Annotated in this window: 48 protein-coding genes, 1 tRNA gene and 1 riboswitch; of the genes, 30 read left to right on the forward strand and 19 right to left on the reverse strand. The window is 72.2% G+C overall.

Annotated features, from left to right (window positions below):
* From ACWGQ1_RS14750 to ACWGQ1_RS14780, 7 genes are all read left to right on the forward strand, one after another.
* Window positions 1–973 (forward strand): thiamine pyrophosphate-dependent enzyme (locus tag ACWGQ1_RS14750; RefSeq protein WP_452313204.1); only part of this gene is annotated, 973 nt, incomplete at its 5' end.
* Window position 974: 1 nt separating this feature from the next.
* Window positions 975–2414: an aldehyde dehydrogenase family protein gene (locus ACWGQ1_RS14755; RefSeq protein ID WP_247638523.1), complete on the forward strand. Its 1440-nt coding sequence runs from the start codon at window positions 975–977 to the stop codon at window positions 2412–2414.
* A 104-nt stretch (window positions 2415–2518) separates the two neighbouring features.
* A complete protein-coding gene (locus ACWGQ1_RS14760; RefSeq protein WP_452313205.1) occupies window positions 2519–4087 on the forward strand; it encodes an ABC transporter substrate-binding protein in 1569 nt (522 codons plus the stop codon).
* 7 nt (window positions 4088–4094) lie between these two features.
* Complete coding sequence (locus tag ACWGQ1_RS14765; protein WP_452313206.1) at window positions 4095–5108, forward strand: ABC transporter permease subunit; 1014 nt, start codon at window positions 4095–4097, stop codon at window positions 5106–5108.
* Window positions 5108–7054, forward strand: coding sequence for a dipeptide/oligopeptide/nickel ABC transporter permease/ATP-binding protein (locus ACWGQ1_RS14770; protein ID WP_247638524.1), 1947 nt, complete (start codon window positions 5108–5110; stop codon window positions 7052–7054). Before ACWGQ1_RS14765 ends, ACWGQ1_RS14770 begins: the two co-directional genes overlap by 1 nt.
* Window positions 7054–7857, forward strand: a complete 804-nt coding sequence (locus tag ACWGQ1_RS14775) for an ABC transporter ATP-binding protein (RefSeq protein WP_136029073.1) — start codon at window positions 7054–7056, stop codon at window positions 7855–7857. The genes ACWGQ1_RS14770 and ACWGQ1_RS14775 overlap by 1 nt, the downstream gene beginning before the upstream one ends.
* Window positions 7857–9062, forward strand: a complete 1206-nt coding sequence (locus ACWGQ1_RS14780) for an amidohydrolase (protein ID WP_452313207.1) — start codon at window positions 7857–7859, stop codon at window positions 9060–9062. Before ACWGQ1_RS14775 ends, ACWGQ1_RS14780 begins: the two co-directional genes overlap by 1 nt.
* 8 nt (window positions 9063–9070) lie before the next feature.
* Here ACWGQ1_RS14780 and ACWGQ1_RS14785 read toward each other — a convergent pair whose 3' ends face one another.
* The 3 genes from ACWGQ1_RS14785 to ACWGQ1_RS14795 are packed head-to-tail and all read right to left on the reverse strand — an operon-like array spanning window position 9071 to window position 13417.
* A complete protein-coding gene (locus tag ACWGQ1_RS14785) occupies window positions 9071–10462 on the reverse strand; it encodes a S10 family serine carboxypeptidase-like protein (protein ID WP_452313208.1) in 1392 nt (463 codons plus the stop codon).
* A complete protein-coding gene (locus ACWGQ1_RS14790) occupies window positions 10462–11928 on the reverse strand; it encodes a S10 family serine carboxypeptidase-like protein (protein ID WP_452313209.1) in 1467 nt (488 codons plus the stop codon). The genes ACWGQ1_RS14785 and ACWGQ1_RS14790 overlap by 1 nt, the downstream gene beginning before the upstream one ends.
* 46 nt (window positions 11929–11974) lie before the next feature.
* Window positions 11975–13417: an XRE family transcriptional regulator gene (locus ACWGQ1_RS14795; RefSeq protein ID WP_136029081.1), complete on the reverse strand. Its 1443-nt coding sequence runs from the start codon at window positions 13415–13417 to the stop codon at window positions 11975–11977.
* A gap of 110 nt (window positions 13418–13527) precedes the next feature.
* Between ACWGQ1_RS14795 and ACWGQ1_RS14800 the strand changes: the two genes are divergently transcribed.
* On the forward strand, window positions 13528–15393 hold the full coding sequence (locus ACWGQ1_RS14800; protein ID WP_205812660.1) for a phosphoenolpyruvate carboxykinase (GTP): 1866 nt from the start codon (window positions 13528–13530) through the stop codon (window positions 15391–15393).
* A gap of 142 nt (window positions 15394–15535) precedes the next feature.
* Here the strand turns inward: ACWGQ1_RS14800 and ACWGQ1_RS14805 are convergent, their stop codons facing one another.
* Both ACWGQ1_RS14805 and ACWGQ1_RS14810 read right to left on the reverse strand, forming a co-directional pair.
* Complete coding sequence (locus ACWGQ1_RS14805) at window positions 15536–17428, reverse strand: ABC transporter ATP-binding protein (RefSeq protein ID WP_247638529.1); 1893 nt, start codon at window positions 17426–17428, stop codon at window positions 15536–15538.
* A gap of 78 nt (window positions 17429–17506) precedes the next feature.
* Window positions 17507–17710 carry an AsnC family protein gene (locus ACWGQ1_RS14810; protein WP_452313210.1) on the reverse strand — a complete coding sequence of 68 codons (204 nt, stop codon included), beginning with the start codon at window positions 17708–17710 and terminating at the stop codon, window positions 17507–17509.
* Window positions 17711–17811: 101 nt separating this feature from the next.
* Between ACWGQ1_RS14810 and ACWGQ1_RS14815 the strand changes: the two genes are divergently transcribed.
* Window positions 17812–18009, forward strand: a complete 198-nt coding sequence (locus ACWGQ1_RS14815; protein ID WP_452313211.1) for a type II toxin-antitoxin system VapC family toxin — start codon at window positions 17812–17814, stop codon at window positions 18007–18009.
* Window positions 18010–18099: 90 nt separating this feature from the next.
* On the opposite strand, the gene ACWGQ1_RS14820 is transcribed toward ACWGQ1_RS14815, so the two are convergent.
* Window positions 18100–19560, reverse strand: a complete 1461-nt coding sequence (locus ACWGQ1_RS14820) for an MFS transporter (protein WP_452313212.1) — start codon at window positions 19558–19560, stop codon at window positions 18100–18102.
* A 177-nt stretch (window positions 19561–19737) separates the two neighbouring features.
* Between ACWGQ1_RS14820 and ACWGQ1_RS14825 the strand changes: the two genes are divergently transcribed.
* Together ACWGQ1_RS14825 and ACWGQ1_RS14830 are read left to right on the forward strand one after the other, a co-directional pair.
* Window positions 19738–20235: a metallophosphoesterase family protein gene (locus ACWGQ1_RS14825; protein WP_136036010.1), complete on the forward strand. Its 498-nt coding sequence runs from the start codon at window positions 19738–19740 to the stop codon at window positions 20233–20235.
* A complete protein-coding gene (locus ACWGQ1_RS14830) occupies window positions 20232–20759 on the forward strand; it encodes a hypothetical protein (protein WP_206251564.1) in 528 nt (175 codons plus the stop codon). The genes ACWGQ1_RS14825 and ACWGQ1_RS14830 overlap by 4 nt, the downstream gene beginning before the upstream one ends.
* Window positions 20760–20844: 85 nt before the next feature.
* Here ACWGQ1_RS14830 and ACWGQ1_RS14835 read toward each other — a convergent pair whose 3' ends face one another.
* The 7 genes from ACWGQ1_RS14835 to ACWGQ1_RS14865 all read right to left on the reverse strand — a co-directional run bounded on the left by ACWGQ1_RS14835 (window position 20845) and on the right by ACWGQ1_RS14865 (window position 26423).
* Entirely contained in the window at window positions 20845–21198 is a 354-nt protein-coding gene (locus ACWGQ1_RS14835) for a Fe-S protein (RefSeq protein ID WP_136029091.1), read from the reverse strand.
* 54 nt (window positions 21199–21252) lie between these two features.
* Window positions 21253–21726 (reverse strand): 6,7-dimethyl-8-ribityllumazine synthase, encoded by a 474-nt coding sequence (ribH, locus tag ACWGQ1_RS14840; protein WP_136036011.1) that lies wholly within the window; start codon window positions 21724–21726, stop codon window positions 21253–21255.
* Window positions 21723–22991 (reverse strand): GTP cyclohydrolase II, encoded by a 1269-nt coding sequence (gene ribA, locus ACWGQ1_RS14845; protein ID WP_136029095.1) that lies wholly within the window; start codon window positions 22989–22991, stop codon window positions 21723–21725. The genes ribH and ribA overlap by 4 nt, the downstream gene beginning before the upstream one ends.
* Window positions 22988–23617, reverse strand: coding sequence for a riboflavin synthase (locus tag ACWGQ1_RS14850; RefSeq protein ID WP_452313213.1), 630 nt, complete (start codon window positions 23615–23617; stop codon window positions 22988–22990). The genes ribA and ACWGQ1_RS14850 overlap by 4 nt, the downstream gene beginning before the upstream one ends.
* Window positions 23617–24660 (reverse strand): bifunctional diaminohydroxyphosphoribosylaminopyrimidine deaminase/5-amino-6-(5-phosphoribosylamino)uracil reductase RibD, encoded by a 1044-nt coding sequence (gene ribD, locus ACWGQ1_RS14855; protein ID WP_136036012.1) that lies wholly within the window; start codon window positions 24658–24660, stop codon window positions 23617–23619. The genes ACWGQ1_RS14850 and ribD overlap by 1 nt, the downstream gene beginning before the upstream one ends.
* Window positions 24661–24725: 65 nt before the next feature.
* Window positions 24726–24870: riboswitch (FMN riboswitch) on the reverse strand.
* Window positions 24871–24944: 74 nt separating this feature from the next.
* Window positions 24945–25808, reverse strand: coding sequence for a DNA-formamidopyrimidine glycosylase family protein (locus ACWGQ1_RS14860; protein WP_452313214.1), 864 nt, complete (start codon window positions 25806–25808; stop codon window positions 24945–24947).
* Window positions 25809–25859: 51 nt separating this feature from the next.
* Window positions 25860–26423 carry a GNAT family N-acetyltransferase gene (locus ACWGQ1_RS14865; RefSeq protein ID WP_247638533.1) on the reverse strand — a complete coding sequence of 188 codons (564 nt, stop codon included), beginning with the start codon at window positions 26421–26423 and terminating at the stop codon, window positions 25860–25862.
* Window positions 26424–26511: 88 nt separating this feature from the next.
* Between ACWGQ1_RS14865 and mfd the strand changes: the two genes are divergently transcribed.
* Entirely contained in the window at window positions 26512–30078 is a 3567-nt protein-coding gene (mfd, locus tag ACWGQ1_RS14870) for a transcription-repair coupling factor (RefSeq protein WP_136029105.1), read from the forward strand.
* Between the two features lie 34 nt (window positions 30079–30112).
* Window positions 30113–30715 carry a gamma carbonic anhydrase family protein gene (locus ACWGQ1_RS14875; RefSeq protein ID WP_136036014.1) on the forward strand — a complete coding sequence of 201 codons (603 nt, stop codon included), beginning with the start codon at window positions 30113–30115 and terminating at the stop codon, window positions 30713–30715.
* Between the two features lie 63 nt (window positions 30716–30778).
* Here ACWGQ1_RS14875 and gdhA read toward each other — a convergent pair whose 3' ends face one another.
* Complete coding sequence (gene gdhA / locus ACWGQ1_RS14880; RefSeq protein ID WP_136036015.1) at window positions 30779–32149, reverse strand: NADP-specific glutamate dehydrogenase; 1371 nt, start codon at window positions 32147–32149, stop codon at window positions 30779–30781.
* A 131-nt stretch (window positions 32150–32280) separates the two neighbouring features.
* Complete coding sequence (locus ACWGQ1_RS14885) at window positions 32281–34881, reverse strand: phosphoenolpyruvate carboxylase (protein WP_452313223.1); 2601 nt, start codon at window positions 34879–34881, stop codon at window positions 32281–32283.
* A gap of 174 nt (window positions 34882–35055) precedes the next feature.
* Between ACWGQ1_RS14885 and nhaA the strand changes: the two genes are divergently transcribed.
* The 4 genes from nhaA to ACWGQ1_RS14905 all read left to right on the forward strand — a co-directional run bounded on the left by nhaA (window position 35056) and on the right by ACWGQ1_RS14905 (window position 39114).
* The gene (gene nhaA, locus ACWGQ1_RS14890) at window positions 35056–36261 is read left to right on the forward strand and encodes a Na+/H+ antiporter NhaA (RefSeq protein WP_136033406.1); all 1206 of its coding nucleotides are present in this window, start codon (window positions 35056–35058) and stop codon (window positions 36259–36261) included.
* On the forward strand, window positions 36258–36923 hold the full coding sequence (locus ACWGQ1_RS14895; RefSeq protein WP_136033408.1) for a MazG family protein: 666 nt from the start codon (window positions 36258–36260) through the stop codon (window positions 36921–36923). The genes nhaA and ACWGQ1_RS14895 overlap by 4 nt, the downstream gene beginning before the upstream one ends.
* Before the next feature lie 69 nt (window positions 36924–36992).
* Window positions 36993–38255: a histidine--tRNA ligase gene (hisS, locus tag ACWGQ1_RS14900; protein WP_240745298.1), complete on the forward strand. Its 1263-nt coding sequence runs from the start codon at window positions 36993–36995 to the stop codon at window positions 38253–38255.
* A 55-nt stretch (window positions 38256–38310) separates the two neighbouring features.
* On the forward strand, window positions 38311–39114 hold the full coding sequence (locus ACWGQ1_RS14905; RefSeq protein WP_452313215.1) for a GDSL-type esterase/lipase family protein: 804 nt from the start codon (window positions 38311–38313) through the stop codon (window positions 39112–39114).
* On the opposite strand, the gene ACWGQ1_RS14910 is transcribed toward ACWGQ1_RS14905, so the two are convergent.
* The gene (locus ACWGQ1_RS14910; protein ID WP_136033413.1) at window positions 39086–39622 is read right to left on the reverse strand and encodes a VOC family protein; all 537 of its coding nucleotides are present in this window, start codon (window positions 39620–39622) and stop codon (window positions 39086–39088) included. The two genes, ACWGQ1_RS14905 and ACWGQ1_RS14910, sit on opposite strands and share 29 nt — an antisense overlap.
* A 95-nt stretch (window positions 39623–39717) precedes the next feature.
* Here ACWGQ1_RS14910 and ACWGQ1_RS14915 point away from each other — a divergent pair, with 95 nt between their 5' ends.
* Complete coding sequence (locus ACWGQ1_RS14915) at window positions 39718–40497, forward strand: helix-turn-helix domain-containing protein (protein ID WP_452313216.1); 780 nt, start codon at window positions 39718–39720, stop codon at window positions 40495–40497.
* Here the strand turns inward: ACWGQ1_RS14915 and ACWGQ1_RS14920 are convergent.
* Both ACWGQ1_RS14920 and ACWGQ1_RS14925 read right to left on the reverse strand, forming a co-directional pair.
* Window positions 40473–41729 carry an APC family permease gene (locus tag ACWGQ1_RS14920; protein ID WP_136036074.1) on the reverse strand — a complete coding sequence of 419 codons (1257 nt, stop codon included), beginning with the start codon at window positions 41727–41729 and terminating at the stop codon, window positions 40473–40475. The genes ACWGQ1_RS14915 and ACWGQ1_RS14920 overlap by 25 nt on opposite strands.
* A gap of 41 nt (window positions 41730–41770) precedes the next feature.
* Window positions 41771–42241 carry a PaaI family thioesterase gene (locus tag ACWGQ1_RS14925; protein ID WP_136033419.1) on the reverse strand — a complete coding sequence of 157 codons (471 nt, stop codon included), beginning with the start codon at window positions 42239–42241 and terminating at the stop codon, window positions 41771–41773.
* A 100-nt stretch (window positions 42242–42341) separates the two neighbouring features.
* On the opposite strand from ACWGQ1_RS14925, the gene ACWGQ1_RS14930 reads away from it, so the two are divergent.
* The 11 genes from ACWGQ1_RS14930 (at window position 42342) to ACWGQ1_RS14980 (ending at window position 53345) form a co-directional block, all read left to right on the forward strand.
* Window positions 42342–42773 (forward strand): GntR family transcriptional regulator, encoded by a 432-nt coding sequence (locus tag ACWGQ1_RS14930; protein ID WP_136036075.1) that lies wholly within the window; start codon window positions 42342–42344, stop codon window positions 42771–42773.
* A complete protein-coding gene (locus tag ACWGQ1_RS14935) occupies window positions 42770–43840 on the forward strand; it encodes a DUF1648 domain-containing protein (RefSeq protein WP_205814339.1) in 1071 nt (356 codons plus the stop codon). Before ACWGQ1_RS14930 ends, ACWGQ1_RS14935 begins: the two co-directional genes overlap by 4 nt.
* On the forward strand, window positions 43837–44829 hold the full coding sequence (locus tag ACWGQ1_RS14940; RefSeq protein WP_136036076.1) for a CPBP family intramembrane glutamic endopeptidase: 993 nt from the start codon (window positions 43837–43839) through the stop codon (window positions 44827–44829). The genes ACWGQ1_RS14935 and ACWGQ1_RS14940 overlap by 4 nt, the downstream gene beginning before the upstream one ends.
* A 4-nt stretch (window positions 44830–44833) precedes the next feature.
* Entirely contained in the window at window positions 44834–45493 is a 660-nt protein-coding gene (locus ACWGQ1_RS14945) for an O-methyltransferase (protein ID WP_136033428.1), read from the forward strand.
* A gap of 126 nt (window positions 45494–45619) precedes the next feature.
* Entirely contained in the window at window positions 45620–46900 is a 1281-nt protein-coding gene (gene eno, locus ACWGQ1_RS14950) for a phosphopyruvate hydratase (RefSeq protein ID WP_136033431.1), read from the forward strand.
* Between the two features lie 267 nt (window positions 46901–47167).
* Entirely contained in the window at window positions 47168–47542 is a 375-nt protein-coding gene (locus ACWGQ1_RS14955; protein ID WP_136033527.1) for an FtsB family cell division protein, read from the forward strand.
* A 47-nt stretch (window positions 47543–47589) separates the two neighbouring features.
* Complete coding sequence (locus tag ACWGQ1_RS14960; RefSeq protein ID WP_452313217.1) at window positions 47590–48129, forward strand: DUF501 domain-containing protein; 540 nt, start codon at window positions 47590–47592, stop codon at window positions 48127–48129.
* Window positions 48126–49442 carry a S8 family serine peptidase gene (locus ACWGQ1_RS14965; protein WP_452313218.1) on the forward strand — a complete coding sequence of 439 codons (1317 nt, stop codon included), beginning with the start codon at window positions 48126–48128 and terminating at the stop codon, window positions 49440–49442. Before ACWGQ1_RS14960 ends, ACWGQ1_RS14965 begins: the two co-directional genes overlap by 4 nt.
* Window positions 49443–49467: 25 nt before the next feature.
* Window positions 49468–50961, forward strand: coding sequence for an FAD-dependent oxidoreductase (locus ACWGQ1_RS14970; protein ID WP_452313219.1), 1494 nt, complete (start codon window positions 49468–49470; stop codon window positions 50959–50961).
* A gap of 207 nt (window positions 50962–51168) precedes the next feature.
* A complete protein-coding gene (locus ACWGQ1_RS14975) occupies window positions 51169–52227 on the forward strand; it encodes a hypothetical protein (protein ID WP_452313220.1) in 1059 nt (352 codons plus the stop codon).
* A gap of 224 nt (window positions 52228–52451) precedes the next feature.
* Window positions 52452–53345 (forward strand): cation-transporting ATPase, encoded by an 894-nt coding sequence (locus ACWGQ1_RS14980; RefSeq protein ID WP_452313221.1) that lies wholly within the window; start codon window positions 52452–52454, stop codon window positions 53343–53345.
* A 13-nt stretch (window positions 53346–53358) separates the two neighbouring features.
* Here ACWGQ1_RS14980 and ACWGQ1_RS14985 read toward each other — a convergent pair.
* Window positions 53359–53431, reverse strand: a tRNA-Leu gene (locus tag ACWGQ1_RS14985).
* 102 nt (window positions 53432–53533) lie between these two features.
* On the opposite strand from ACWGQ1_RS14985, the gene ACWGQ1_RS14990 reads away from it, so the two are divergent.
* Window positions 53534–54574 carry an alanine racemase gene (locus ACWGQ1_RS14990; protein ID WP_452313222.1) on the forward strand — a complete coding sequence of 347 codons (1041 nt, stop codon included), beginning with the start codon at window positions 53534–53536 and terminating at the stop codon, window positions 54572–54574.
* Window positions 54575–54665: the final 91 nt, after the last annotated feature.

Below are 54665 nucleotides of genomic sequence, written 5' to 3' on the forward strand. Positions count from 1 at the left end.
GGCCCCCGTGCTCATGACCGAGAACGGCCGCGGTGCGCTCGACGCCCGCCACCGTCTGGCCTTCGACGCGCTCGCCCTCCGCGCGTTCCGGGAGGACGCCGACCTGGTGCTCGCCGTCGGCACGCGCTTCGTCTCGACGTTCGGCACCCAGGTCGACACGAACGGCGCCCCCGTGATCCTCGTGAACGCGGAGGCCGCCGACCTCGAGGGCCCGCGTGCCGCCGCGCAGACGCTGCACGCCGATGCCCGCCTCGCCCTCGCCGCCCTGGCCGCCGAGGTCGGCACCCCGGCGCGCGACTCGCGGGAGAGCGAGTTCGCCCGCGTGCGCACCTGGCTCGCCGCGCAGTTCGCCGACATCGCCCCGCAGCGCGAGTACCTGTCCGCGATCCGCGGCGCGCTCCCCGAAGACGGCGTCTTCGTGAGCGAGTTCACGCAGGTGGGCTACGCCGCCAGCGCCTGCTATCCGGCGTACCAGCCGCGCACCTACATCGGCCCCGGTTACCAGGGCACGCTCGGCTACGGCTTCGCCACGGCCCTCGGCGTCAAGGCGGCCGACCCCGACCGCGCCGTCGTGTCGGTGAACGGCGACGGCGGCTTCTCCTGGACGCTGCAGGAGCTGTCCACGGCCAAGCGCTACGGTCTCGGCCTCGTGACGATCGTGTTCCACGACGGGTTCTACGGCAATGTGCGCCGCATCCAGAAGAACCGGTACGGGGCACGCTACTTCGCCAGCGACCTCACCAATCCGGACTACGGCACGCTCGCGGAGGCGTTCGGCATCCGCTCCGCACGGGCGACTACCCCGCAGGAGCTCTCGGGGGTGCTGGCCGACGCCGTGCCCGCGAACGAGCCGATCCTCATCAACGTGCCGGTCGGCGAGTTCCCGTCGCCGTGGCACCTGATCCACGAGGGTGTGCCGCGCCCGGCGCCGCTCGCCCCCGATGCGCATCTCGTGCGGCAGGCGGGGGTCTGACATGGTCATCGGGCACGACATCGCCGGCATCAGGGAGGATGCCGCAGGGCAGGCCTCGATCGATGTCGTCAGCCCGGCCGACGGCACCGTGATCGGTGCCGTCGTGGCTGGCGGCCCCGCCGATGTGGATCGTGCGGTGGCTGCGGCCGCGGGCGCGTTCGGCACCTGGTCGACGACGCCGATGTCGCAGCGGATCGCTCATGTCGAGGCGCTCGCCGAGGGGTTGGCGCGCCACCGTGAGCTGCTCGCTGCGACGTTGAGCGCGGAGATGGGGTCGCCGATCGCGTTCGCGCGCTCCGCCCAGGTGGGGGTCGCGATCGCCGACCTCGCCCGGCTGGTCGAGGCCGCCCGCGCGCACGTCGAGCGCGAGGCGGTCTCGAACTCCCTCGTGGTCGCGGAGCCGGTCGGTGTGGTCGCCGCGATCACGCCCTGGAACTTCCCCCTGCACCAGATCATGCTCAAGGTGGGCGCCGCGATCCTCGCCGGCTGCACCGTGGTGCTCAAGCCCAGCGAGGTCGCGCCGCTGAACGCCGCGATCGTGGGCGACATCCTCCGCGAGACCGGGCTGCCGGCCGGCGTCGTGAACATCGTGCACGGCGACGGCGCCGGTGTCGGCTCGCCGCTGGTGGCGCACCCCGGCGTCGACATGGTCACCTTCACGGGTTCGCGCCAGGTGGGGGAGCAGGTGGCGCGCGCCGCCGCCGCGACCATCAAGAAGGTCGCGCTGGAGCTCGGGGGCAAGTCGGCGGCGATCGTGCTCGACGACGCGCCGCTGGACGAGTCCGTGCGGGGCGTGCTCGCCTCGTGCTTCGCGAACGCCGGACAGACCTGCGCGGCGCAGACGCGCGTGCTGGTGCCGGAGGGCATGCGGGAGGCGTGGGAGCGCGCGGCCGTCGAGGCCGCGGCGGGCTGGGCGCCCGGCGACCCGCGCGCGGAGGGGACGGCCACCGGGCCGGTCGCCTCGGCGCTGCAGCGCGAGCGGGTGCGGTCGCACATCGAGACGGCGATCGCCGAGGGTGCGCGCGTGCTGACCGGCGGCCTCGATATCGTCGAACCGACGGCCGGCGGCGCCTACGTGCAGCCCACGATCTTCGCCGATGTGACACCCGACATGAGGATCTTCCACGAGGAGGTCTTCGGTCCGGTGCTCACGATCACTCCGTACGCCACGGTCGATGAGGCTGTCGACCTGGCGAACGACAGCGTGTACGGCCTGTCGGGCGGCGTGTGGTCGAGCGACCCTCGACGCGCCCTCGAGGTCGCGCTGCGCATGCGCACCGGCACCGTCGGCATCAACGGCGCCGGGCTCGACGTGGGGGCTCCCTTCGGGGGGTACAAGCAGTCGGGCGTCGGCCGGGAGTGCGGCGTGCACGGGTTCGAGGAGTTCCTCGAGCTGAAGTCGGTGATGGGCGCCGCCGCCCTTCTCGACGACCACTCGTGACCGGTAACAAACCCGAAACACCGCCGACACGAGGCAATAAAGAGCAATTCATAATATTCAATGAGTTGGAACCCGCCCGAGGGTTCCGTGAAGAGAGGACACCCATGAGACGCAGCATCGTAGCCGCGGTCGTCGGCGTGACGGCACTCGCCCTGACCGGCTGCGCCGGCGGGGGAGACGGGTCAGGAGGCGGAGCGGTCGAGAAGGCCACCATCGCCATCGCCGCCGACCCGGGTTCGCTCAACCCGATCACGAACGCGACGCAGGCGGGGCAGGAGGTCTCGGCCTACCTGTACGAGACCCTCATGTCGTTCGCCCACGGCAAGGACGCCGAGGGCCTGCTCGCCGAGAGCTGGACGGAGTCGACGACCGAGGTGTCGTTCGTGCTGAAGGAGGGGATCGTCTGCACGGACGGCTCCGAGCTCAGCGCCTCCGACGTCAAGGCCTCGTTCGACTACGCCGCAGACCCCGAGACGGCATCGCCCTACTCCGGCGTCTACTTCCCCGCCGAGGGCCTGACCGTCGAGGCCGACGACGCCTCGCGCACCGTCACGTTCACCAGCGCGCAGCCGCAGAGCTTCCTGCTCAGCAACATCGGCCAGATGCCGGTCGTGTGCGCGGCCGGCATCGAGGACCCCGCGTCGCTCGACTCCACCCCCGTCGGCACCGGCATCTACACGCTCGAGGACTCCTCGCCCGGGCAGACCTACACGCTCGCCCTGCGCGACGACTACACGTGGGGTCCCGGCGACGTCACGAGCGACACCGAGGGGCTGCCGAAGACCGTCGAGCTGGAGGTCGTCGACACCGAGCCCACGCGCGCGAACATGCTCCTGTCTTCCGAGATCAACGTCGCCGAGGTCGGCGGCACGGATCGCGACCGGCTGGAGAGCGGCGATCTGTTCACGATCGACGTGCCCGCCCGTCCCGGCCTGATGTTCTTCAACCAGTCGGAGGGACGCCCGACCAACGACCTGCTGGTGCGGGAGGGCATCGCCGGCGGCATCGACCGCGACGAGGTCGCCTCGGTCTCCACCGGTGGTCGCGGCGAGCTGATGACCTCGCTCGTCTCCTCGTTCACCGCGGTGTGCGTCGGGGCGGATGCCACCACGTCGCTGATCGGCTTCGACGCCGACGCGGCGGCCGCATCGCTCGACGAGGCCGGCTGGACCGTGGGCGCCGACGGCGTGCGGGAGAAGGACGGCGCGAAGCTGGAGCTCACCTTCGTCTACCCGTCCACCGAGGCGCAGTCGGTCGTGGCCGGCATCGAGCTCATCCAGCAGCAGCTGGGCGAGATCGGCGTCGAGGTCACTCCGGCACCGTCGTCGTCGTACACCGACGTCATCTTCCAGGGCGGCGACTGGGACCTCATCTGGGCCCCGATCTCCACCACGCTGCCCTCCACCTGGGCCGGCATCCTCTCGGGTCCGTTCCCCCCGGACGGCGGCAACTGGACGTACAACACCAACCAGGAGTTCTTCGACCTGACGGCCGAGGCGCAGCAGCTGGCCGGCGAGGACAGCTGCGACGCGTGGACCGCCGCGCAGGCCTCGGCGATCGGTAACCTCGAGGTGATGCCGTTCGCGGAGTCCACGAGCACGCTGTACGGAGCGGGCGTGGAGTTCGAGGTCACCACCAACGGACTGCTGATCCCGACGAGCCTCCGAGGCTAGGAGCCGCATGCTGGACCACGCGTCCGCCAGGACGGACACCGTGGCGGTGTTTCTTCGGAAGCGCCGCCACGGCAACCCCTGGCTGAGATTCCTCCTCCGCCGCGCGCTGCGCATGCTGGTGGCGATGTTCGTGATCATCGCGGTCGCGTTCTTCGTGCTCAGGGCATCCGGCGGCGACCCCGTGCGCGCCGCACTCGGCGCGACGGCCGACGAGGCCGTGGTCCAGGCCCGGCGCGATCAGCTGGGTCTCAATGACCCGCTGATCGTGCAGTTCTGGAACTATCTCACCGGCATCCTCCAGGGCGATCTGGGCTCGTCCCTCATCACCGGACGGTCGGTGTCGGAGCTCGTGCAGAACCGTCTCCCGGCCACCCTGGAGCTCGCCGGCATCTCGTTCGTGATCGTGCTGCTGGTGGCCGTGCCCGTGGGCCTCGGCATCGCGATCCTCACGCAGGGCAACCGACGCCGCGGCGTCGAGGTGACGTTCACCGGCATCACCGGCGTGATCGCCGCGATCCCGGAGTACCTCCTGGGCGTGGCACTGGTCGTGATCTTCGCGGTGGGGCTGCACTGGTTCCCCGTGGCCGGACGCTCGGGCCCCGCGTCGTACGTGCTGCCGGTGCTGGCCATGACGGTCGCCTCGTGGGCGTCGCTGTCGCGCATCGCCCGCGTCGAGGCGCTGAACACGCTGTCCGACGACTACGTGCGCACGGCCCGCTCCAAGCGCATCCCCGCGTCGTGGCTGTACTTCCGCCACGCGCTGCCCAACATGCTCACCGCCACGCTGACGATCGGCGGCACGCTGCTGTCGACCATGGTCGCCTCCAGCGTGCTCGTGGAGAAGGTGTTCAATTGGCCGGGTCTGGGCTCGGCGTTCGTCGACGCCATCGCCACGAAGGACTACGGCATCGTGCAGGGTCTCGCGCTCGTGTACGCGGCCATCATCCTCGTCATCACCCTCGCGGTCGACATCGTGCTGTCGCTCCTCGACCGGCGCACCACCCTCCTGGAGACGACCTGATGCGCTCGATCCTCACCTTCCTGCGCAACCCGCTCGGCGCGATCAGCACCGTCATGGTGCTCGTGCTGGTGTTCCTCGCGCTGTTCGCCCCGGAGATCTGGGGCGCGCAGGCGAACCAGACCGACACGTCGGCGCTGCTGCAGGGACCCAGCGCCGCGCACCCGCTCGGTACCGACGGCCTCGGGCGCGACCTCCTGCTCCGCACGCTCGTCGCCGCACGGCTGTCGCTGGGGATGGCGCTGATCGCCACCGTCATCGGCCTCGTCTTCGGTCTGCTGCTCGGTGCCCTCCCGTCGGTGCTCGGACCGCGGGTGCAGCGCCTGTTCAGCTCCGTCATCAGCACGTGGCTGGCGTTCCCGGTGCTGCTGGTGGCGATGCTGACCGTGATCCTGCTCGGGCCCAGCTCGTCGTCCGCGGTGATCGCGCTCGGCCTCACGATGGTGCCGTCGTTCGCCCGCCTCGCCCAGACGCTGTCGTCGCGCGTCGGCGGATCGGAGTACCTGGCGGCGGCGCGCATGATGGGCGTCTCGCGCGGACGGCAGTTCACGCGCTACGTGCTGCCGAACATCGCCGAACCCATCATCGTCAACGTCACCCTGTCGATCGGCGGCGGCCTGCTCGCGCTCTCCAGCCTCAGCTTCCTGGGCGTCGGCGTGCAGCCGCCGGACTACGACTGGGGCCGCATGCTCAGCGAGGCGTTCGACCAGGTGTACACCAACCCGACCGCGGTGGTCGGCCCCGGAGTCGCCGTCGTGTTCGCCGGCGTGGCGTTCGGCACGCTGGGCGAGTCGCTCGCCGCGCACCTGCGCAGCCACGGCAAGGGCAGCGTGCTCTCCCGGCGCAAGCTGGGCTCCGCGCCGCGCGTCGAGGCCCGCGAGCGGGTGGCCGACGACGACGCGCTGCTCGTGGTCGACGGCCTGTCGGTCTCGTTCCCCTCGCCGTCCGGCTGGGTGCGTCCCGTGCAGGACGTCTCGTTCTCGGTCGCACCGGGGGAGATCGTCGGCGTCGTCGGCGAGTCCGGCAGCGGCAAGTCGGTGGCGCTGATGGCGGTCGCCCAGCTGTCCGCCGCGGGCGCCGCCGTGACCGCGCAGGAGCTGCGCTTCGATGGCGACGACGTGCTCGACCTGCCGCCCGCCGTGATGAAGAAGCGGCTCGGCACGAAGATCGGCGTCGTGTTCCAGGATTCGCTCACGGCGCTCAACCCGGCGCTGCGCGTGGGCACGCAGCTCGCCGAGATCCCGCGTTTCCACGCCAGGGATGCCCGTGGCGCCGCACATCAGAAGGCCGTCGCCGCGCTGAAGGACGTCGCGATCGACGAGCCGGAGCGGCGCTCCCGGCAGTTCCCGCACGAGTACTCGGGCGGCATGCGGCAGCGCGCGCTCATCGCGATGTCGCAGATCGGCAAGCCGCGACTCATCATCGCCGACGAGCCCACCACGGCCCTCGACGTCACGGTGCAGCAGCGTGTGCTCGCGCTACTCCGCCGCGAGTGCGAGGAGACCGGGGCGGCCGCGATCGTGGTGTCGCACGACATCGCCGTGCTCGCCGAGCTGTGCCAGCGCATCCTGGTGATGTACGCGGGACGCATCGTGGAGGACGTGGATGTGCGCCTGCTCGCGACGCCCGAGAAGCTCGCGCACCCATACACGCGGGCGCTCGCCGAGTCGCTGCCCGACCTCGACACCGATCGCACCCAGCCGCTCGCGACGATCCCCGGCGAGCCGCCGGACCTCTCGCTGCCGCTCGTGGGCTGCGGGTTCGCTCCGCGCTGCCCGTTCGCGACCGAGCAGTGCCGCACGGTCACCCCGGAGCCGGTGGCCCACGGTCACGGCGGTCGCGTGGCCTGCTGGCACCCGCAGGACGGCGTGCCGATCGAGGGCATCCTCGGCGAGCCGGTCGTGCTCACCGGGTCGCAGACCACGCAGACCACGCAGGAGGTGCGCTGATGGCCGAGCTCGTCGTCGACGATCTGGTGGTGACCTTCGGGCACGGCGACTCGTCCTTCAACGCCGTAGACGGCGTGTCGCTCACGGTGCCGCACGGCAGCATCGTCGGACTGGTCGGGGAGTCCGGCTCGGGCAAGTCCACCATCGCGCGCGTGATCGCCGGTCTCCAGCCGGCCACGGCCGGACGCCTGCTGCTCGACGGCGAGGAGCTGCGACCGGCGACCGGGCGGCAGCGCCTCGCGCGCGCCCGCGACGTGCAGATGATCTTCCAGGACCCGTACTCCTCGCTGAATCCGCGCATGACCATCGGCGATACGCTCGACGAGGCGCTCGCGCTGCACGGCAGCGGCAACGCCAAGGCGCGCGCCGACGGCGTGAAGGAGCTGTTGCGGCTGGTGCGCCTGAAGCCGGGCACGGTCGACCAGTATCCGTCTCAGCTGTCCGGCGGCATGCGGCAGCGCGTCGCGATCGCCCGCTGTCTGGCCGTGAAGCCGCGGCTCATCATCGCCGACGAGATCACGTCGGCGCTCGATGCGTCGGTGCAGGGTGCCGTGCTAAACCTGGTGCGCGATCTGCAGCGCGAGCTGGAGCTGTCGGTGCTGTTCATCACCCACAACCTCGCCGCCGTGCGGTACATCGCCGACACCACGGCCGTGATGCGCAAGGGGCGGATCGTCGAGCACGGCGACGCGGACGAGATCGTCTCGAATCCGCAGCACGCCTACACGCAGTCCCTCGTCGCCGCGATCCCGCGCATCCAGAACGCCGGCACCGACCACCTCCTGCACGCGATCGGACACTGATGACCCTGCTCCACCCCACCACCGGTCTGCGCGACGACGCCCGCGATCTGCTCCCCGGTCTGGTCGGCCTGCGCCGCGCGATCCACGCCGATCCGGAGCTCGGGCTCGAACTGCCGCGCACGCAGCGGCGGATCCTTGATGCGCTCGAGCCGCTGGGCGCCGAGGTGACCCTCGGTGCGGGACTGAGCTCGATCGCCGCCGTCATCCGCGGCGCGCATCCCGGCCCGACCGTGCTGCTGCGCGCCGACATGGACGCACTGCCGCTCACCGAGGAGACCGGTCTCGACTATGCCGCCACGGGGGAGCGCATGCACGCGTGCGGACACGACCTGCACGTGGCGGGTCTCGTCGGCGCGGCGCAGCTGCTCGCCGCCCGTCGCGACGAACTGCACGGCGACGTGCTCCTGATGTTCCAGCCGGGCGAGGAGCTCGGCGACGGTGCCGCCCGCATGCTGGCCGAGGGACTGCTCGACGTCACCGGCTCGCGGCCGGTGGCCGCGTTCGGCCTCCACGTGGTCCCCGGTGAGTTCGGCGTGTTCTCCACGCGACCCGGTGCGCTGATGGCGGGCGCGATCGAGGTGGAGGTCACGATCACCGGGTCCGGCGGACACGCGTCGGCCCCGCACCTCACGCGTGACCCCGTGCCGGTGGCCGCGGAGCTCGTGACGGCGCTGCAGGCGTTCGTCACGCGGCGCTTCGACGTGTTCGACCCGGTGGTGCTGAGCGTCACACAGCTGCACGCCGGCGGACCCGCCCGCAACATCATCTCCGACACGGCGTCGCTCGTGGCGTCGGTGCGCGTGCTCTCGCACGAGAACAGCGCCCGCGTGCAGACCGAGATCCCCGCCCTGGTGCAGGAGATCGCGGCGGCGCACGGCTGCACGGTCGAGGTCGACGTCACCATCCTGTGCGCGCCCACCGTGAACGACCCGCAGGCCGTCGCGCACGTGCGCAGCACCCTGAGCGGCCTGTTCGGCGAGGAGCGGGTGTGGGAGACCGCACACCCCGTGATGGGGTCGGAGGACTTCTCGTTCGTGCTGGAGCAGGTGCCGGGCGCGTTCCTGTTCCTGCGCGCCACCCCCGCCGAGGTCGACCTGGAGACGGCGTCCCCGAACCACTCGCCGACCGTCGTGTTCGACGACGCGGTGCTCGCGGATCAGGCCGCGGCGCTCGCCGCCCTCGCCCTCGGCCGCCTCAGCGCCTGAGACCTGCCTCAGGCCGTCAGGAACGCGCGGAGGTCGGCGTTCAGCTGCGCCGCGACCGCCGGGTCGCTGTACATCATGTGCCCGGCCCGGTACCAGTGCGAGGTGGTGCGTTCGCGGGGCAGGCCGAAGTGCCGCAGCAGATGGTCGGCGGCCCCCACGGTGGTCAGCGCGTCGTACACGCCCGTGCCGAGGAAGAGCCGCGCGTGCGGGTTCTGCTTCATCCACCGCGAGAGCCGCGCCGGGTAGGGGTAGGTGTGGAACGGCGACGGTCGGCCGTAGGTGGGGAACGCGGCGCCGCCCTGCTCCTGCCAGTCCCAGTCACGGCCGGCCTCGGTGTCGACGACCCGGTACGGTCGCGCGGAGTCGTCGCCGAACACGTCGAGCCGCAGACGCGACAGCCCGGTGACGTAGCGCGGGGAGAGCGCGGTGTCGGCGGGGTCGTGGCCGAGCTCGCCGACACGGCGGTCGGCGGCGGGGGCACGGTAGCGACTGTCCGTGACGCCCAGCACCTGGCCCTCGAGCAGCCGTTCGCGGAAGTCGGTCTTGCTGATCCACAGTCGGTCGCGCACGAGCTCGTCGGCGGGGAGGCCGACCATGGCGGACAGCCGCTCGGCGACCGCGTCCCGGTCGCCCGCCGGCAGCTCGTCGCCCTGCAGCATGGCCGCGGCCAGGTCGCCGCGCGCGAAGTCGAGGGCGTCCGCGATGGCGCCCTCGACCGTGGCGTGCCCGCGCGACCCCGTGCCGTGGTACCAGGCGGTGGCGGCCTTGTAGGGCAGGTTGGCGAGGGCGCCGACGATGCTCCCCGGCCGGTCCTGCGTCTCCTGGATGTTCACCGCCTGACCGAGCAGCGCGATCCCGGCCAGGGGCGCCGTGTCCATGCTGTGCGGGTTCGTCGCCAGGAACGCCGCGCGCAGCGTGCCGTAGCTCTCGCCGAGGAAGTACGTGGGCGCGTCCCAGCGGCCGTGCCGGTCGCGCCAGTCGCCGATCGCGGCGGCGACCGCGTCGGCGTCGCCCTCCACGGTGCGGAAGAGCGAGCGGTCGGCGTCGTCCGCGAACGTGCCGAAGCCGGTGCCCGGTGCGTCGAGGAACACGAGGTCGGCGACGTCGAGGATGCTCGACGGGCTCTCCTCGATGCCGTACGGCGGCTGGCCGGCGTCGTCCGGGTCCACCGGGACGCGCGCCCGCCACGGTCCGATGCCGCTCAGGTGCAGGTAGATCGACGAGACGCCGGGCCCGCCGTTGGTGAGGAACAGCACCGGCCGGCCGGGTGCGTCGACCGTATAGCTGAACGCCGACAGCGTGCCCTGCGGCGTGCCGTCGGAGCGCCGCAGCGGCAGCTCCTCCACCCGCGCGACGTACTCCCGCTCTCCGAGTCGGCCCGTCGTCTCGCGTGCGCTCATCAGCGCGCGGTGGCGTCGCGGTAGAAGTCGTCGAGGTCGCTCTTCATGCGCACGACGGCATCTTCGTCCACGAACGTCATGTGGCCGGACTCGTAGAACGCGAAACGGATGTTGTCGCGCAGCGCGGGGGCGAGGTACAGGTGCGCCACGTCGACCTCCGGCCCGAAGAACGGGGTCGCGAGGTCGTAGTACCCGCCCATCACGAACACGCGGAGGTTCGGGTTGCGCCGCACCGCCGCCGACAGGTCGAGCGACACGTCGGGCACGAGCTGGGGGGCGTCGACGCCCGGCGCCTTGTGCTTCCAGTCCCAGGCCCGCGAGATGGGCATGTTGTGCAGGTGCCGGTAGTGCAGGTCGCTGGTGTAGCCGATGTCGTCGACGAGGTGCGCGCGGTAGGTCGACAGGTGCGCGCTGTTCACCCCGGCGGTGGCGGCGTCGTCGGTGGCGGGGTCGTGCGAGCCGCCGCCCACCACGTACTGGTGCTCGGCGGTGAAGCGGGTGTCGAAGCGGCCGATCACGCGACCCTCGTCGGCGAGCAGCGCGTAGCGGTACTGCTCCATGCCGATGCGGAAGTGGTGCTTCTTCAGGTAGTCGGCATCGAGACCGACGAGGGCGCTCATGCGCGCGGCGACCTCGTCTTCGACCTCGGACGGGATCAGGTCGCCCTGCAGCAGGGCGGCCGCGAAGGGTCCCTGCGCGAAGGCCCTGGCCTCCACCAGGAACGGCTCCAGCTCGGTGTGCTCGGTGCGCGCCCTGCCGTGATACCAGGCGGTCGCGGCGAACGAGGGCAGCAGGTTGATGTACTCGCGCGGACCCCCGAGGTTGCTCTCGCCCCAGTTCAGCACGGTGGACAGCAGCACGACGCCGTTGAAGTCGAGGCCCTGGTTCTGCAGGCGGTGCACGAGGGACGCGGCGCGCGTGGTGCCGTACGACTCGCCGAACAGGAACCGCGGGGCGTTCCAGTTGTTCGTGAGGGTGAGCCACCGGGTGATCGCCTTCGCGAACGCGTCGACGTCCTGGTCGACGCCCCATACCTGCGCGGGCGCGGTGTCGCCCAGCAGTCGCGAGTAGCCGGTGCCGGGGGCGTCGATGAAGACGAGGTCGGACTCGGTGAGCAGCGTGTGCGGGTTGTCGCCCCACGCGTAGGGAGCGGGTGGGGTCGCCTTCGGCGTGTTGGTGGGGGTGCGCTTGACGCCGAAGCCGCCGATGTTGAGCCACAGGCTGGCGGAGCCGGGTCCGCCGTTGAACAGGAAGGTCACCGGGCGCGGCGCAGCGCCCTCCTCGCGGTCGGCCACGTAGGACGTGTAGAAGACGCTGGCGAGCGGGGTGTGCTCGTCGTCGCGCACGATCACGGTGCCGGCGCCCGCCGTGTAGTCGAGCGTGCGTCCACCCGCCGTGATGCGGTGGCGGCGCGAGGTGAACGTCTCGGTCGCTGCGGTGTCGGCGGCGGGGGTCTGCTCGGTCACGGGGCTCCCTGGGAGGCTGGCAATGAGTGAATTGAATATATCTTAATCACTCGCTCGCGTGCCGCGCGAGGAAGTCGTACACCTCGTTGTCGTCCACGCCGGGGAAGGCGCCGCGGGGGAGCGGCGAGAACATGTGCGTGTGCACGCGGGCGCTCGGCCACGCCCGCCCCTGCCAGCGCTCGGTCAGCTCGGTCGAGGGGCGCCGGCAGCACGCCTCGTCGGGGCAGGTCGACACGGCGCGGTCGCTCGTCTCCCTGCCCCGCCACCAGCGGGCGTCGTCGAACGGCACGCCGACCGTGACGGAGAACTCGCCGTCGGTGGAGGAGCCGGTCTGGGTGGAGCACCAGAACGTCCCGGACGGGGTGTCGGTGTACTGGTGGTGCTCGACCGTGCGGTTCTGCTGCGTGAAGGCGGAGCGCGCCTGGAACTTGCGGCACACGCGCTGGCCCTCGACGGCGCCGGTGACGTCCATCGGCAGCGGCAGCCCGTCGTTCTCGTAGACGCGGGTGATGGCTCCGGTCGAGTCGACGCGCAGGAAGTGCAGCGACATGCCCAGGTGCTGCGTCATCAGGTTGGTCATCCGCATGCCGGCGGCCTCGTGCGTGACGCCGAAGCCGTCGCGGAAGTCCTCGACGGCGAGGTTGCGGTCCTTCTTCGCCTGCTGCAGGAAAGCGACGGCGGCGGTCTCGGGCATCAGGCAGCAGGCGGCGAAGTAGTTGATCTCCAGGCGCTGCTGCAGGAAGTCGGCGTAGTCGGTGGGCGGGGTGTGCCCGAGCAGGCGGTGGGCCATGGCCTGCAGTGCCATCGAGCGCAGGCCGTGTCCGCCGGGGATGGAGGCGGGCGGCAGGTAGATGCGGCCGTTCTCGAGGTCGGTGACCGAGCGGGTGGAGTGCGGCAGGTCGTTGACGTAGATGAGCTCGAAGCCGAGCTTCTCCGCCATGATGCTCACGGTGCGGTGGGTGAGGGCCCCCTGTGTGTGCCCGGCCGCCTTGAGCTGCTTCTCGGCGAGCTTCTCGATCTCGGGCAGGTAGTTGTTCTGTGCGCGCATCCGCAGCCGCAGCTCGGTGTTCGCACGCCTGGCCTCCTCGGGGGTCGCGATCGCCTCGCGCTCCCTCCGCTGCAGCTCGTTGTGCAGCCCGAGGATCGACTCGATGGTCTCGTCGCTCATGCCCTTCGTGACGCGCACGGGAGCGACGCCGAGCTGGCGGAACACCGGGCTCTCCTGCGCGCGCTCCAGCTCGATCTCGAGCGCCGCACGGCGGTTGGGTGGCTCGCCGGAGATGAGGTCGGTGACCTCGGTGCCCGTGGCGTGCGCGATCGCCTGGAGCAGGGAGAGCTTGGGCTCGCGCTTGCCGTTCTCGATGAGGCTGAGCTGCGAGCCGGCGACCCCGACGACGGCGCCGAGCTCGTCGAGCGTGTACCCCTTCTGCAGGCGGTGGTGGCGGATGCGGTGACCGAGCGTCGTGAGGTGGAGTCCGGAGGGCGGCATGGTTTTGAGTGTAGCGAAAGAACATCGATTCTTTCGGCCCGATTTGTCCGAAAGTCGGGGTGGAGGCGGAAGAAGATAGGTGCAACGCCCCACACTTCTAAGGAGCAGTCATGGCCATGGCCGAAGTCATCACCCCCCGCACGTCTCCCGTCGCGACGATGCGCACGTTCGGCACGGCCCCCTCCTCCGACACCCCCGCGATGGCCGAGCTGCTCGCGTGGGTCGAGGAGATCCGGGCGCTCACCCAGCCCGACGCCGTGCACTGGGTCGACGGCTCCCGCGCCGAGAACGACTGGCTGCTGCGCGGGCTGGTCGACGAGGGCAAGCTCATCAAGCTCAACCCGGAGTGGCGTCCCGGCTCGTACCTCGCCCGCTCGCACCCGAGCGACGTCGCCCGTACCGAGGGGCGCACCTTCATCGCCTCGGAGCGCGAGGAGGACGCCGGTCCCACCAACAACTGGGCGGACCCCGCCGAGATGCGCGCCACCATGACCGAGATCTTCGCGGGCTCGATGCGCGGTCGCACGATGTACGTCGTCCCGTTCTCGATGGGTCGCGTCGGCGGACCGCTCTCGCACATCGGCGTGCAGATCACCGACAGCGCCTACGCGGTCGCCTCGATCGGCATCATGACCCGGGTGGGCGACGCCGTCACCCGCCAGATCGCGGACGGGGCGCCGTGGGTCAAGACGGTCCACTCGGTGGGCGCTCCGCTGGCCGCGGGCGAGCCCGACGTCGAGTGGCCGTGCAACGACGAGAAGTACATCGTGCACTTCCCCGAGACGCTCGAGGTCTACTCGTACGGCTCGGGCTACGGCGGCAACGCGATCCTCGCGAAGAAGTGCTTCGCGCTGCGCATCGCCTCGGTGATCGCCCGCGACGAGGGCTGGCTCGCCGAGCACATGCTGCTCATCCGCGTGATCGATCCGCAGGGCACGGCCTACCACGTCGCTGCCGCGTTCCCCTCGGCGTGCGGCAAGACGAACCTCGCGATGCTGCGTCCGACGATCCCGGGATGGCGGGTCGAGACACTCGGCGACGACATCGCCTGGATCCGTCCGGGCGAGGACGGGCGCCTGTGGGCCATCAACCCCGAGGCCGGCTTCTTCGGTGTCGCGCCGGGCACGGGCGAGTCCACCAACGTCACGGCCGTCGAGACGCTGTGGGGCAACACGATCTTCACGAACGTCGCGCTCCGGCCCGACGGCGACGTGTGGTGGGAGGGGCTGACCGACGAGGCGCCCGCGCACCTGATCGACTGGGAGGGCAACGACTGGACGCCCGACTCGGGTCGTCCGGCGGCGCACCCCAACTCGCGCTTCACGGTGTCGGCGGCGCAGTGCCCGCAGATCTCGGAGGACTGGGAGGAGGCCGTGCCGCTCGACGTGATCCTGTTCGGCGGGCGTCGCGCGAGCAACGTCCCGCTCGTGGTGGAGGCCACCGACTGGACGCACGGCGTGTTCCTCGGCTCGAACATCTCGTCCGAGCGCACCGCGGCGGCCGAGGGCACCGTGGGCGAGCTTCGCCGCGACCCGTTCGCGATGCTGCCGTTCTGCGGCTACAACATGGCCGACTACTTCGGGCACTGGCTGAAGGTGGGCCGCGGCCTGCGCTTCGACCGGGCACCGCGCATCTTCCAGGTCAACTGGTTCCGCCGCGGGGCCGACGGTCGCTTCCTGTGGCCCGGCTTCGGCGACAACTCCCGCGTGGTCGACTGGATCATCCGCCGCATCTCGGGCGCCGTGCCCGCCGTGGACAGCCCCATCGGACGGCTGCCGCGTGCGGAGGACCTCAACCTCGACGGGCTCGACCTGCCGGCGGAAGACCTGGAGGAGCTCTTCTCGGTCGACCCGGAGGCGTGGAAGGTCGAGGCCGACCTGACCGAGGAGTTCTACGACACCTTCGGCGACCGCGTGCCCGCGGCGCTGCGCACCGAGCTGGCCTCGCTGCGCTACCGGCTCGCGAAGGCGTCGTAGCCCCCAGACCGGTGCCGGTTCGGGGGAGCCGGCACCTTCGGGCCCCCGTGGCCCCCAGACCCGCGAAGGCGGGGCGTCGGAGACGAACCCATGGCTGAGTGGTCTCCGGCACCCCGCCTTCGCGTTGCCCGTGGGAGTGCGGTCAGGCGAGGAGCTGGTGACGCGCGAGGTCGCGGTACAGCGGCGTCGACTCGACCAGCTCCGCGTGGGTGCCCTGGCCGACGACCGTGCCGTCCTGCAACACGACGATGAGGTCGCTGTCGACGACCGTCGACAGCCGGTGGGCGATCACGACGAGGGTGCGGTCGGTGGACGCCGCCTCGATGGCCTCGCGCATGCGCTGCTCGTTCACGCCGTCGAGCGACGACGTGGACTCGTCCAGCAGCAGGATCGGGGCGTCCGTGAGCAGTGCGCGCGCGATCGCGAGGCGCTGGCGCTCGCCGCCCGACAGCATCACGCCGTCCTCGCCGACCGGGGCGTCCACGCCGAGGGGGCTGCGTTCGAGCACGTCGCCGAGGTTCACGGCGCGCAGCACCCGCTCGCAGTCGGCGTCGCTGGCGTCGGGCGAGGCGAGGCGCAGATTCTCGGCGAGGGTGCCGGCGAGGGTCGGGGCGTCCTGCTCGACGTAGCCGAACTGCGCGCGCAGCTCCTCCCGCGGGTACGTGCGGGCGTCGTGGCCGTGTACGCGGATGGAGCCGCCCGTGGGGTCGTAGAAGCGCTCGATGAGCGACAGGATCGTGCTCTTGCCCGCGCCGCTCGGACCGACCAGCGCCACCCGGGCGCCGCGCGGCACCGCGAACGACACGCCGCGCAGCACCTCGTGATCGGCGGCCTCGGCGTCGGCGGGCACCGGCGCGGCGGAGTCGAGGTGAGCGTCGGCGAGCAGATCCTTGGCCGCCTTCGCCGCGGCCTGTCGTGCGGCCACGACGTTCGCGGGGTAGCGGAAGCGCACATCGCGGAACTCGATCGCGGGCGCCGTGGGATCGTCGGCCTCGCGGGGGATCGAGGCGGCGGTGGCGGCGTCGTCCTGCGACTCGGTGGGCAGGTCGAGGACCTCCTGGATGCGGCCGAGCGCGCCGAGGGCCTGGTTCACCGAGGTGATCGCCCCGAACGTGGTCGCGAGCGGCATCACGAGCAGGAACAGGAACATGATGAACGCGATCAGCGAGGCGATCGTGATGGCGCCGGCGGCCACACGGAACCCGCCCACGCCCAGCACCACCAGGAGTGACAGCTGCAGGGCGATGCCCGAGACCGGCACCACGAGAGACGAGATCTTGGCGATGCGCACACCGATGCCGTAGGCCTCGGCGGCCCGGTCGGAGACGGCTGCGGTCTCGCGCTCGGTCGCCCCCGAGGCGCGGATGGTGCGGATCGAGCCCACGGCACGCTCGACGCCGGAGGCGAGTTCGCCCACCTTCTCCTGCTGGGCGGTCGACGCGGTGCGGATGCGGCCGCTGAGCGACACCACGACCACGACCGAGACGCCGATCACGACCACGATGAGCAGCAGCAGCACCGGATCGATCAGCAGCATCGCGACCAGGGCGCCCACGAACAGCACCGCGCTGCCGACCGCATCGGCGAGACCCTGCGTGAGCACGGCGTACAGCAGGGTGGTGTCGGTGCCGACGCGCGAGACGAGGTCGCCGGTGCGGCGGGCGTCGAACTCCGCGGTGGGCAGGTGCAGGATGCGCGCGATGAGCTTGCGCCGGCTGGAGTACACGACGGCCGTGCCGGTGCGCTGCAGCAGGTAGTGCTGGAAGCCCGAGATGATCGATGACACGATCACGAAGCCGACGAGCAGCCACACCAGGACCCCGATCGTGCCGTCGGTCTGCACGGCCTCGATGACCTGGCCGACCAGCACCGGCTGCACGAGCGAGGTCGCCGCGCCGATGACGCTGAGGATCGCGACGACGATGAGGGTGCGCTTGTGCTCGAACAGGAAGGGGAGGAGCTGACGGAAGGTGGCGCGCGGGCCGTCGGGCTGTGCGCCCCGGCGGCGTCGGCGTGCTGTCGCCGTGGTGGACATGCGGGACCTCGATCTGGAGAGGGGGTACTTCGACCGTACTCGGGGGACGGTCGCTTCCTATGCGGCTGCTGTATGCACTCAGTGGCGTCCAAAGCGGCGATGCGCGGCCTGCTTGGTCACGCCCAGCGCGCTGGCGATCGCCTGCCACGAGTAGCCGTCGTTGCGCGCGCGGCGCACCTGCGCCTCCTCGGCGCGAGCGATCTCGATGCGGAGCCCGGCCAGGCGGTGCAGCTCGGCGAGCGGTTCGCCGCCCTCGGCCTGGGCGGTCGTGGTCGTGTTCATCGGACACCTCCTGCGTCAATGATCGTTGACGCACGCCACCGTTGTCAATCTCTGTTGACGCACGGTGTCCACAGATCGCGAACGCTGCGCATGCGCACCACATGCGATCGGGGCATGGGCAGATCACCCGCCACCCGCTGCGCCGCCTGATCCCGCGTATCTGGACGCTGCGCGAGGAGATCTCCGCATACGACGCCGGCTCCGTCGCGCTGGCGGAGGCGCTCGGCGTCCCGCTGCTCACGCTCGACCGCCGGCTGGCGAAGACCGCGGTGCGGTACTGCGACGTCGTCGTCCTCTGAGCCCTCCCGCCCGCGGACGGCGGCCCGGATACGCGGGAACGGCCGCACCTCGCAGGGAGGGCGGCCGTTCCGGGGTGCGTCGTCGGGCGCTCAGAGCTCGGCGGAAGCCGCCAGCCCCAGGTCGTCCTCGTAGTCGTGGTCCTTCGTCTCCGGCGTGAAGATCAGCGCCACGAAGGTCAGCACGGCCATCGAGGAGAGGTACACGCCGACCAGCCACGGCTCGCCGCCGACCGCCGCCCACAGCGCCACGGCGATGAACGGGGCCACGGCCGCGCCGAGGATCGACGACACGTTGTACGCGATCGCGGAGCCCGAGTAGCGCACGTTCGTGGGGAACAGCTCGGGCAGCAGCGCGCCCATCGGGCCGAACGTCGTGCCCATGAGCATGAACCCGAACACCAGGAACGCCTGCGTGAGCGCACCCGTGAACTTCGGGTCGGCCTGGGGCAGCAGGAAGAGGTTGAACGACAGGCCGAACACCACGATGAGGCCCGTGACCCACAGCAGCAGCTTGCGGCGGCCGATGGCGTCGGCGATCGGACCCGACAGCAGCGTGAAGATGCCGAAGAACACCACGCCGATGATCTGCATCAGCACGAAGTCGGTGTAGCCGAAGCCGAGCCCCGGGTAGAACTGCGCCGCGAACGCGGTGGGGTCGAAGTCCTTGCCGGTGGCCTCCGCGGCGGCGCGGGCGGCTGCCGACGCGGTCTCCACGTCGGCGGCCTTGGTGCCGTACGTCAGGGTGAAGTTCGTCATCAGGTAGAACAGCACGTAGGTCGCCAGCATGATGAACGTGCCGAGGATCAGCTGCTTCCAGTGGTGACGGAAGACGGTCGCCAGCGGCAGCTTGCGGATGGCGCCGGTCTTCTCCGCCTTCTTGAACGTGTCCGACTCGACCAGGCGCAGCCGCACCCACAGGCCGATGATGACCATGACGGCCGAGAACAGGAACGGCACCCGCCAGCCCCACGACAGGAACGCCTCGGACTTCAGCGCCGGGTCCTCGGGGTGGGGCAGGGCGAAGTTGATGGCGAGGAAGATGCCGTTCGCGATGATGAACCCGAGCGGCGCACCCAGCTGCGGGAACGAGCCGTACCAGGCGCGCTTGCCCTTCGGGGCGTTCTCGGTCGCGACCAGCGCCGCGCCCGACCACTCGCCGCCGAGCGCGAAGCCCTGGGCGAGGCGCAGCACGAGCAGCAGCAGCGGCGCGACCCAGCTGATCTGCTGGAACGTGGGCAGCAGGCCGATCACGAAGGTCGCGACGCCCATCGTGAGCAGGGACGCGACGAGCGTCGCCTTGCGGCCGAACTTGTCGCCGAAGTGGCCGAACACGACCGCGCCGATGGGGCGGGCGACCATGGCGGCGCCGAACACGGCGAACGACGACAGCAGCGAGGCGGTGTCGTTGGTGCTGGGGAAGAAGAGCGTCGGGAACACCAGGACCGCTGCCGTCGCGTAGACGTAGAAGTCGTAGAACTCGATGGTGGTGCCGACGAGGCTCGCGGTGATGACGCGCGAGCGGGGATTCGCGGGGGCGGGGGCGCTGCTCATGGGGTCTCTTTCTCGGATGACGCCGCTGGTATACCAGGGACCCGGGCGAGTCTACGCCTTCCTGGGAGTTGCCTGAACGCGGATGACGGCTCCGGCCCCGGCCGTGCGCCGCCCCGTAGAGTCGGAGCACACGACGCGGAACGCACGACGCGGAGCATACGACGCGGGGGAGCCGATATGACGACGCGGATGCTGCTGCTGGCCGACACGCACGTGCCGAAGCGCGCCAAGCGACTGCCCGACGCCGTGCTGCGCGCGGTCGACGAGGCGGACGTCGTCGTGCACGCGGGCGACTGGGTCGACGAGGCCACGCTCGATCTCCTCGCCGACCGCTCCGCGGTGCTGCACGCCGTGTTCGGCAACAACGACGGCCCCGGTCTGCGCGGCCGGCTGCCCGAGGTCGCTCGGTTCCGGGTGGAGGACACGTCCGTCGCGGTGATCCACGAGACCGGGGGCGCGGCGGGGCGGGAGCGACGCATGGACGCGGCGTTCCCCGACGACGACCTCCTGGTGTTCGGGCACTCGCACATCCCGTGGGACACGGTGACCCCGCGCGGCCTGCGCCTGCTGAACCCGGGGTCGCCGACCGACCGCCGCCGTCAGCCCGTGTGCACCCTGATGACGGTCGTGATCGACGGCGCCGACATCGACGCGACCCTCGTGCCGCTCTCGTGAAAGAGCCTCCCGCCGCCTCCGGCCCCGAGGTCGTCGCGGAGCCGCTGGCCTACCGCGCACCGATGCGCTCGCGCGACGACGCGGTTCCCGACGGCGCCGGAGCCGAGCGCGGTCTCACGCGCGGCCTGGTGGGGATGGGAGGACGGCTGGAGCGGGTGCCCTCGTCGCCGGCAGAGGCGCTGTCGGCGGTGGACGCCCGCTGGGGCGAGCGCGCCGCCCGGCGCCTCGAGCGCTTCGTGGCGCTGCCCGAAGGCACCTTCGTCTGGACCCGCGACGGAGACGGCCTGCTCTGGCTCGGACGGCTCGACGGCCCGTGGTGGTACGACGGTTCGGCGGAGGCCGCGGCGGTCGACCTCGTGCACGTGCGGTCGTGCTCGTGGCTTCCTGCCCCCGTGGGCCCGGCCGTGGCTCCCGCCGCCGTCACCGCGACGTTCGCCCGGGGCGGCCGCAACGGTCAGCGCATCGGGACGCCGGGAGCGGGTGCGGCGACCGCGGCGGTGTGGGAGCGCATGGTCGGCGGATGATCCTCGCGGTCGCTCAGACCGCGGAGGTGCGGGGTCAGCGCCAGACGGGTCAGCGCCGGATGGCGGGTCAGCGCCAGATGACGGGTCAGCGCCAGATGACGGCCATGCCGGCGTTGGCCAGCGCGAGGATGCCGATGAGCCAGAACACGGCAGAGGGCACCGCCTCGCCGCGCTTCTGCCGCGCGGAGCCGATGCCCAGGAGCGCACCGATCACGAGGAGCACCACGAGCTTCACGCCGATCTTGACGTAGTTCAGGTCGTACTCGATGCCCCACGGAGCGGCCAGCGCCAGTCCGGCGACACCGGCGATCAGCAGGCCGTAGTCCATCAGCCGGGTGATCTGCCGCTTGCCGCCGAACGCCTGGGCCGCCCAGGCGCCGAACAGCACCGCGAAGCCGATGAGGTGGACGAACACGACGATGTGGCGCAGGATCTCCATGCCCCTCACCGTACGTGAGGGGGGTACTGCGCCGCTAGCAAGGCCGCCCTGACCTCAGCCGCGCAGCTCCCGGATCACGAGGGCCGTGCGCAGCGCAGCGTCCGCCGCCTCCGCGCCCTTGTCCTCCTTCGAGCCCTCGAGACCCGCGCGGTCCAGGCCCTGCTTCTCGTCGTCGAGGGTCAGCAGGCCGAAGCCGACCGGCCGCCCTGCGTCGAGCGACACCCGGGTGAGACCGTCGGTGGCCGCGGCGGACACGTACTCGAAGTGGGGGGTGCCCCCGCGGATGATCACGCCGAGCGCGACCACCGCATCGGCACCTCCGGCGAACGCGGCCTGCGCGGCCACCGCGAGCTCGAACGAGCCAGGCACCCGCACGAGCGTGTGCGACGCCTGCGCCTCGTCGAGCACCCGCTGCGCGCCCGCGATCAGTCCGTTCGAGATGGTCTCGTGCCACGTACCGGCGATCACGACGACCTTCAGTCCCCGCCCGTCGATGCTCCCGGTCTTCGGTGCTCCTGCGCCGCTCATTCCTCGTCCTTCCCGGCCGCGAGGGCCTGGGCGAGCTCTGCCTCGCCGATGATGTGACCCATCCGGTCACGCTTGGTCTCCAGGTACTGGTGGTTGTTCGGGCCGACGCCCACGATCAGCGGCACCTGCTCCACCACGTCGAGCCCGAGCTCGCGCAGCTGGTTCACCTTGTCGGTGTTGTTGGTCAGCAGTCGCACCTTCGACACGCCGAGGTCGGCGAGGATGCCGGCCGCGGCGGCGTAGTCGCGCGCATCGGCGGGCAGCCCGAGCGCGAGGTTCGCATCGACCGTGTCCAGGCCGTCCTCTTGAAGGCTGTAGGCGCGGAGCTTGTTGATCAGCCCGATGCCGCGCCCCTCGTGCCCGCGCATGTAGACGACGACCCCGCCGTCCTGCTCGATCGCGTCGAGCGCGGCGTCGAGCTGCGGTCCGCACTCGCACTTCAGCGACCCGAACGCCTCGCCCGTCAGGCACTCGGAGTGCACGCGCACGAGGGCGGTCTCGCTCAGCTCGCCCGACACGACCGCGATGTGGTCGGTGCCGGTCACGCGATCCTTATAGGCGAGGAACCGGAACGAGCCGTGCTCGGTGGGCACGGTCGCGTCGGCGCGCAGGCTCACCCGGCGACCGCGGTGCGCGGCCGGCGTCGCCCCCGCGGGGTCGATCTCGTTGAGGTGCGCGATGAGCTGCTCGATCGTGATGACGGGCACACCGTCACGCGCGCCCAGCTCGATCAGTCCCGGCAGCCGCATCATGCTGCCGTCCTCCGCCACGACCTCGGCGATCGCGCCGACCGGTCGCAGACCCGCGAGCTTCATCAGCTCGACAGCGGCCTCGGTGTGGCCGCTGCGCTCGCGCACGCCGCCGTCCACCGCGCGCAGCGGCAGCACGTGCCCGGGGCGGATGATGCTCGTCGCGGTCGAGTCGGGGTTCGCGAGCACGTTGAGGGTGCGGGCCCGGTCGCTCGCACTGATGCCGGTGGTCACGCCGTCGGCGGCGTCCACGCTCACCGTGTACGCGGTGGAGCGGGCGTCCTCGCTCGCCGCGACCATGGGCGGCAGGTTCAGCTGATCGGCCAGGTCGGCGGGCATGGGCGCGCACAGGAAGCCCGACGACCAGCGCACGGTCCACGCGACCCACTCGGGCGTCGCCAGCTCCGCCGAGAGCACCACATCGCCCTCGTTCTCGCGGTTCTCGTCGTCGGCCACGAGGACCGGCCGTCCGGCGCGCAGCGCCTCCAGGGCCTCGGGGATGGATGACAGGCTCATCGCGAGCCCCCTTCCGGTGCGGCGCGGAACGCGAGCAGACGCTCGACGTGCCGCGCGAGGATGTCGGTCTCGAGGTTCACGCGGTCACCGACCGCGCGGGTGCCGAGCGTGGTGGCGGCGAGTGTCTCCGGGATGAGCGACACCTCGAACCACGGCTCCGCCTCGTCGGGCGCGCTCACGGCGCTCACGGTCAGCGAGGTGCCGTCCACCGAGATGGAGCCCTTGTCGACCACGAGCGGCGCGAGATCGTGGGGCAGGCCGATCCGCAGCACGCACCACTGCGCACCCGGCCGCACCTCCCGCACCTCGCCGGTGCCGTCGACGTGGCCCTGGACGATGTGCCCGCCGAGCCGCGCGCCCACCGGCATCGCCTTCTCGATGTTCACGCGCGTGCCGACCACGGCCGATCCGATCGCGGCGACGTCGAGCGTCTGCTTCATCACGTCGGCGTCGAACGTGTCGGCGGTCGAATCGACCACGGTCAGGCACACGCCCGACACCGCGATCGACTCGCCGTGCACGGCGTCGGCCGCGGCCCTCGGCGCGCGCACGGTGAGCCGCCAGCCGTCGCCGGACTCCGCGATCGTCGTGATCTCGCCGATCTCCTCGATGATTCCGGTGAACATCACCAGGCACCTTCCTGCTCGGGGGCGTGGGGGTCTGTGAAGCGGGCGACGGCCAGGAGGTCGGCGCCGAGCGGCACCCACTCCTCGACGGTCAGCCGGCGCGCCTCGTCGATGCGGGAGACGCCGATGTCGGTGAGCGCGAGGCGGCCCCCGCCCAGCAGCACCGGTGCGACGTACGCGAGCACGCGATCCGCGAGTCCCGCCGCGACGAACGCGCTGGCCAGGGTCGGCCCGCCCTCCACGAACACGCTGTGGTGGCCGCGATCGTGGAGGTCGGCGAGCACCGCGGGCAGCTCGCGGGTGTCGTAGAAGAGGGGAGCGTGCGGGTGCCGGTGCACCGCCGCGTGTGCGGGCGTCGCGCGGGCGCCGATCACGACCGGCACGGGCTGCCGCGGGTGGAGGGCGTCACCGTCGCGCGCGGTCAGAGCCGGGTCGTCGGCCAGCACGGTGCCGGTGCCCACGACGATCGCGTCGGCCTCGGCACGACGGCGGTGCACGTCGGCGCGCGCCTCGGGGCCGGTGATCCACCGACTGGAGCCGTCGTCCGCGGCGGCACGGCCGTCGAGGCTCTGCGCCCACTTGACCGTGACGTGCGGGCGGCCCAGGCGCTTCGCGGTGAGCCAGGAGGCGATCAGCGCCTCGGCCTCCGCGGCGCGCACGCCCGACTCCACGTCGACCCCGGCGGCGCGGAGCCGCTCGGCCCCGCCGCCGGACACCTCGCCCGGATCGTCGAGGGCGTAGACCACGCGGGCGACTCCGGCCTCGATGAGAGCCACGGCGCAGGGACCCGTGCGGCCGGTGTGGTTGCACGGCTCGAGCGTCACGACCGCGGTCGCCCCGCGCGCGGCACCCGGCGAGAGCTTCGACAGCGCATCGACCTCGGCGTGCGCGGTGCCGGAGCCGCGGTGCCATCCCTCGGCCAGCACCTCACCGGCGGGGGAGAGGAGCACGGCGCCCACCTGCGGGTTGACCCCGCGGGGGCCGCGGGCGGCGAGCTCGAGCGCGCGGTCCATCGCACGCTGCTCGATCGCGGTCACTGCCATCCGTCGTCCTCTCTGCGGCCTCGGGGCTCTCGCAGGGGTGGCGGAACGGACGCACACGCGTGCGCCTCGTGCTGCCTCCCTTCCGGACTAGCGAGGTCACCCTCGCATCACCGTCGGTCCCGGAGTTCCACCGGATCGGCATCCCGATCACTCGAGACGCTCGCGGACTGTCACCGCCGGTTCGGATTCCCACCGACCCCGGAGCACGTTGCTGCTCTGAGTGTACTCAACGCGGTCGGCGCGATTTCATTCCGCGGCATGGATCGGCGCGCTCGGCGCCGATCTCACTTCAGCAGGCGCGAGAGGCGGCGGTCGGCGAGCACCTTGCCGCCCGTCTGGCACGTGGGGCAGTACTCGAGCGACCGGTCGGCGAAGAACACGCTGCGCACGGTGTCTCCGCACACGGGGCACGCCTCGCCGCGGCGCGCGTGCACCTGCATGCCGCGGCGCTTGGCGTCTTTCAGGTCGGCGGGCGGCTTCCCGGAGGCCGCGGCCACCGCCTCGCGCAGCGTCTCCTGCATCGCCGCGAACAGCCGGTCGACCTCGGCGTCGTCGAGCGTCGCGGCGATCGCATAGGGCGACATGCGTGCGGCGTGCAGGATCTCGTCGGAGTAGGCGTTGCCGATCCCCGCGATCACGCCCTGGTCGCGCAGCAGCCCCTTGATCTGCATGCGCCGCCCCTCCAGCAGGCCGGCGAAGTGCGCCCGCGTGAAGGCCGGGTCGAGCGGGTCGGGACCGAGGCGGGCGATGCCGGGCACCTCCTGCGGATCGCGCACGACGTACACCGCGAGCGACTTCTTCGTACCGGCCTCCGTCAGGTCGAACCCGCTGCCGTCGTCGAGCGCGACACGCAGGGCGATGGGCGTCTTCCCCGGCTTGATGAGCGTGGTCGGCAGGGTCTCGTACCAGCGCAGCCAGCCCGCCTTCGCCAGGTGGAACACGAGGTGCAGCTCCGCACCGCACGACAGCACGACGAACTTGCCGAGTCGCGCGGCCGCGGTGATCTCCGCGCCGTGGAGCGCCGTGATGGGCGGGTCGTACGTCTTCAGCGCCGCGATGGCCGAGACCGACGCGCGGGTGATCGTGCGTCCGACCGCGCGCTCGCCGAGGAACGCGACGAGTCCTTCGACCTCCGGCATCTCGGGCATGCAGCCATCCTGTCACCGGCCTCCGACGCTGTCACGCCTCGCCGGCAGCCGTCACAGCACGGGCCACTCGACCGGGGTGCGGTCGTCGGTGGCCAGCAGCCCGGCGACCCAGCCGTCGTCGCGGCCGCGCTGACTCGTGAGGGCCTGGCGCTGCGTGCCCTCGAACCGGAAGCCGAGGGCGCGGGCGGCCCGTGCCGACGGCACGTTGCCCACCACGGCCTGCCAGCGGATGCGCGCGAGCCCGAGCTCGGCGAACCCCCAGTCCAGCACCGCGCGGGCCGCCTCGGTCAGATAGCCCCGGCCGCGGGCGTCCGCGACCATCCAGTAGCCGAGTTCGGCACTGCCACCCGCGGCGTGGCCCGCGATGTGGTGCAGGCCGATGACGCCCACGAGCACGCCGTCCGCGAAGATGCCCCACACGGTCTGGGAGCCGTCCGCCCACCAGTCGGCGACGAGCGCGACGAAGTCCTCCGCGTCCTGCCGGAAGTACGGGTTCGGGACGGTCGTCCAGCGGGGGATCTCCGGGTCCTGGCAGGCCGCGGTGATCGCGTCGACGTCCGCCTCCGTCGGGGCATGCAGGACGAGGCGGGCGGTGGTGAGGGTGACCGGAGGCATCCCTCCAGCCTAGGACGGCCGAGCCGGTCGCCCGGTCGGCGAGGGGGACGTCGACCGCGGTGTCGGTGGGCGCGATTAGGCTTGTCCGGTGACTGTTCCGGGGATTCTGCGCGCCTTGGAAGAGGCGTCTCTGTTTCGTGACGCTCTCGCCTGGGCGCATACCGACGCCGACCTCGGACTGGTCGACGGCCTCGATGCGCCCACGCTCGCCGGGCTCCTCGCCAAGCGCGCCGCGGCCGGGCACCCCGCCGCGTTGCTCGCCGTGGTGCCGACCGGGCGCCGGGCCGAGACGCTCGCCGCGGCGATGTCGGCCTACGTGCCCGATGCCGAGGTGCTCACGTTCCCGGCATGGGAGACCCTGCCGCACGAGCGGCTGAGCCCGAGCCCCGACACCGTCGGGCAGCGCCTGCAGACCCTGCGCCGCATCGCCGAGTGGTCGGGCGACCACCCCCTCGTGGTCGTCGCCTCCGTGCGCGCCGCGCTGCAGCCGATCGCCGGCAACCTGGGCGAGATCGCCCCCCTCGACCTCGCCGTCGGCAGCCGGGGCCACGAGCTCGACCACGTCGCGGAGCAGCTGGTCGAACGCGCATACTCCCGCGTGGACATGGTGTCGCGGCGCGGTGAGTTCGCCGTGCGCGGCGGCATCCTCGACGTGTTCCCTCCCACGTCGGAGCACCCCTACCGCGTGGAGTTCTTCGGCGACGAGATCGACCAGATCCGGGCGTTCTCCGTGGCCGATCAGCGCTCGCTCCCCGGCGACGTCCCCGCGGTCGACCTGCCGCCCAGCCGCGAGCTGCTGCTCACCGCCGACGTGCGCGACAGGGCGCGCGCGCTGATCGGCGGGTTCCCGGCCATCGCGGGCATGCTCGAGAAGATGGCCGAGGGCATCCCGGTCGAGGGCATGGAGTCGCTGCTGCCCGCCGTGGCCGGTCCGCTGAAGTCGCTCGTGGAGTACCTGCCGCCCGGCAGCGCGACCGCGGTGGTCGACCCCGAGCGGGCGACCGCGCGGGCGATCACCCTCGGCGACACGAACCGCGAGTTCCTCGACGCCGCGTGGAGCGCGGCGACCTCCGGGGCCTCGGCTCCCATCGACCTCGGCGCGGGCGACTTCCTCACGGTCGCCGACCTGCGCGACGTGGTGCGCGACCGCGGCGGCGTGTGGTGGCGGCTCAGCCCGTTCGGCATCGGCGACGCCGACCCGGAGAGCGTCGAGGCGTCGGCGGTCATCCCGTCGTTCCACGGCAACGTCGACGGGGCGATCGCCTTCGTCGACGCGAAGGTCGCCGACGGGTGGCGTGTCGTGGTGATCGCCACGGGACACGGGCTCGTCGACCGCGCGCGCGACGTGCTGTCCGACCGGGGCATCGCGGCCCGCGCGGTGGAGTCGCTGACCGAGGCCCCCGACCCCGGGGTCGCGACGCTCGTGACCGGTGCGGTCGAGGCGGGGTTCCAGGTGCCGGAGGCGAAGCTCGCCGTCCTCACCGACAACGAGTTCTACGGCCGCACGATCGGCGGCGACCAGCGCGTGGTGAAGAAGCTCGCCTCGCGCCGGAAGAACGTGGTCGACCCCCTCCAGCTCAAGCAGGGCGACTTCGTGGTGCACGCCACGCACGGCATCGGCCGCTTCGTGGAGATGACGCAGCGCGAGGTGTCGACGGGCGGCCGCCACGCCGCGAAGTCCGTGCGCGACTACCTCGTGCTGGAGTACGCCCCGTCCAAGCGCGGCTACCCGGGCGACAAGCTCTTCGTACCCACCGACCAGCTCGACCTGCTCTCCAAGTACGTCGGCGGTGAGGCCCCGACGCTGTCGAAGATGGGCGGCAGCGACTGGGCGCAGGCCAAGGGCAAGGCCCGCAAGGCCGTGCGCGACATCGCGGTCGAGCTCGTGAAGCTCTACTCCGCGCGCATGAGTGCCAAGGGGCACGCGTTCGGTCCGGACACCCCGTGGCAGCGCGAGCTGGAGGAGGCGTTCCCATTCGCCGAGACCCATGACCAGCTGCAGACCATCGACGAGATCAAGGCCGACATGGAGCGGCCCATCCCGATGGACCGGCTGCTGTCGGGCGACGTCGGCTTCGGCAAGACCGAGGTCGCGGTGCGCGCGGCGTTCAAGGCCATCCAGGACGGCAAGCAGGTCGCGATGCTCGTGCCGACGACGCTGCTGGTGAAGCAGCACCTGGAGACGTTCACGGAGCGCTTCGCCGGCTTCCCGGTGAAGGTGCGGCCGCTGTCGCGCTTCCAGACCGACAAGGAGGCGAAGCTGACGCTGCAGGGCCTTCTCGACGGCACGGTCGACATGGTCATCGGTACGCACCGCATCCTCACCGATCAGGTGATGTTCAAGGACCTCGGCCTGATGATCATCGACGAGGAGCAGCGCTTCGGCGTGGAGCACAAGGACGCGCTGAAGAAGATGAAGACCAACGTCGACATCCTCGCCATGAGTGCGACCCCGATCCCGCGCACCCTGGAGATGGCGGTCACCGGCATCCGGGAGATGTCCACGCTCGCGACGCCGCCGGAGGACCGGCACCCGATCCTCTCGTTCGTCGGGCCGCGCAGCGACAAGCAGATCGCCGCCGCCATCCGGCGCGAGATCCTGCGCGAGGGCCAGGTGTTCTTCGTGCACAACCGCGTGCAGTCCATCCAGCGGATCGCGGCCCAGCTCGCCGAGCTCGTGCCGGAGGCGCGCATCGCGGTCGCGCACGGGCAGATGGGGGAGCATGCGCTGGAGCAGGTGGTCGACGACTTCTGGGAGCGCAAGTTCGACGTGCTCGTCTCGACCACCATCATCGAGACCGGCCTCGACATCTCCAACGCCAACACGATCATCATCGACCGCGCCGACAAGTACGGCCTGAGCCAGCTGCACCAGCTCCGCGGACGCGTGGGCCGCGGACGCGAGCGCGCCTATGCGTACTTCCTCTACGACGACATGAAGCCGCTGAGCGAGACCGCGGCCGACCGCTTGCAGACCATCGCGGTCAACAACGACCTCGGCTCGGGCATGCAGGTGGCGCTGAAGGACCTGGAGCTGCGCGGGGCGGGCAACCTGCTCGGCGCGGAGCAGGCGGGGCACATCGCCGGCGTCGGCTTCGACCTGTACCTGCGCATGATCGGTGAGGCCGTCGCGACGTTCCGCGGCGAAGAGGTCGAGACGGGGCAGGAGCTGCGACTGGAGCTGCCGCTGGACGCGCGCATCCCCGAGGACTACATCGACAGTGAGCGCCTGCGCCTGGAGGCGTACCAGAAGCTGTCCGCCGCCTCGGCCGCGACCGCCAAGGACGATGCGATCGACCTCGTGCAGGAGGAGCTCATCGACCGCTACGGCACCCCGCCGGAAGAGGTCGCCGGGCTCTTCGCGATCGCGCGACTGCGCCGCAGGGCCGCCCGCGCCGGGCTCACCGACGTGGTGGCGATGGGGTCGAACCTCCGCATCGCCCCGGCGCGGCTGGAGGACTCCATCAAGGTGCGGCTGCAGCGGCTCTACCCGAAGGCGAAGCTCGTGGCCGGGGGAGAGGCGCTGGTGGTGCCGATGCCCACCGTCGCCGCGGCCGTCGGCGTCGGTGTGGAGCCGCTGCCCGACGCGCAGCTGCTGGAGTGGGTCGGCCAGCTGTTCACCGCGATCTTCCCGGAACCCGCCACGACCCCGTAGCGGACGGCCGGGGCCCCGGGGCTAGTCTGGCCGCATGTTGTACGAGCACCTCGGGGCTCGCCCCCGCATCCATGACACCGCCGTCGTCGCCCCCACCGCCGTGATCTCCGGCGATGTGGAGGTCGGTCCGGGCTGCCAGGTGCTGCACGGCGCCGTGATCACCGCCGAGGGCGGCCCGATCACGCTCGGCGCACACGTGATCGTGATGGAGAACGCGCTGATCAGGGCGACCGCGGCGAACGCGGTGCACATCGGCGACCACACCCTCGTCGGCACGCTCGCGAGCATCGCCGGCGCGACCGTGGGCGAGGAGGTGTTCTTCGCCTCGGGCGCCCGCATCTTCAACGGTGCTCTGGTGGGCAGCCGCTGCGAGGTGCGCGTCAACGCGATCGTGCACCGGCGCGCGGTGCTGCCCGAGGGCACGGTCGTGCCGATCGGATGGGTCGCGGTCGGCGATCCGGTGCAGCTGCTCTCGCCGGACCGGGCGGAGGAGATCGCGGCGGCGCAGCCCGAGCTCGACTTCCCCGGGCACGTGTTCGGGGTCGACCGGGACACCCCCGACCTCATGGTGCAGCTCACCGAGCGCTACGGGAGCTCCCTCGCGCGGCACGCCGACGACCGACCCGTCGGTCCGTAGCCGCGCGGGCGCGCAGAGACGAAGCCGAGCACCCCGCCGATGCCCGGCTTCGCCGGCTCGATGTCAGATGACGCCCTGCGCGAGCATGGCAGCGGCGACCCTCTCGAATCCTGCGATGTTGGCCCCCGCGACGTAGTCGCCGGGAACCCCGTACCGTTCCGCGGCGTCGAACGCGGCGCCGTGGATATCCGCCATGATCTCACGGAGCTTGCTCTCGCTGTCGGCGAAGGTCCACCGCTGGCGCGAGGCGTTCTGGCTCATCTCCAGCGCGGAGGTGGCCACACCGCCCGCGTTGGCCGCCTTGCCGGGGGCGAACAGCACACCCGCCCGCTGGAACGCCTCGACGGCCTCGGGCACGCACGGCATGTTGGCGCCCTCGGAGACCGCCTGCACACCGCCGGCGATCAGCGCCTCGGCGTCGGCCAGGCTCACCTCGTTCTGCGTGGCGGACGGCACGGCGATGTCGACCGGCACCTCCCACACGCTGCCGCCCTCGACGAACCGTGCGCTGGGGCGGCGGCGGGCGTACTCGACGATGCGGGCGCGCTCGACCTCCTTCAGCTGACGCAGCAGGTCGAGGTCGATGCCGGCGTCGTCGACGACGTAGCCGGAGGAGTCGGAGGCGGTGACCGCGGTCGCGCCGAGCTGCGCGGCCTTCTGGATCGCGTAGAGGGCGACGTTGCCGGAGCCGGAGATGCCGACGCGCTTGCCCGCCAGCGAGTCGCCGCGGACGGCGAGCATCTCCTGCGCGAAGAACACGGCGCCGTAGCCGGTGGCCTCCGTGCGCACCTCGGCGCCACCCCAGCCGGTGCCCTTGCCGGTGAACATGCCCGACTCGTGGCGGTTGGTGACCTTGCGGTACTGGCCGAACAGGAAGCCGATCTCGCGGCCGCCCACGCCGATGTCGCCCGCGGGGACGTCGGTGTGCTCGCCGAGGTGGCGGTACAGCTCGTTCATGAACGACTGGCAGAAGCGCATGACCTCGGCGTCGGACTTGCCGTGCGGGTCGAAGTCGGAGCCGCCCTTGCCGCCGCCGATGCCCTGACCGGTGAGCGCGTTCTTGAAGATCTGCTCGAAGCCGAGGAACTTGATGATCGACAGGTTCACCGAGGGGTGGAAGCGCAGTCCGCCCTTGTACGGGCCGAGCACGGAGGAGAACTGGATGCGGTAGCCGCGGTTGACCTGCAGCTTCCCCGCGTCGTCGACCCACGGCACGCGGAACAGGATCTGCCGCTCGGGCTCGACCAGGCGCTCGAGGATGCCGCCGTCGACGTATTCCGGGTGGCGCTCCAGCACGGGGGCGATCGAGTGCAGCACCTCGTGCACGGCCTGGTGGAACTCCGGCTCGTGCGGGCTGCGGGAGAGCACCGTGTCGAACACGGGCTGCACGGAGTCGGCGAGCGGATGGAAGTCGGCAGTGGTCGTGACGGTCACGCGGGAAGGACTTTCTGGTGGGGGATGGAGTGCTGGCGATCGTGTCGCGTCAGGGCGGTGCCGGTTGGGCCGAGCTCTCACTCTAGCGTCGGCGCCCGAGGGCCCCGCGCCACGCGACGGGCGGCCGCGGCTCAGCCGGTGTTCTGCAGTCCGGCCGCGACGCCGCTCACCGAGAGCAGCAGGAGGCGCTGCTGTTCCGCGTCGGCGCCCGAGCCCTCCGGCTGCGGCGCGGCCGAGCGCAGGGCACGGAGCGCGCGCAGCTGCAGCAGCGACAGCGCGTCGACGTAGGGGCTGCGCAGCTGCACCGCGCGCTGCAGCACGGGCTTGTTCTCGAGCAGGCCGTCGCCGCCGGTCAGCCGCACGACCCACTGGCGCGTGAGCGCGAGCTCGTCGAGCACGAGCGCCGCCAGGTCGTCGCGGTCGCCGAGGGCCAGGTACTGGCGGGCGATGCGCTCGTCGGTCTTGGCGAGGCTCATCGCGACGTTGTCGACCATGGTGTGCAGCAGCGGCCACTCGCGGTACGCCTCACGCAACAGGTCCTGGTCGCCGACGGCCTCCAGGGCGGTGCCGAGACCGAACCAGCCGGCGAGGTTGATGCGCGCCTGGGTCCACGCGAACACCCACGGGATCGCCCGCAGGTCTTCCAGCGACTCGACCGACAGTCCGCGTCGGGCGGGGCGGGAGCCGAGTGCCAGCAGCCCGATCTCCTCCATCGGGGTCACCGTGGCGAACCACGGCGCGAAGCCCTCGGCCTTGACGAGCGAGAAGAAGCGCTCGCGGGAGGCCGCGTCCATCGTGGCGGCCACCTCGGCGTAGCGCTCGGCCGCGCGGCTGGTGCGCTCCTCCACCGTGGGGGAGGAGGCGAGCAGCGTGGCGGCGGCGACCTGGTCGATGTGCCGCATGGCGATCGCGGGCTCGCCGTAGCGCGCGAAGATCACCTCGCCCTGCTCGGTGAGCTTGAACCGGCCGTCGACGGAGTGCGGCGGCTGGGCGAGGATGGCGGAGTTGGCGGGGCCGCCGCCGCGCCCGAGGGCGCCGCCGCGACCGTGGAACAGCGTGAGCTCGATGCCCGACTCCTGCGCCCAGCGGGCGATGGTGGCCTGCGCCGCGTACAGCGCGAGGTTCGCGGCGACCGGGCCGACGTCCTTCGACGAGTCGGAGTAGCCGAGCATCACCTCGAGGCGGTTGCCGGTCGCGGCCATCCGCTCGCGGAACTCGGGGAACGTGACGACCTCGGCGAGGATCGCCGGCGCGGCCTGCAGGTCGGCGAAGGTCTCGAACAGCGGCACGACATCGAGCACCGGGGCGTCGTCGCCGAGGGCGTACCGGGCGAGGCGGTGCACGTTCGCGAGGTCGGACGCGGCCTGGGTGAACGAGACGACGTAGCGCCCTGCCGCCCGCAGCCCGCGGTCGCGCTGGATGTCCGCGATCGCACGGAACACCTCCAGCACCTCCTCGGTCTGGGCGCTGATCGGGCCGCCCGCGTCGAGCTCGGCGAGGGCCGTGGCGTGCACCTGGGAGTGCTGGCGCACCTCGAGCTCGGTCAGGTGGAAGCCGTAGGTCTCCACCTGCCAGATCAGGTGCTGCACCCCGCCGAACGCGTGCCGACGGGCGCCGGCCGCGGCGAGCGAGGACTGCACGGCACGCAGGTCGGCCAGCAGCTCGTCCGGTCGGGTGTACGCGTGCTCGCTGTCCCCGAGCCGGGTCGCGGCCACCCGCCGCGCGAGCACGAGCAGCACGCGGCGGTGCGGCTCCTCCGGCGACCGGGCGGCGAGCTCGGCGGCGACCTCGGGCTCGGCGGTCGCGAAGGCCTCCCACAGCGCGACGACCTCCGCGCTCGGGGGCGTGTCGTCGGCCGAGAGCGTGAGCGTGCGGCCGATGCGGTCCAGCGCGCGCTCGAGTCCGCGCAGCACGTGGTCGGAGGCGATCTGCGAGGCCTCGCGCGTGACGGCCGCGGTGACGAACGGGTTCCCGTCGCGGTCGCCGCCCACCCACGAGCCGATGCGCACGAAGGAGGGCACCACGGGCGCGCTGGCTCCGGACTCCTCGCCGCGCAGTGCGTCGTCGATGCGGCGGTACACGTGCGGCACCGTCGTGAAGAGCGTCTCGTCGAACACGCCCATGACGGTGCGGACCTCGTCGGTCGGGGAGGGCTTCTGCGCGCGCAGCGGGGCGGTGCGCCACAGCGTGTCGATCTCCTCTAGCATGCGACGGCGGGCGCGGTGCTCCTCGGCGCCGCCCGCGCTCGCGGCGTCGTGCTGCGTGAGCAGGTCCGACAGGCGGCGGATGCTCGACGACACCGCACGGCGGCGGGCCTCAGTCGGGTGCGCCGTGAACACCGGGTGGAAGCGCAGACCGGCGAGACGGCGGCGCGCCTCGTCCTCGCCGACCTCGTCGCGCAGGCGCGCGTAGGCCGTGGCGACCGTGTCGCTCGCGTCCTCCCGCCCCGGCTGGCCGGCCCGCTCGCGCAGCACGCGCACGCGCTGGTGCTCCTCGGCGAGATTCACCAGGTGGAAATAGCAGGTGAACGCCCGCGCGACCTCGTCGGCGCGGGCGATCGTGAACGACTCGGCGATCGCCGCGGCCCGCTCGAACGCGTCGGAGGTCTCGTCCTCGTAGGCCTGGATCGTCGCGAGGCGCAGACGCTCGACGTCGTCGAACAGGTCGTCGCCGCCGGCCTCGCGGAGCACCTGGCCGAGCAGCTGGCCCAGCATCCGCACGTCGGAGCGCATGGCATCGGGAATGCCGCGACCGGCTTCGAAGCGACCGATCACGCGGATGGCCTCGGTGGGCGTCGGCTCGGAGAAAGCGGGGGAATCGGGGGTCACCCTCCGAGAGTATCCCGGGGTGAGAACGCCTCTTGCACGCATGACGGCCGGAGGACACCGCCGCCTACGATGGAGACGATGCGCATCACAGCGAACCCCCTCCGCGGTCAGCAGTTCCCCGCCGTCCTCCTGCTCGTCGCGGCCGGACTGGGGCTACTTCTCGCGAACCTACCCACCCACGACGCGATCGCGGGGCTGCTGGACGCGCACCTCGCGGTGCCGGGCACGGCGCTCGACCTGTCGATCGCGCACTGGGTCTCGGACGGTCTGCTGGCGGTGTTCTTCCTGGTGGTCGCGATCGAGCTGCGCCACGAGCTGACCCACGGCGAGCTCGACTCCCCGCGCAAGGCCGTGCAGCCGGCGATCGCCGCGACCGGCGGGGTGCTGGTCCCCATCCTGGTGTACCTGCTGATCGCGGGCGGCCCGGAGACGGCGTCCGGCTGGCCGATCCCCACCGCGACCGACATCGCCTTCGCGCTCGGTGTGCTGGCGATGTTCGGCCGCGGCCTGCCGTCGCGCGTGCGGGTGTTCCTGCTGGCGCTCGCGATCCTCGACGACATCATCGGCATCGTGTTCATCGCGGTGCTGTTCGCGCACGACGTGCAGTGGCTGCTGTTCGTGCTGGCCCTGGTCGGTGTGGCCGTGTTCTGGGTGCTCAGCCGGCTCCTGCACGCGAAGGGGCATCCGCTGATCGCGGTCGCGATGACCGTGGTCGGTGTGGTGACGTGGGCGCTCGTGGCGTCGTCCGGCGTGCACGCCACGATCGCGGGGGTCATGCTGGGGCTGGTGATGGCGCCGGTGCCCGCTGGCCGTACGCGGCACGCGCTCGAGCCCACGGTCAACGGGGTGATCCTGCCGGTGTTCGCATTCGTCGCGGCGTTCGTGGTGATCCCCGCGGTGGCGCCGACAGAGCTGTCGCCCGCGTTCTGGGCCATCGTGGTGGCCCTCCCGGTCGGCAAGATCGTCGGCATCACGGTGTTCGGCTGGTTCGCGATGCGCATCCGCCCGCGGGGAGCCGATCCGGCGCTGCCCTTCGCCGACATCGTCGCGGCGGGAGCGCTCGGCGGCATCGGCTTCACGGTGTCGCTGCTGCTCGCGAACCTCGCGTTCGCCGCCGACGCGGGGCTGCGCGACCAGGCGATCCTCGGGGTGCTGGTCGGCTCGCTCCTGGCACTGCTGCTCTCGGCGGTGATCGTGTCGCTGCGGGCCCGCTGGTACCGTCGCCTCGCCGGTGCCTCCTCCGCAGAGCGGGGCGGGCCTGACCGAGGAGCGGAGGACGCATGAGCGGGTCTGCCGACGAGTCGCGGCCTGACGTGGATGCGCTGCGGGCCGCGGCCGACACCATGCGGGCCGTGCGCGAGCGCTGCGTGTGGTCGCAGCGCATCACCCACCGCGACCTGGTGCCGTACCTGATCGAGGAGTCGCACGAGGTGATCGACGCCGTGGAGTCCGGCACCCGCGACGATCTGCGTGAGGAGCTGGGCGACCTGCTGTGGCAGGTGCTGTTCCACGCCGCGATCGCCGCGCAGGACCCCGACGATCCGTTCGACATCGACGACGTGGCCGCCACGCTCACCGAGAAGATGGTGCGCCGTCATCCGCACGTGTTCGGCGACGAGGTCGCCACCACGCCGGAGGAGGTGCTGATCCACTGGAACGCGGCGAAGGCCGCGGAGAAGCGCACGCGGCGCAGCGTGCTCGACGGCGTGCCACGGGGGATGCCGGCGCTCGCCCTGGCGCAGAAGCTGGTCGGCCGGGCCGCGGGGGCCGGTGTCACGGTGCCGCAGAGCCCCGTCGCGGCCACTCCGGCGTCCGAGGCGGAGCTCGGCGACGCGCTCCTGGCGCTGGTCGCGACCGCGCGCGCCGAGGGGTGGGATGCCGAGCGGGCGCTGCGCGAGCGGCTGCGGCTGCTGGAGGACGAGGTGCGCGGGGCGGAGGCCGGCTGACCCGACGCGCGGGTGCCGCCGACGACCTGGGAAGATGGACGGGTGGCTACTGTGAACCCGCCGCGCGGCATGCGCGACTTCCTCCCCGCCGACAAGGCCCGCCGTGAGCGCGTGCTCTCCGTGATCCGCGAGCGCTACCGCGCGCACGGGTTCGACGAGATCGAGACGCCCGTGGTGGAGGAGTACGAGCGGCTGCACGCGGGCATCGGCGGCGACAACGAGAAGCTGTCGTTCGCGATCCTGCGCCGCGGTCTCGACGCCGACGCGATCCGCGCCGCGGCCGACGACCCCGCCGCGCTGTCCGACCTGGGGTTGCGCTACGACCTGACGGTGCCGCTGGCGCGCTTCTACGCCAGCAACCGCGGGCAGCTCCCCGGTGTGTTCCGCTCCGTGCAGATCGCGCCGGTGTGGCGGGCCGAGCGGCCGCAGAAGGGCCGCTACCGCCAGTTCGTGCAGTGCGACATCGACATCATCGGGGATGCGTCGGGGCGGGCCGAGGCCGAGCTGCTCGTCGCATCGCTCGACGCCGTCGACGCGCTGGGGCTCGAGGGTGCCACCGTGCGCATCAACGACCGCCGCCTGCTCGACTGGATGCTGGGCCACCTGGGCTTCACGACCGAGGAGCGCCCGCAGGTGCTGATCACGATCGACAAGCTCGACAAGATCGGGCCGGAGGGGGTCGCGGCCGAGCTGCGCGAGCGCGGGGTCACCGCGACCGCCGTCGCCGCGTTCGAGGAGTTCCTCCGCCGCCCGCAGACGCTGGAGTACCACCCGTACGGGGAGCGGCAGATCCGCAAGGCGCTGCCCGAGGGCGTCCCTGATGAGCTCATCGCGCACCTCACCGGCATCGGCGAGGCCGTGGCGGCCGCACGCCCCGTGGTCGCGGAGCACGTCGAGATCCCGCTCGTGTTCGACCCGTTCCTCGTGCGCGGCATGGGGTACTACACGGGCACGATCTTCGAGCTCGCGCACCCCTCCGTCGGGTACTCGCTCGGCGGCGGCGGGCGCTACGACGGCATGATCGGCCGGTTCCTGAAGCAGGACGTTCCCGCGGTGGGCTTCTCGCTCGGGTTCGAGCGGCTGGTCGACCTGGTCTCCGCCGACCCCGACACCGAGGCGCAGGCGATCGTCCTGGTCCACGATGCCGACGTGCCGGTGGGCGAGCTGGTCGCCCACAAGGCCGAGCTCGTGGCGAGGGGGGCGCGCGTGCGGCTCGAGCAGCGCACCAAGAACCTCAAGGCGCTGCTGGAGCGTGCGGCCGCCGACGGCTACACCCACTTCGCGAGCGTGCGGGCGGGCTCCGACGAGCTCGAGGTCAAGACGCTCGGCTGATCCGGGGCTCGGTGGTGTTCACCGGGCGTTCACCGCGGTCGACTCGAATCGGGTCGTGCGTCGCCTCCGTCCCGTGTTCGCCGCCGTGTCCGCCGTCGCCCTGCTGACCGCGGTGCTGCGCCTCGTGCTGGTCCGTCAGGCCGCGCTCGCGCGACGGCGCATCGGCAAGCCGCTCGGGGAGGTGTCGCTCGATGCCGACCGGCTCTGGCGGCCGGGGCTCGACGGCGCCCCGCTCGACCTGCTGCTGGTGGGAGACTCGCTCGCGGCGGGGCTGGGGGCGCAGCGCCCCAAGCAGACCCTGGGCGGACGACTCGCCAAGGCGCTCGCGCGTGGTCTGGGGCGTCCCGTGCGCCTACGTACGGTGGCGAGGGTCGGCGCGGAGTCGCGCGACCTCGCGACGCAGCTGGACGCGTTGCCGCCCGGGTACCGTCCGCACGTCGCGGTGGTCGTGGTGGGCGGGAACGACGTGACGCATCGCCTGCCGGTCGCCGAGTCCGCGCGGCACCTGGATGACGCGGTGCGGCGGCTGCGCGTCCTCGGCGCCGGGGTCGTGGTGGGCACCTGCCCGGATCTGGGGGCGCTCCGCGCGGTGCCGCAGCCGCTGCGCCGCATCGCCTCGAGCCTGTCGCGTCGGCTCGCCGCCGTGCAGGCGGAGGCGGCCCGCCGCGCGGGGGCCGAGCCGGTCGATCTGCGCCGCGCCGTGGGGCCGCTGTTCTTCGACGAGCCGGAGGCGATGTTCAGCCTCGACCGGTTCCACCCGAGCCCGCTCGGCTACCGGCGCACCGCGGAGGCGCTGCTCCCCGCCGTGCAGCGGGCGACCGTCGTCGCGCTCAGCTCGCGTCGGCCTGCCCCGCGCTGAACGACGCCGCCCATTCGGCGACGCGGCGCGCGCTCTCCTCGTCCGAGAGGTCTTCGACCCTGGTCATGATCGACCATCGCACGCCGAAGGGGTCGCGGATGCTGGCGAAGCGGTCGCCCGACACGAAGTGCATCGCGGGCTCGCGCACGGTGGCACCGGCGGCCACGGCGCGCTCGACCACGGCGTCGACGTCGGGCACGTAGAGGCCGAGGGAATAGCAGGCGTCGTCGCCGGCGGGCGGCGGCACGAGGTGGTAGTCGGGACTGGGCTCGCCCAGTTGCAGTCGACCGGTGCCGAAGTCGAGGTCGGCGTGGGCCACGACGTCGCCGAACTCGGTCACGTCGATCACGCGGGCTCCGAACACGTCGCGGTAGAACGCGAGCGCACCGGCGGCGTCGGGGATCGCGAGGAACGGGGTGAGCGAGGTCACGCCGTGCGGGCGGCCGTCGGTCGTGTGCGCACCGGTCACGCCGGTGACGGGCAGGTCTGCGGGTGTCTGATCGGTCATGTCGCCACGGTAGATCGCGCGGCGCGCCGGGCGCTTGAAGATGCGCGACACGGGCGCCACGGCGTCGCGTCGGCGGTGCCCCCTACGCTGAGCGCATGGTGAATCCGACCAGGGGTGTGCTGTATCCCGCGCGATTGCCGCAGTTCCACCGCCTGCCCGCTCCGCCCGAGGTCCGGCACCTCGTGGCGTGGTTCTGGATCCCGGAGTGGGACATCGAGCCCGGACGCTCCTCCCGGCAGGAGGTGGTGTCGTATCCGGCGCTCAACCTCGTGGTCGAGCCCGACGCCGTGACGCTGTCCGGCGCGACCACCCGCCTGTTCCACCGCGACCTGAGCGGGCGCGGCTGGGCCGTCGGCGCCCTCCTGCGTCCGGCCGCGGTGCCCGCGCTCGAGCCCGATCCGGCAGCCCTCGTCGACACCGCCCGCGCGGTCGCGGCACCGGAGCTGCACGACGGGGTGTCGGCGGCGATGTCGACGGGGGAGGGGCACCGGGAGCGCGCGGTCGCGGCGTTCTCCCGCTGGCTCGTGGCGAACGCGCCGGCGGACGACGGCGATGCCCGAGGTGCGAACGCCGTGTTCGACGCCCTGTTCGGCGACGGGGCGGCGCTGACCCACGAGGAGGCCGCGACGCGCCTGGCGGTGTCGGTGCGCACCCTGCAGCGCCTCACCCGACGGCACGTGGGGCTGTCGCCCGCGGCCATGATCCGTCGCCGACGGTTGCAGGAGGCCGCGCAGCGCGTGCGCGATGAGCCCGCGGTCGACCTGGCGTCGCTCGCGGCCGAGCTCGGGTACGCCGACCACGCGCACCTGACCCGGGACTTCCGGGCCGTGCTGGGCATCGCTCCGCGGGGCTACCGTTCCGCGCTGCGGGAGTGATCGGCGCGCCGTTCGAGCCGCAGCCGCACGAGTCGATAGGCCACCCCGGCGACGACCACGGCCGTTCCGATGAGAGACGCCGCCACGGGCAGCGTGTTCACGAGCACCAGGCAGCCGAGCGCGCCGACCACCTGGAGCGCGCGCGGCGACCGTCGGGCGGCGCCGCGCTGACGGAAGGCCGCGGCATTGGCGATCAGGTAGTAGAGCAGCACCCCGAACGAGGAGAAGCCGATCGCGGTGCGCAGGTCGGCCGTCAGCACCAGCGCGATCACGAGCGCCGCGAGCACGAGTTCCGCGCGCTGGGGCACCTGATGCCGGGCGTCGATGCGGGACAGGAACCGCGGCAGGTCGCCCTCCCTGGCCATCGCGAGCACCGTGCGTCCGATGCCGGTGAGCAGCGCCAGGAGTGCCCCGAGGGACGCGGCCGCCGCGGCGATCCGCACCAGGGGCGTCGCCCACGACCAGCCGGCGGCGACGAGCACGTCTGCCAGCGGCGCGGTCGCGCCCTGCACCTCGGCGCCGAGCACCAGCACCACGGTGAGGCCGACCAGCGCATAGACGACTACGGCGCCGCCGAGGGCCAGGGCGATCGCGCGGGGGATCGTGCGCACGGGGTCGGTGACCTCCTCGCCCATCGTCGCGATCCGGGCGTAGCCGGCGAATGCGAAGAACAGCAGCCCGGCTCCCTGGAGCACGCCGTACGCGGTCGCGTCGGGCAGCGGGACGGGGGTCGAGGTGGGAGCGGCGCCGAGCCCGAGGATCACCACGACCGCGAGCCCGAGCAGGGAGCAGGCGACGAGGATCCGGGTCAGCAGCGCGGTGCGGGTGACGCCGAAGCAGTTGACGACCGCGAGCGCCGCGACGGCGAGCACCGCGACCGGCGTCTGCCAGGCGGGCGGGACGGCGTAGGCGGCGAACGTCATCGCCATGGCCGCGCAGCTCGCGATCTTACCGATCACGAAGCTCCAGCCGGCGACGAAGCCCCACCACGGGCCGATCTCGGCGCGCGCGTAGGCGTACGTGCCGCCCGCGACCGGGTGGACGGCGGCGAGCTGTGCCGACGCGGTGGCGTTGCAGTAGGCCACGACGGCGGCGATCGCGAGGGCGATCAGGATGCCGCTGCCCGCGACGCCGATGGCCGGGGCCCACACGGCGAACACGCCGGCGCCGATCATCGAGCCGAGGCCGATCGCGACGGCGTCGGCGAGGGTCAGGCGTCGGGCGAGGGGCACGCGGCCATCGTCCCACGTGCCGGTGAACGGCCGGTGTCGCGTCAGCGGCGGGCGGCGGTGACGCGCTTCTTCTCGCGGATGTACACCTGGCGCCGCACGCTCGCCACGGTGTCGCCGTCGCGGTCGGTGATCACGGTCTCGAACCACTCGAGCACCTTGCCGCCGCCGTGGGCGCGCTGCCGCAGCTCCTCCGCCTTCTCCCGCGGCACCGAGAACTCGGCCGTGAGCACGCCGCGTCCCGGCTTGAGGAACTCGATCTCGCCGCGGGTGTCCCACACCACGTAGTCGCGCCCGAGCTGGTGCATCACGAGCATGAAGAAGTACGGGTCGGTCATGGCCGACATGGAGCCGCCGAACGCCGTCTTGACGTAGTTGCGGGTGAAGACGTTGACGTGCAGCTCGACGGTCGCGTGGGTCCAGTCCTCGCTGAACCGGCGCACGCGGATGCCGCTGAACAGGTTCGGGATCCACAGGCTCATGCCGACCGCGAGGCGGCGGGGGGTGATGCGCATGAGGTCAGTGTGGAGGATGCGGCGGCGACCGGCGAAGACGTCTGGAGGGTTGGCACAGTTGTTCTAGTTGACATAGAATAAGTAGCGATAGGAGGTCGCCATGCTGATCCGCGTCGACGTCGACAGTCCGCACGCGCTGTACGACCAGGTCGCCGCGTCCATCCGGGCCGACATCCTGGCGGGCGCGCTCACCCCGGGCGACCGGCTGCCCGCGGCGCGCGACGTCGCGAGCGCGCTCGACATCAACCAGCACACGGTGCTGCACGCCTACCAGCGGCTGCGCGACGAGGGTCTCGTCGACCTCCGGCGCGGCAGGGGCGCGGTGATCGCGGCCTCTGCGGCCCCGCTGGTCGAGCTCGCGCACGAGATCGACGGACTCGTCCGTCGTGCCGCCGCGGTGGGGGTCTCCGCCGAGACGCTCGCCGGCATCGTCCGCACCCACCGCGCTCCCGTCGACGACCGGAGCGCCCGCGCCGCACAGCGGACCACACCGCGCACCACACCGCGCACCACAGAGGAGGATTCGCCATGACGACCCACGACCTCACCCGCACGCCGCCCGCGCTGCTGCGGCGGGCGCGCCTCCTCTTCGTCCTGGTCGCGGTCGCCGCACCCGTGGTCATCACGGCCATCGCCGCCGCGGTGCTGCTGTCCTGGCTGCCCTCGCTCCCCGGCACCGTCGCGGTGCACTGGGGTCTCGACGGCGCCGACCGCTTCGGTGCCCCGATCGTCTACCTCTGGCTGCTCCTCGGCGTCGGGCTCGGCCTCCCGCTCCTGATGGCCGCGACCACGCTCGCCGCGGTGGCTGCGCACTGGGGCGGAGCCGCCCGGCTGATGGGTGCGCTCGCGGCCGGCATGTCCGGGTTCGCGGCGGTGCTGAGCCTCGGGTCGCTGTGGATCCAGCGCGACCTCGCGTCGACCGCCGAGGTCCCGGGCATCGGCGTCGTGACGGCGCTCGCGTTCGCCGCTCTCCTCGTCACCGGAGGTGTCGCCTGGCTCATTCAGCCCAGGGTGAGGCCCGAGCCCGGGCGCACGCTCGAGCCGCGGCACGTCGTGCGGGTGGCCGACGGGGAACGGGTGGTCTGGGTGGGCACCACGACCATGCCCCGCGGGGCCCTGGCCTTCCTTCTGGTCGTCCTCCTCGGGCTGATCGCGCTGGCGGTGTGGATGCTCGCGGGCGGCATCACCGGGGCGTGGATCGCGGTCCTGGTGACCGTGGTGGTGGCGTTCGCCGTGGCCGCGACGGCGTCGTTCCGGGTGCGTGTGACACCCGAGGGCCTCACGGCGCAGGCTCCGCTCGGCTGGCCGCGTCAGCGCATCCCGGTCGACCGCATCGTGTCCGCGCGAGCCGTGACCGTCTCGCCGTTCGGGGAGTTCGGCGGATGGGGGTGGCGCTTCTCGCCGGACGGCCGCAGCGGCATCGTGATGCGACAGGGCTCCGCGATCGAGGTGGCGCGCCGCGACCACGGACCGTTCATCGTGACGATCGACGGGGCGGAGGAGGCCGCGGCACTGCTGCAGGCCTACGTCGATCGGGCCGCCGCGCGGACGGACCACGGGGGAGGGTCCGACGGGGCGACCGAGAGGAGCGGACGATGACCGTCGACGACACGACACGCGACGCGGAGGGAGCCGTGACGCGCGTGCCGTGGGCCGCGGTGATCGTGTTCATCGCGACAGCCTGCGGGCTCGCCTGGCTGGTCGCCCTGCCGCTCTGGCTGGGTGCGGGGCTCGCCGAGCCGATCTCGACGCTCCTGCTGCCGGCCATGATGCTGACGCCCGCCCTCGCGACGGTGCTCGTGGTGTTCGTGATGCGGGTGCCCAGGCCGGGTGCGCGCCTGCGCTTCCTGGGGCTCTGGCCGCTGCGCCCGGCGAAGCGCGTCGTGTGGCTCCTGGTCGCGGCGTGGCTGATCCCCCCGCTGCTGGTGGGGCTCGGCATCCTGGTCTCCGCCGCCCTCGGCTGGGTGCGGCTCGACCCGACGTCCGGGGCGTTCGCGGCCGAGCTGGCACGGGCGCTCCCCGCCGGCACGCCGATGCCGCCGGTCGAGGTCGTGGTGTTCGCGCAGCTCGCGATGATCCCGCTCGGCGCGCTGGTCAACGCGGGGTTCGCGTTCGGTGAGGAACTGGGGTGGCGCGGGTGGCTGCTGCCCGCCCTGCGTCCGCTGGGCACCTGGCCGGCGCTGCTGCTCAGCGGTGTCATCTGGGGTCTCTGGCACAGTCCGGTGATCCTGCTCGGCTACAACTTCGGTCGCACCGACGTCACCGGCGTGCTGTTCATGGTCGGCGGGTGCGTCGCGTGGGGTGTGCTGTTCGGCTGGCTGCGCCTGCGCTCCGGGTCGGTGTGGCCGGCGGTCGTCGCGCACGGTTCGCTGAACGCCGCAGCCGGGATGGTGGTGCTGTTCGCCGCGACACAGCCCGACCTCGCGCTGGCGGGACCGCTGGGTGTCGCGGCCTGGCTGGTCGCGGCGGTGGTGATCCTCGTGCTGCTGCTGACCGGGCAGTTCCGGGTGCAGCCGCCGCTCGCGCCGCGGCGAGCCGGAGCAGCGGCGGCGACGCTTGACGCGCCGCGTGCGCCGGGGGTTGGCTGAGCGCATGGACTCCACCCCCGCCGCCTGGGCCGACGCCGACACCTTCCTCGCCGAGCAGCTCTTGGAGCCCGATCCCGCGCTCGACGCGGCGCTCGCCGCCCAACGGGCCGCGGGGCTGCCCGAGATCGAGGTCGCGCCCCTGGCGGGCAAGCTGCTGAACCTGCTGGTGCGGTTGAGCGGGGCGCGGCGGGTGCTGGAGATCGGCACGCTCGGCGGCTACTCCACGATCTGGCTCGCACGCGCCGTGGGGGAGGAGGGACGGGTCGTGACGGTCGAGGCCGAGGCGGACAACGCCGCGGTGGCCAGGGCGAGCCTCGATGCGGCCGGTGTCGGCGAACGGGTGGACATCCGCATCGGCCGCGGCGCCGACGTGCTCCCGACGCTGGTGGGCGGGTTCGACCTGGTGTTCATCGACGCCGACAAGGAGTCCAACACCGTGTACCTGGACTGGGCCGCGCGGCTCGGTCATCCCGGCACCGTGGTCGTGCTCGACAACATCGGCCGCGACGGTGAGATCGTGCGCGACGACTCGACCGATCCGAAGGTCATCGGCACCAGGGAGGGCCTGCGGATGCTGGGGGAGGACCCGCGGTTCGATGCGACCGCGCTGCAGACCGTGGGGCTGAAGGGCTGGGACGGCGTCGCACTGGCCCTCGTGGTCTGACCCGGCCCGCGCGCGGCATCCACCCGGCGCCGCCTGTCACCCCGGCGCCGTCCGAGCCCGGGGCTAGACTGGGGCGCGGATCGACGACGCTCCACACAACCTTTTCCCTGAGCAAGGAGCACATCAGTGGCACTGATCGAGGCTGTAGGCGCACGCGAGATTCTCGACTCGCGCGGAAACCCGACCGTCGAGGTGGAGGTGCTCCTCGACGACGGCATCGTGCAGCGTGCGGCCGTGCCGTCCGGTGCGTCGACCGGCGCCTTCGAGGCGTACGAGCTGCGCGACGGCGACAAGAGTCGCTACGGGGGCAAGGGCGTGCGCAAGGCCGTCGAGGCCGTGATCGACGAGCTCGGCCCGGCGCTCGAGGGCGTGGAGGCGAGCGAGCAGCGCATCGTCGACGAGATCCTGATCGAGGTCGACGGCACCGAGAACAAGAAGCGCGTCGGCGCGAACGCCATCCTCGGCGTCAGCCTTGCGGTCGCAAAGGCCGCCGCCGACTCCGCAGACCTCCCGCTGTTCCGCTACCTGGGCGGCCCCAACGCGCACGTGCTGCCCGTGCCGCTGTTCAACGTGATCAACGGCGGCGAGCACGCCGACAACGGCATCGACATGCAGGAGTTCTTCCTCGCTCCGATCGGCGCCGAGACCTACTCCGAAGCGCTGCGCTGGGGCGTCGAGACCTACCACGTGCTGCGTGCCGAGCTGAAGGCCGCCGGCTACGCCACGGGCCTCGGCGACGAGGGCGGCTTCGCCCCCGACCTGCCCAGCAACCGCGAGGGCCTCGACTTCCTGGTCAAGGCCATCGAGAAGGCCGGGTTCACCCCGGGCACCGACATCGCGCTGGGCCTCGACGTCGCCGCCACCGAGTTCTTCAACGACGGCGTGTACCGCCTCGACAACAAGGACTGGGACGCCGCGGCGCTGACCGAGTACTACGTCGGCCTGGTGAACGACTTCCCGATCGTCACCATCGAAGACGCACTCGCCGAAGACGACTGGGACAACTGGAAGCACCTCACCGAGGCGCTCGGCTCGAAGGTGCAGCTGGTCGGCGACGACCTGTTCGTCACCAACCCGCAGCGTCTCGCCGACGGCATCGCCCGCGGTGTGGCCAACTCGCTGCTGGTGAAGGTCAACCAGATCGGCACGCTCACCGAGACGTTCGACGCGGTCAGCCTGGCGCAGCGCTCCGGCTACACGGCCATGCTGTCGCACCGCTCCGGCGAGACGGAGGACACCACGATCGCCGACCTCGTGGTCGCCACGAACGCGGGTCAGATCAAGGCGGGTGCCCCGGCGCGCAGCGAGCGCGTCGCGAAGTACAACCAGCTGCTGCGCATCGAGGAGGAGCTCGGCGACGCCGCGGTCTTCGCCGGCCGCTCTGCGTTCCCGCGCTACCGGGCCTGAGCGCACACACAGTGACAGAGCCGCGTGAGCCGCGGCAGGACGACGCCGCCGAGGCGGCATGACGGAGGAGGAGCCGTGGCACGACGACCGGCTCCTCCTTCGTCGTCGTCGAACGCGTCTCCGCGCCCCGCGACGGCCAAAACCGCACGGCCGGCACCGTCCGCGAAGCCGGGGCGTCGAGCGCCACGGAGCGCGGAGGGCGCCGCGCCGCGGGTGGACGTGCGGGAGTGGGCGTCGGGGATCCGACTGTCCGCGTTCTCTGCGATCATGCTGTCGCTCGTGGTGCTCGGCGCCTGGGTGCTGGTCCCCACGCTCGGGACGTTCATCGACCAGCGGCAGAAGATCGCGGCGCTGGAGGCCTCGGTGCAGGTCAGCGAGGCCGAGATCGCCGCGCTCTCCGCCGAGCGCGATCGGTGGGACGATCCCGCCTACATCACGACCCAGGCGCGCGAGCGCCTCTATTACGTCAAGCCCGGCGAGGTCGTGTACCTGATCGACAACGACCTCGATCCGTCGGCGCTGCCGCGGGAGCAGGAACCGGTGAGCGACACCCTGGAGGAGCGCCCCGCGGACTGGATGCCGCAGCTGCTGCGCACGCTCGTGTCCGCCGGCCTCAGCGACACCGTGGCCGTCACCCGCTGAGCTTCCGCTCCGAGCATCCTCCCTGGAGCCTCCCCTACGCTGGTGTGGTGACGACGCCCCCGTTCCCCGCCCCCACGCCCGCCGAACTCGCCGTCGTGTCCGCGCAGCTCGGCCGCCCCGCGCGGGGAGTGGTCGGGATCGCGGCGCGGTGCCGGTGCGGCAACCCGACGGTGGTCGCCACCACGCCGCGGCTTCCGGACGGAACGCCGTTCCCCACGTTCTACTACCTGACCCATCCGGCGGCGACCGCGGCCATGTCGACGCTCGAGGCCACGCATGTGATGCCGGAGCTCGCCGCTCTGCTGGACGACGATGCGGAGGTCGCCGAGGCGTATCGCGCGGCGCACGTCGCGTACCTGGCCGATCGCTCGCAGTTCGGTGAGGTTCCGGAGATCGACGGCATCTCGGCGGGCGGCATGCCCACCCGCGTCAAGTGCCTGCACGCTCTCGCCGGGCACGCCCTCGCGGCCGGCCCCGGTGTGAACCCGATCGGTGACGCGGCGCTCGAGCGCTCGTCCTGGTCGCCCGAGGTCTGCCGCTGCGAGGACCCCGGTACGGCTGTGCGCGAGGCGGCGCGCTCGGCATGACCGGACGGCGGATGCTGCGCAGCGTGGTCGCCGCCGCCGTGGTGGCGACGACGGTGCTGCTGCTGGGGTCGAGCGCGACGGCGGCGACGCCGCCGCCGATCCCGGACGACCCCGCCGACCCGGTGCGCGCGGCGGAGTACTGGCTCGACGGCGCGCGGATCCGCGAGGCGTGGCAGACGACGCGCGGCGAGGGGACGACCATCGCGGTGATCGACACAGGCATAGGCAAGGTCCCGCAGACGTTCGGCGACGCGGTGGTCGGCGGCACGGACGTCTCCGGCACGGGGACGCCGGATGGACGGACGCCGCTGGGCGCGATCGACGGCAACCACGGGTCCTGGGTGGCGTCGCTCGCCGCCGGTCGCGGCGCCCCCGACGGCACCGGCATGATCGGCGTCGCCCCGGAGGCCAAGCTGCTGTCGGTGTCCGTGGGCTTCGGCGCGGCGGCCGCCGTGCCCTTCACGGAGCAGGTGGCGAAAGCGATGCGGTGGGCGGTGGACAACGGGGCCGACATCATCAATCTCTCCTTCACCACCAACACCCTGGACTGGGACGAGAGCTGGGACGACGCGTTCCTCTACGCGTTCGAGCACGACGTGGTCGTGGTGGTCGCGGCGGGCAACCGGGGGAGCGGCACGAACATCATCGGCGCTCCCGCCACGATCCCCGGTGTGCTCACGGTGGGCGGTGTCGATCAGACGGGCACCGCGAGCATCGAGGCGTCGACGCAGGGCATCACGATCGGGATCTCGGCGCCCAGTGAGGGCCTGCTCGGTGTCTCGGCCGACGGGGAAGTCGTCAAGTGGAACGGCACGAGCGGTGCGGCACCGATCGTGGCGGGGATCGCCGCGCTCATCCGGTCGGCACATCCCGACATCTCCGCGAACGACGTGATCAACCGGATCATCAAGACGGCGATACCCGTACCCGATGCGCAGAAGCCCCGCGATCCGCTCTACGGCTACGGGCTGGTCGATGCTGCCGCGGCGATCTCGGCCACCCTTCCCTCGGTCGACACGAACCCGATGGGCGACCTGGCGGAGTGGATCCGGCTGTTCCGCCGAGCCGAGAGCGAGCCGGCGCCGCAGCCCGAGCTGACCCCGGTCGCCGTGCCTCCGCTTCCCGATGCGGATCAGCCGAGCGAGGCCGGCTCACCGCTGCTTCCCAGCGCCGAATCACTGCGCTACGGTACCCTGCCGCTCGTCGCACTCACGGTGCCTGGTATCCTGATAGCGCTTGGCGTCACCGCAGCTGCCCGGCGCATCCGATCGGCGCGCGTTCCCGTACGCCACAATCCCGACTCCGAGGAGTAGTTCTTCTGTGCCTCAGAACAGCACTGTGCCCAAGATCCTGATCGTCGGCGGGGGCTACGCAGGTTTCTACACCGCGTGGAAGCTCGAGAAGCACCTGCGCAAGGGTGAGGCCGACGTGACCATGGTGGACCCGCTGCCGTACATGACGTACCAGCCGTTCCTTCCCGAGGTCGCCGCCGGTTCGATCGAGGCACGTCACTCGGTGGTCGCGCACCGCCGCCACCTCAAGCGCACGCACGTGCTCACCGCCAAGGTGACCAACATCAACCACGCGCAGAAGACCGCGACGATCACGCCGCCCGTCGGCGAGCCGTACGAGTTCGCGTACGACCAGATCGTGGTCACCGCGGGTGCCGTCTCGCGCACGTTCCCGATCCCGGGCATCGCCGACAACGCGATCGGTCTCAAGACCATCGAAGAGGCCGTGGCGATCCGCGACAAGGTCATGTCGAACTTCGACAAGGCCGCCTCGCTTCCCGCCGGTCCCGAGCGCGACCGTCTGCTGACCGTGGTCGTCGTGGGTGGTGGCTTCGCCGGCATCGAGGTGTTCGCCGAGCTGCGCTCGCTGGCCTCGTCGCTCGTGAGCAAGTACCCGCAGATCCACTTCGAGGACACGCACTTCCACCTGATCGAGGCGATGGGGCGGATCATGCCCGAGGTGTCGCTCAAGACCAGCGAGTGGGTGCTCAAGGACCTCGCAAAGCGCGGCGCCAACGTGCACCTCGACACGCAGGTCACGGGTGCGATCGACGGCAACGTCGAGCTCTCGACGGGCGAGGTCATCCCGACCGACGTGATCGTCTGGACCGCGGGCGTCATGGCCAACCCGACCGTCGTGCGCGGCGGCGACCTGCCGATCGAGGAGCGCGGTCGCATCCAGACCCGCGCCGACCTGCGCGTTGGCACCCCGGAGGCCTTCGTCGAGGGCGCCTGGGCTGCCGGTGACGTCTCGGCCGTGCCCGACCTGTCGGGTGGTGGCGTCGGCGGATTCTGCGTGCCGAACGCGCAGCACGCGGTGCGTCAGGCCAAGCTCCTCGCGAAGAACCTGGTGGCGGTGCTCCGTGGCGAGGCGCCCAAGGAGTACTTCCACAAGAACCTCGGGGCCGTGGCCGGTCTCGGCCTGTACAACGGTGTCTTCCAGTCCGGCAAGATCGCCCTCAAGGGCTTCATCGCCTGGGTCGCGCACCGCGGGTACCACGGACTCGCGATGCCGACGTGGGAGCGCAAGTGGCGCGTGCTGTGGGGCTGGTGGAACAACCTGTGGCTCGGCCGCGACCTGGTCAACCTCGAGACCGTGCAGAACCCGCGCTACGTGTTCGAGGAGTTCGCGGCGCGTCCGCGTCCGGCGGCACCGGCCGACGCGGCCCCGGCGGCTGCTCCGGCGAAGTCGGCTCCGGCCGCGAAGGCGGCTCCCGCCGCGGAGACCCCGGCCGATGTGAAGCCCGCTCCGAAGAAGGCGGCGGCGAAGAAGCCCGCCGCGAAGGCTTCGGCGACAGTGGAGACCGCGCCCGCCAAGTGACGACGACACCGAACGGCCCCGGACGCGAATGCGTGCGGGGCCGTTCTCGTTCCGGGCCGGACGTATGAGGGTGGAGACGCCGCAAGAGTTGGCCACGTAACATGTCAGATTGTACGCTTTCCGGGAGCGTGGACAAGGCCGTGTGGGCGGCCGTGTGGATCGTGCGCGATGCGAGGAGACCAGGTGGCGACGCGGAGTGGGGGTTCGATGCCGACGCTCAGCGTCTCGATCCGCGCCCTGCCGGGGCTCGAGAACCGGGCGGTCGCCCTGGCGCACGAGCTCCGCAGCGCTCCCGTCCAGATCGTCTCCGACGGGATCGAACGGTCGGCGCGTCGCGGTTCCCCGCGTCCCGTCTGGCAGCCGTGGAGCCGCCGGGCGACTCATCATCTCGTGCTCTCGGGTGACGTGGACGCGCATCCGGCGCTTCTCGCTCAGGTCCGCGACGCGGTGAGGCGTCAGCCCGCCGCGGTGCTGAGCTTCTTCTCGGGGTGGGACACCTACGCGTCGCACGCGGTGCGGATCGCTGCCTTCGCCGGGCGGCCGTGGGTCGCCCCGCCGGGGAAGACGGTGTCCGTCGTCGCCACCGTTTTGCCGGTCGCGGTCGCCGCCGAGCTCGCCGCCGCCGACGACAGCGCTCCCGTCGACGATGGGGAAGCGCTGTTCCGAGTCATCCGATCCCGCGGCCTGTCCCACTTCGCCAGCAACCCCAGCCTCGTGCAGGTCGCCGACCTCCGCCCGGATGGCGCGGGGGCGGCGCGAGGAGAGCGCGCGACAGCGTTCCTTCCGACGGCGGAGGCACCGGCGGCGTGGTGGGCAGGGGATCCGCTTCCCACACCGATGCAGATCCCGGCGATCCATGTGAGCGACGGCGAGCCGGTGTCATACGAGGCGCCCCTGGACGGAGATGATCGCTGGCGCATCCGGTCGAGGCGGGCGATCCCCGCTCCGCACTCGCGGCGGCTCACCCGCATCATCCGCGACCGCCTGCTGTGCACCGAGGTCGCCCGCAGCGATCTGCGTGCCGCGGCGTCGCTCCTGGGCGCAGCCTCGGTGCTGTGCGATCAGCTCCTGCTCGCGGCGCGCGCGGGGTCGCCTCCGGAGGGCTTCGGGGAGCTGAGTGCTCGGGAGTCCGCCGGGACGCTCCCCCTCGGGGCGCTGGGACGCACGGTCGCGGCGCTCTCGGAGGACGGCGGGCGCACCGAGGTGCATGCGGCGTTCCTCGCCATCCGCGACGACGTGCTCGAGGTGCTCGACGATCTCGGCTGAGCGGGCAGTGGAGAGGATCCATAGCCCTGCCCGCTAGGGTTTCGAAGTGCAAGGGGAGTACTCCCGTCTGCAGCGTCGTCGTCACTACGGACATGACATCGTGTCCCGGCCCGCTGGCCCTTCCGGGCGGAGGAGACCTTGGCACCCGTTCGCGGGCTGCCCGGAGACCCCTGCCGATGCTGGACGTCGACCCTCCCGGTGGCCCGCCCCACGAAGGGATCACCATGGGAAAGCTCTCCCGACTCATCCGCCTCGCCTCCGACGCGCTCGACACGGGCGGCGCGACATCCTCGCGGCGGCCCGGGGACACGGGGCGGGAGTCCACCGATTGGGGCGGAATGATCCGCGGTGCGGTCGACCAGGTGCGCGGCACCCGCGACGCCTCGCCGTCCGCTGCACGACCGGGCGACCCGTATGCGCCGCCCCCCGCGCACGACGCGACCGCCCGTCGCGACCAGGACCGGACACGACCCGCGGGGGCCTTCGCGCCGCCGCCCGCACCGCACCACGGCGGATCCGCGCTCTCCCCGCAGGATCGTGCCGCGATCGCCCGGTACGACTACCTGATGCAGACGGCCGATCCTCAGCGCATCGAGCAGCTCCACCGCGAGGCGTTCGCGCGGCTCACCCCACAGCAGCGCGAGGTCGTGGCGGCGCGCATGCAGCAGGAGCTCCCCGCGGGTGAGCGGCCGCGGTCGTCCGCCCCCGACGATCTGGCCAGGGCGGCCGGGCGGGCGGAGGCGATGCGACCGGGACGGATGCGCGGTCTGCTGTCCCGCGCGCGCGGCGTCGGGGCCGGCGGGGCTGCCGTCGCGGCGGGTGGTGCCGCCGTCGGTCTGCTCGGCGTCGTGGCCGGCGGTGCGGTGGTCAGCGCGGTCGCCGCGCCGCTGCTCGACCAGGCCGCATCGCTCGGCGTGGACTTCGGCGCCCTCGCAGAGGGCCTGGACGTCGAGGCGCTGGTATCCGGCGTCGATGTCGAGGCGCTGACGGGCGGCGCCGGAGATCTCCTGGGATCGGCGGGGGACGCGGTGTCCGGCCTCGGAGAGACCGCGACGGGCTGGGGCGACCGCCTGGGCGATCTGGGCGTCCCAGGGATCGGTGACCTGTTCGGGCGCTGACCCTCGGGTCCGGTGCCCCCGCTGGGACTCGAACCCAGACTGAGGCGATTTTAAGTCGCCTGCCTCTGCCATTGGGCTACGGGGGCCGCGTCGCCAGCCTAGCGCCGGCGAACGGCGGCCCCCGCACCCTCTGCGACGCGGTGTCAGGAGGGGTGAACCCGAGTGCGCTCAGGCCGTAGGGTGGGGGAGTGCTCGACCTCACCGATGAACTGAGCCCCGTCCAGGGCGCCGCCGCGGTCGCTCCCGAGTGGGAGGATCCCGGCCGATACTGGCCCCGACTCTCGGCCGCCACGGGCCATCTGCCCGCCCCGGTCGCGGTGATCGACCGGGAGGCCCTCCGCTACAACGCGATGGATCTCCTCGTTCGGTCGGGCGGTCTGCCCATCCGCGTCGCCTCCAAGTCGGTGCGGGTGCGGGAGGTGCTGGATGCCGTACTGCGGCTGCCGGGCTTCCGGGGCATCCTCGCGTTCACGCTGGAGGAGGCGCTGTGGCTCGCCGAGACGCACGACGACATCGTCCTCGGCTACCCGACGGTCGACCGCGCCGCCCTGGAGCGGCTCGTCGCCGATGAGGCCGCGGCCCGACGGATCACCCTCATAGTGGACGATCTGGTGCACCTCGACCTCATCGACAGTGTCGCCGGGCCGGGCTCTCGTCCCGAGCTGCGTGTCGCGATCGACGTCGATGCCTCGTGGCGCTCGCCGCTGCTGGGGCACATCGGCGTGCGGCGTTCGGCCCTGTTCTCCGCGGGTGAGGTGGCCGCGTTCGCGAGGAAGGTCGCGGCCCGTCCCGGGTTCCGGCTCGTCGGCCTGCAGATGTACGACGCGCAGATCGCCGGTCAGGGGGACGACGCGGGTCCGGACGCCCCACTCATCCGTCTCGTGCAGTCGCGCTCGCGGGAGGAGCTGCGCGAGCGCCGGGCGGCGATCGCCGCGGCGGTCAGCGCCGTCGCACCCCTGGAGTTCCTCAACGGAGGCGGCACCGGGTCGCTCGAGTTCTCGGGCAGCGACGAGTCGCTGACCGAGGCGAGCGCGGGAAGCGGGCTGCTCGGCGGGCATCTGTTCGACGGCTACCGCTCGTTCCGCCCGGCCCCGGCCGCCGCGTTCGCGTTCGACGTCGTGCGGCGCCCGGCGGCCGACATCGCGACCGTGCTCGGCGGTGGCTGGATCGCTTCCGGGCCCGCGGTGGCCTCGCGGCAGCCGCTCCCGGTGTGGCCGGCGTCGAGGTAGTCGAGGGCGCGGTCGGCCCATGCCGTGCTGTGCATCTGACGGTTCAGCGCGCCACCGACGTGGCTGTCCATCGTCGGGTCGGGCTCGGTGG

It is taken from the genome of Microbacterium sp. NPDC055599, from assembly GCF_053618975.1.

Excerpts from the sequence above, each read along its gene's own strand:
- ACWGQ1_RS14975 (WP_452313220.1), top strand. The coding sequence starts at position 51,169 with ATGCCGACGCTCAGCGTCTCGATCCGCGCCCTGCCGGGGCTCGAGAAC.
- ACWGQ1_RS14780 (WP_452313207.1), top strand. The coding sequence starts at position 7,857 with ATGACCCTGCTCCACCCCACCACCGGTCTGCGCGACGACGCCCGCGAT.
- ACWGQ1_RS14755 (WP_247638523.1), top strand. The coding sequence starts at position 975 with ATGGTCATCGGGCACGACATCGCCGGCATCAGGGAGGATGCCGCAGGG.
- ACWGQ1_RS14795 (WP_136029081.1), bottom strand. The coding sequence starts at position 13,417 with ATGCCGCCCTCCGGACTCCACCTCACGACGCTCGGTCACCGCATCCGC.
- ACWGQ1_RS14875 (WP_136036014.1), top strand. The coding sequence starts at position 30,113 with ATGTTGTACGAGCACCTCGGGGCTCGCCCCCGCATCCATGACACCGCC.
- ACWGQ1_RS14935 (WP_205814339.1), top strand. The coding sequence starts at position 42,770 with ATGACGACCCACGACCTCACCCGCACGCCGCCCGCGCTGCTGCGGCGG.
- ACWGQ1_RS14945 (WP_136033428.1), top strand. The coding sequence starts at position 44,834 with ATGGACTCCACCCCCGCCGCCTGGGCCGACGCCGACACCTTCCTCGCC.
- ACWGQ1_RS14805 (WP_247638529.1), bottom strand. The coding sequence starts at position 17,428 with ATGTCCACCACGGCGACAGCACGCCGACGCCGCCGGGGCGCACAGCCC.
- hisS (WP_240745298.1), top strand. The coding sequence starts at position 36,993 with ATGCGCGACTTCCTCCCCGCCGACAAGGCCCGCCGTGAGCGCGTGCTC.
- ACWGQ1_RS14865 (WP_247638533.1), bottom strand. The coding sequence starts at position 26,423 with ATGCCTCCGGTCACCCTCACCACCGCCCGCCTCGTCCTGCATGCCCCG.
- ACWGQ1_RS14885 (WP_452313223.1), bottom strand. The coding sequence starts at position 34,881 with ATGCGCTCCGACGTGCGGATGCTGGGCCAGCTGCTCGGCCAGGTGCTC.
- ribA (WP_136029095.1), bottom strand. The coding sequence starts at position 22,991 with ATGAGCCTGTCATCCATCCCCGAGGCCCTGGAGGCGCTGCGCGCCGGA.
- ACWGQ1_RS14965 (WP_452313218.1), top strand. The coding sequence starts at position 48,126 with ATGACCGGACGGCGGATGCTGCGCAGCGTGGTCGCCGCCGCCGTGGTG.
- ACWGQ1_RS14980 (WP_452313221.1), top strand. The coding sequence starts at position 52,452 with ATGGGAAAGCTCTCCCGACTCATCCGCCTCGCCTCCGACGCGCTCGAC.
- ACWGQ1_RS14775 (WP_136029073.1), top strand. The coding sequence starts at position 7,054 with ATGGCCGAGCTCGTCGTCGACGATCTGGTGGTGACCTTCGGGCACGGC.
- ACWGQ1_RS14895 (WP_136033408.1), top strand. The coding sequence starts at position 36,258 with ATGAGCGGGTCTGCCGACGAGTCGCGGCCTGACGTGGATGCGCTGCGG.
- ACWGQ1_RS14955 (WP_136033527.1), top strand. The coding sequence starts at position 47,168 with ATGCTGTCGCTCGTGGTGCTCGGCGCCTGGGTGCTGGTCCCCACGCTC.
- nhaA (WP_136033406.1), top strand. The coding sequence starts at position 35,056 with ATGCGCATCACAGCGAACCCCCTCCGCGGTCAGCAGTTCCCCGCCGTC.
- ACWGQ1_RS14765 (WP_452313206.1), top strand. The coding sequence starts at position 4,095 with ATGCTGGACCACGCGTCCGCCAGGACGGACACCGTGGCGGTGTTTCTT.
- ACWGQ1_RS14820 (WP_452313212.1), bottom strand. The coding sequence starts at position 19,560 with ATGAGCAGCGCCCCCGCCCCCGCGAATCCCCGCTCGCGCGTCATCACC.
- ACWGQ1_RS14810 (WP_452313210.1), bottom strand. The coding sequence starts at position 17,710 with ATGAACACGACCACGACCGCCCAGGCCGAGGGCGGCGAACCGCTCGCC.
- ACWGQ1_RS14770 (WP_247638524.1), top strand. The coding sequence starts at position 5,108 with ATGCGCTCGATCCTCACCTTCCTGCGCAACCCGCTCGGCGCGATCAGC.
- ACWGQ1_RS14915 (WP_452313216.1), top strand. The coding sequence starts at position 39,718 with ATGGTGAATCCGACCAGGGGTGTGCTGTATCCCGCGCGATTGCCGCAG.
- ribD (WP_136036012.1), bottom strand. The coding sequence starts at position 24,660 with ATGGCAGTGACCGCGATCGAGCAGCGTGCGATGGACCGCGCGCTCGAG.
- ACWGQ1_RS14930 (WP_136036075.1), top strand. The coding sequence starts at position 42,342 with ATGCTGATCCGCGTCGACGTCGACAGTCCGCACGCGCTGTACGACCAG.
- ACWGQ1_RS14925 (WP_136033419.1), bottom strand. The coding sequence starts at position 42,241 with ATGCGCATCACCCCCCGCCGCCTCGCGGTCGGCATGAGCCTGTGGATC.
- ACWGQ1_RS14760 (WP_452313205.1), top strand. The coding sequence starts at position 2,519 with ATGAGACGCAGCATCGTAGCCGCGGTCGTCGGCGTGACGGCACTCGCC.
- ACWGQ1_RS14850 (WP_452313213.1), bottom strand. The coding sequence starts at position 23,617 with ATGTTCACCGGAATCATCGAGGAGATCGGCGAGATCACGACGATCGCG.
- ACWGQ1_RS14835 (WP_136029091.1), bottom strand. The coding sequence starts at position 21,198 with ATGGAGATCCTGCGCCACATCGTCGTGTTCGTCCACCTCATCGGCTTC.
- ACWGQ1_RS14910 (WP_136033413.1), bottom strand. The coding sequence starts at position 39,622 with ATGACCGATCAGACACCCGCAGACCTGCCCGTCACCGGCGTGACCGGT.
- ACWGQ1_RS14815 (WP_452313211.1), top strand. The coding sequence starts at position 17,812 with ATGCGATCGGGGCATGGGCAGATCACCCGCCACCCGCTGCGCCGCCTG.
- ACWGQ1_RS14825 (WP_136036010.1), top strand. The coding sequence starts at position 19,738 with ATGACGACGCGGATGCTGCTGCTGGCCGACACGCACGTGCCGAAGCGC.
- ribH (WP_136036011.1), bottom strand. The coding sequence starts at position 21,726 with ATGAGCGGCGCAGGAGCACCGAAGACCGGGAGCATCGACGGGCGGGGA.
- ACWGQ1_RS14940 (WP_136036076.1), top strand. The coding sequence starts at position 43,837 with ATGACCGTCGACGACACGACACGCGACGCGGAGGGAGCCGTGACGCGC.
- ACWGQ1_RS14860 (WP_452313214.1), bottom strand. The coding sequence starts at position 25,808 with ATGCCCGAGATGCCGGAGGTCGAAGGACTCGTCGCGTTCCTCGGCGAG.
- ACWGQ1_RS14785 (WP_452313208.1), bottom strand. The coding sequence starts at position 10,462 with ATGAGCGCACGCGAGACGACGGGCCGACTCGGAGAGCGGGAGTACGTC.
- ACWGQ1_RS14800 (WP_205812660.1), top strand. The coding sequence starts at position 13,528 with ATGGCCATGGCCGAAGTCATCACCCCCCGCACGTCTCCCGTCGCGACG.